This window comes from Acinetobacter sp. UBA3106 (assembly GCA_002365595.1).
Classification (GTDB): domain Bacteria; phylum Pseudomonadota; class Gammaproteobacteria; order Pseudomonadales; family Moraxellaceae; genus Acinetobacter.
The window spans coordinates 300073-340919 of sequence record DFAM01000016.1; the positions used below are offsets into that span (position 1 = coordinate 300073).

General features: G+C 43.1%; 37 protein-coding genes and 1 pseudogene. 14 read left to right on the forward strand and 24 right to left on the reverse strand.

Annotated features, from left to right (window positions below; translation table 11 throughout):
* The 3 genes and pseudogenes from B4C48_RS09370 to lptF all read right to left on the reverse strand — a co-directional run.
* A pseudogene (locus tag B4C48_RS09370) lies at positions 1-476 on the reverse strand (2,3-bisphosphoglycerate-independent phosphoglycerate mutase); the annotation flags it as partial.
* Positions 477-597: 121 nt separating this feature from the next.
* A complete protein-coding gene (gene lptG / locus B4C48_RS09375; protein WP_291355813.1) occupies positions 598-1668 on the reverse strand; it encodes an LPS export ABC transporter permease LptG in 1071 nt (356 codons plus the stop codon).
* 1 nt (position 1669) lies between these two features.
* Positions 1670-2770: an LPS export ABC transporter permease LptF gene (gene lptF, locus B4C48_RS09380; protein WP_291355815.1), complete on the reverse strand. Its 1101-nt coding sequence runs from the start codon at positions 2768-2770 to the stop codon at positions 1670-1672.
* A gap of 159 nt (positions 2771-2929) precedes the next feature.
* Between lptF and B4C48_RS09385 the strand changes: the two genes are divergently transcribed.
* The 3 genes from B4C48_RS09385 to blhA are packed head-to-tail and all read left to right on the forward strand — an operon-like array spanning position 2930 to position 5439.
* A complete protein-coding gene (locus B4C48_RS09385; RefSeq protein ID WP_291355817.1) occupies positions 2930-4378 on the forward strand; it encodes a leucyl aminopeptidase in 1449 nt (482 codons plus the stop codon).
* Positions 4371-4778, forward strand: a complete 408-nt coding sequence (locus tag B4C48_RS09390; protein WP_291355819.1) for a DNA polymerase III subunit chi — start codon at positions 4371-4373, stop codon at positions 4776-4778. The genes B4C48_RS09385 and B4C48_RS09390 overlap by 8 nt, the downstream gene beginning before the upstream one ends.
* A 25-nt stretch (positions 4779-4803) precedes the next feature.
* A complete protein-coding gene (gene blhA, locus B4C48_RS09395; RefSeq protein ID WP_291355821.1) occupies positions 4804-5439 on the forward strand; it encodes a cell division protein BlhA in 636 nt (211 codons plus the stop codon).
* A 127-nt stretch (positions 5440-5566) separates the two neighbouring features.
* On the opposite strand, the gene B4C48_RS09400 is transcribed toward blhA, so the two are convergent.
* From B4C48_RS09400 to glnK, 7 genes are all read right to left on the reverse strand, one after another.
* The gene (locus B4C48_RS09400; protein ID WP_291355823.1) at positions 5567-6112 is read right to left on the reverse strand and encodes a VTT domain-containing protein; all 546 of its coding nucleotides are present in this window, start codon (positions 6110-6112) and stop codon (positions 5567-5569) included.
* A gap of 112 nt (positions 6113-6224) precedes the next feature.
* Positions 6225-6884 (reverse strand): riboflavin synthase, encoded by a 660-nt coding sequence (locus tag B4C48_RS09405; RefSeq protein WP_291355825.1) that lies wholly within the window; start codon positions 6882-6884, stop codon positions 6225-6227.
* A gap of 27 nt (positions 6885-6911) precedes the next feature.
* Positions 6912-8204 (reverse strand): DNA adenine methylase, encoded by a 1293-nt coding sequence (locus B4C48_RS09410; RefSeq protein WP_291355828.1) that lies wholly within the window; start codon positions 8202-8204, stop codon positions 6912-6914.
* Positions 8201-9304 (reverse strand): bifunctional diaminohydroxyphosphoribosylaminopyrimidine deaminase/5-amino-6-(5-phosphoribosylamino)uracil reductase RibD, encoded by a 1104-nt coding sequence (ribD, locus tag B4C48_RS09415; protein WP_291355830.1) that lies wholly within the window; start codon positions 9302-9304, stop codon positions 8201-8203. Before ribD ends, B4C48_RS09410 begins: the two co-directional genes overlap by 4 nt.
* Before the next feature lie 25 nt (positions 9305-9329).
* The gene (nrdR, locus tag B4C48_RS09420) at positions 9330-9788 is read right to left on the reverse strand and encodes a transcriptional regulator NrdR (RefSeq protein ID WP_086174158.1); all 459 of its coding nucleotides are present in this window, start codon (positions 9786-9788) and stop codon (positions 9330-9332) included.
* A gap of 139 nt (positions 9789-9927) precedes the next feature.
* A complete protein-coding gene (locus tag B4C48_RS09425) occupies positions 9928-11328 on the reverse strand; it encodes an ammonium transporter (RefSeq protein ID WP_291355833.1) in 1401 nt (466 codons plus the stop codon).
* A gap of 59 nt (positions 11329-11387) precedes the next feature.
* Positions 11388-11726 carry a P-II family nitrogen regulator gene (gene glnK, locus B4C48_RS09430; RefSeq protein ID WP_086174160.1) on the reverse strand — a complete coding sequence of 113 codons (339 nt, stop codon included), beginning with the start codon at positions 11724-11726 and terminating at the stop codon, positions 11388-11390.
* Between the two features lie 278 nt (positions 11727-12004).
* Between glnK and B4C48_RS09435 the strand changes: the two genes are divergently transcribed.
* From B4C48_RS09435 to B4C48_RS09445, 3 genes are all read left to right on the forward strand, one after another.
* On the forward strand, positions 12005-12232 hold the full coding sequence (locus B4C48_RS09435; RefSeq protein WP_291355836.1) for an accessory factor UbiK family protein: 228 nt from the start codon (positions 12005-12007) through the stop codon (positions 12230-12232).
* 68 nt (positions 12233-12300) lie between these two features.
* Entirely contained in the window at positions 12301-13788 is a 1488-nt protein-coding gene (locus tag B4C48_RS09440; RefSeq protein ID WP_291355838.1) for a YifB family Mg chelatase-like AAA ATPase, read from the forward strand.
* 6 nt (positions 13789-13794) lie between these two features.
* The gene (locus tag B4C48_RS09445; RefSeq protein ID WP_291355840.1) at positions 13795-14298 is read left to right on the forward strand and encodes a GNAT family N-acetyltransferase; all 504 of its coding nucleotides are present in this window, start codon (positions 13795-13797) and stop codon (positions 14296-14298) included.
* A 65-nt stretch (positions 14299-14363) separates the two neighbouring features.
* Here the strand turns inward: B4C48_RS09445 and B4C48_RS09450 are convergent, their stop codons facing one another.
* Together B4C48_RS09450 and B4C48_RS09455 are read right to left on the reverse strand one after the other, a co-directional pair.
* On the reverse strand, positions 14364-15119 hold the full coding sequence (locus tag B4C48_RS09450; protein WP_291355842.1) for a TorF family putative porin: 756 nt from the start codon (positions 15117-15119) through the stop codon (positions 14364-14366).
* A gap of 380 nt (positions 15120-15499) precedes the next feature.
* Positions 15500-16270, reverse strand: coding sequence for a TorF family putative porin (locus B4C48_RS09455; protein WP_291355844.1), 771 nt, complete (start codon positions 16268-16270; stop codon positions 15500-15502).
* Positions 16271-16854: 584 nt separating this feature from the next.
* Here B4C48_RS09455 and B4C48_RS09460 point away from each other — a divergent pair.
* Positions 16855-18177, forward strand: coding sequence for an OprD family outer membrane porin (locus tag B4C48_RS09460; RefSeq protein ID WP_291355846.1), 1323 nt, complete (start codon positions 16855-16857; stop codon positions 18175-18177).
* An 87-nt stretch (positions 18178-18264) separates the two neighbouring features.
* Here the strand turns inward: B4C48_RS09460 and ppa are convergent, their stop codons facing one another.
* A complete protein-coding gene (gene ppa / locus B4C48_RS09465; protein WP_005233448.1) occupies positions 18265-18801 on the reverse strand; it encodes an inorganic diphosphatase in 537 nt (178 codons plus the stop codon).
* A 123-nt stretch (positions 18802-18924) separates the two neighbouring features.
* A complete protein-coding gene (locus B4C48_RS09470; protein WP_291355852.1) occupies positions 18925-19326 on the reverse strand; it encodes an MAPEG family protein in 402 nt (133 codons plus the stop codon).
* A gap of 105 nt (positions 19327-19431) precedes the next feature.
* Here B4C48_RS09470 and B4C48_RS09475 point away from each other — a divergent pair, with 105 nt between their 5' ends.
* Positions 19432-19812: a hypothetical protein gene (locus B4C48_RS09475; protein WP_291355901.1), complete on the forward strand. Its 381-nt coding sequence runs from the start codon at positions 19432-19434 to the stop codon at positions 19810-19812.
* 47 nt (positions 19813-19859) lie between these two features.
* On the opposite strand, the gene B4C48_RS09480 is transcribed toward B4C48_RS09475, so the two are convergent.
* From B4C48_RS09480 to B4C48_RS09505, 6 genes are all read right to left on the reverse strand, one after another.
* Positions 19860-21536 carry an AMP-binding protein gene (locus B4C48_RS09480; RefSeq protein WP_291355854.1) on the reverse strand — a complete coding sequence of 559 codons (1677 nt, stop codon included), beginning with the start codon at positions 21534-21536 and terminating at the stop codon, positions 19860-19862.
* 148 nt (positions 21537-21684) lie between these two features.
* Positions 21685-23904 (reverse strand): DNA topoisomerase IV subunit A, encoded by a 2220-nt coding sequence (parC, locus tag B4C48_RS09485; protein WP_291355856.1) that lies wholly within the window; start codon positions 23902-23904, stop codon positions 21685-21687.
* Positions 23905-24068: 164 nt separating this feature from the next.
* Positions 24069-25388, reverse strand: a complete 1320-nt coding sequence (locus B4C48_RS09490; RefSeq protein WP_291355858.1) for an MFS transporter — start codon at positions 25386-25388, stop codon at positions 24069-24071.
* Between the two features lie 135 nt (positions 25389-25523).
* Positions 25524-26168 (reverse strand): trimeric intracellular cation channel family protein, encoded by a 645-nt coding sequence (locus B4C48_RS09495; RefSeq protein WP_086193105.1) that lies wholly within the window; start codon positions 26166-26168, stop codon positions 25524-25526.
* Between the two features lie 60 nt (positions 26169-26228).
* Entirely contained in the window at positions 26229-26696 is a 468-nt protein-coding gene (locus B4C48_RS09500) for a YchJ family protein (protein ID WP_291355862.1), read from the reverse strand.
* 96 nt (positions 26697-26792) lie between these two features.
* Positions 26793-28370 (reverse strand): TerC family protein, encoded by a 1578-nt coding sequence (locus tag B4C48_RS09505; protein ID WP_291355865.1) that lies wholly within the window; start codon positions 28368-28370, stop codon positions 26793-26795.
* Between the two features lie 342 nt (positions 28371-28712).
* On the opposite strand from B4C48_RS09505, the gene B4C48_RS09510 reads away from it, so the two are divergent.
* On the forward strand, positions 28713-29333 hold the full coding sequence (locus B4C48_RS09510) for a TIGR00730 family Rossman fold protein (RefSeq protein WP_291355903.1): 621 nt from the start codon (positions 28713-28715) through the stop codon (positions 29331-29333).
* 61 nt (positions 29334-29394) lie between these two features.
* Here B4C48_RS09510 and B4C48_RS09515 read toward each other — a convergent pair whose 3' ends face one another.
* Positions 29395-30363, reverse strand: a complete 969-nt coding sequence (locus B4C48_RS09515) for a hypothetical protein (RefSeq protein ID WP_291355867.1) — start codon at positions 30361-30363, stop codon at positions 29395-29397.
* 415 nt (positions 30364-30778) lie between these two features.
* Here B4C48_RS09515 and mdtD point away from each other — a divergent pair, with 415 nt between their 5' ends.
* The 5 genes from mdtD to B4C48_RS09540 all read left to right on the forward strand — a co-directional run bounded on the left by mdtD (position 30779) and on the right by B4C48_RS09540 (position 36092).
* Positions 30779-32170, forward strand: coding sequence for a multidrug transporter subunit MdtD (gene mdtD, locus B4C48_RS09520; protein WP_291355868.1), 1392 nt, complete (start codon positions 30779-30781; stop codon positions 32168-32170).
* A gap of 80 nt (positions 32171-32250) precedes the next feature.
* Positions 32251-33036 carry a GH25 family lysozyme gene (locus B4C48_RS09525; protein ID WP_414631503.1) on the forward strand — a complete coding sequence of 262 codons (786 nt, stop codon included), beginning with the start codon at positions 32251-32253 and terminating at the stop codon, positions 33034-33036.
* A 61-nt stretch (positions 33037-33097) separates the two neighbouring features.
* Positions 33098-34123: an MBL fold metallo-hydrolase gene (locus B4C48_RS09530; RefSeq protein WP_291355870.1), complete on the forward strand. Its 1026-nt coding sequence runs from the start codon at positions 33098-33100 to the stop codon at positions 34121-34123.
* Positions 34124-34163: 40 nt separating this feature from the next.
* Entirely contained in the window at positions 34164-35219 is a 1056-nt protein-coding gene (gene dinB, locus B4C48_RS09535) for a DNA polymerase IV (protein WP_291355871.1), read from the forward strand.
* Between the two features lie 513 nt (positions 35220-35732).
* Entirely contained in the window at positions 35733-36092 is a 360-nt protein-coding gene (locus B4C48_RS09540; protein WP_291355873.1) for a RidA family protein, read from the forward strand.
* A gap of 43 nt (positions 36093-36135) precedes the next feature.
* Here the strand turns inward: B4C48_RS09540 and B4C48_RS09545 are convergent, their stop codons facing one another.
* From B4C48_RS09545 to B4C48_RS09555, 3 genes are all read right to left on the reverse strand, one after another.
* Positions 36136-36681, reverse strand: a complete 546-nt coding sequence (locus B4C48_RS09545) for a DUF2726 domain-containing protein (protein ID WP_291355875.1) — start codon at positions 36679-36681, stop codon at positions 36136-36138.
* A gap of 348 nt (positions 36682-37029) precedes the next feature.
* The gene (locus B4C48_RS09550; protein WP_291355877.1) at positions 37030-39438 is read right to left on the reverse strand and encodes a YgiQ family radical SAM protein; all 2409 of its coding nucleotides are present in this window, start codon (positions 39436-39438) and stop codon (positions 37030-37032) included.
* A gap of 178 nt (positions 39439-39616) precedes the next feature.
* Positions 39617-40819: an MFS transporter gene (locus tag B4C48_RS09555; RefSeq protein ID WP_291355879.1), complete on the reverse strand. Its 1203-nt coding sequence runs from the start codon at positions 40817-40819 to the stop codon at positions 39617-39619.
* Between the last annotated feature and the right edge of the window lie 28 nt (positions 40820-40847).

The window sequence follows — 40847 nt, forward strand, 5'->3', positions numbered from 1 at the left end:
GTATCACGGCCATCTAAAAATGCATGCAGATAAACTTTTGCACCGCGTTTTAATGCCAGTTCAGCCATAGCCACAATATGGTCTTCATGCGAATGTACGCCACCTTGTGACAATAAACCTAAAATATGCACTGCACCATTCGCAGCTTTGGCTTTTTCAACGGCATCGACCAGCACTTCCTGCTCAAAAAAAGCACCGGTACGAATATCTTTGGTAATACGGGTAAAATCCTGATACAGCACGCGACCTGCACCAAGGTTCATATGACCCACTTCAGAGTTGCCCATTTGACCATCAGGCAGGCCAACATCTTCACCTGAACCTGAAATCAAACCATGTGGATGCTTTTGTTGCATAGCAGTTAAATTTGGTCGTTTTGCTGCCAGGTAAGCATTGTCTTCGACCGCTTCGCGATGACCCACACCATCCATAATTACCAATACGTGAGGGATTTTGCCAGCAGTTGCATCCGTCATAATGAACACTCTTTTGTTTACAATTTCATCGTTATATCTTACCGAATTTTCGGTCAAGACTCTATGTGCAGATCATGACTAAAGCTGATCATGCACCTTGTTTTTATCACTGTAGGGTCTGCTAGCGTGCGCGTCGTAGCAAATAACCACCGATCAGCATCATCAGCACAATCGGCACAAACACGAACCAGGCCGGTGATGGGGAATAGACCAGACTTGCATAGCCCAAAAAGTCCTGTAGATAGAAGAATCCCAGGCCAATAAATAAGGCAATGACCAGACGGAAACCCATCGACTGTTGGCGTAAAGGGCCAAAAATAAAGGAACAGGCAATCAGCACCAAGGCAATCAGTGCAAATGGTGAACCGACTTTTTGCCAGAATGCCAGCCTGTAGGTTTTCGGAATCTGGCTATATTCATGCATATAACTCATGAAACTGACCAACTGACTTGGCGATAGCTCTTCCGGGTCAAGCGTGACCATATGCACATATTTCGGTTGCAAAGCCAAAGACAGAGGAAGCTGTTCTGCTCTCACCAGCGAAGCATTGCCTTGCGGCAGAATATCCATCTGTGAAGTGGTTTGTAGATCCCAACTGCCATCTTTTACAAACTGGCCTTTTTCTGCAACCAGCACACCTTTTAATTGATAATCGTCATTAAAATCAACCAACTGAATGTAATTTAGCTGGCCTTTGGCATTGGCATAATCAATATAAATAAAGCGCTGGCCTTCACGGGTCCAATAGCCTCTCACCTCACCCAATGAACTGACACTGCGGTGATCTTTGACGCTTTTGGCCTGCTCATTGGTATAGGGAATGACCCATTCACTGAGTACAAAGGATAAAACCACCAGAATCAGCGCTGAACGAATCACCCAGCCGACAATGCGCCATAAGCTCACCCCGACCGAGCGCATCACCACCAATTCACTATTGGAAGCCAACGTGCCTAAACCCAGCACAGCACCAATCAGGGCAGAAATAGGCAAGATTTCATACAGATAACGCGGTGCACCCCACAATACATAGACAAAAGCCTGCCAGGCACCATAGTTTTCATTCAGTGAACCCAATTCACCCAAATAGGTAAACAATACTTGTAAAACTGAAAGTACTGCTGTGGCACCCAACATTGCTAAGGCAGTCGTTTTGGTCACATGTTTCGCAATAATTCGACGTGCTAACATTTTAAGACCTCGCCTGCTGAATTCGTTTCTTGATTTTCGGTGCCAGTTTCTGTTTCCGGGAAAACAGTGCTGCGGTAATAGCATAGACCATCAAAACCACAGGATACGCCCAGATCCCCATTTCATCTTTACTGACCCGGGTTTTAACTGCCATCAAGGCTACAATCAAACTGGAAAAAATCAGTAAAGCCGGGAACAGTTTTAAATAACGGCCTTGACGCGGACTGACCTCACAAAGCGCAATTGCCAGTATTAAAGCAGCCACAATAGAAAATGGCACGAAGATCCGCCAGCCCAGTTCGCTTGCGACCACAGGATCATTACGGTTGTTCCAGAGTTTTGAAATCGGTAGCGCTTCTACTTCAGAACTTTCAAACTTGGCTTCCTGATCACTTTCCAGGCGTAAACGGTAAGACTGAAATTCAGCCTGGGTGTATTTTGGTGTTCTCGGGAAAATTTCATAACGGCGTCCCTGAACCAAATCGACAATACTGGCCGTTTCGTCAGGAGCTTCCACACGGGTGGCTTCTTTGGCCAAAATCATGATGTCAGGTTGACCGGGTTTTTCGGCACGCTGATAGAAAAACACGTCTTTCAGATTACGACGGTCTTCCGACAAATCACCAGCATAAATAGTATAAGGGCCTGAGGAAATAAATTCTTTAGGACGAACCAGGTCAAACCCGGTTCTTACCGCCTGCTTAGTGGTCAGTGCTTCAAACTGGCGAATACCCCAAGGAGACATCCAGATCATTAACACCGTTTGCACAGCAAGAAAAGCCAATGTTAACGGAATGAGTAAACGCCCCAGCTGGTTACGGCTGATACCACTACCATTCAATACCGCCATTTCATGATCGACATAGAGACGACCCAGCACCAGCATCAAGCCAATAAAAAAGCCGAGTGGAAGAATTAAAGTTAAAAATTCTGGCAGTCGATAGCCAATAATGCTGAACAAAATACTGGCATCTAAACGGCCTTGTGCCGCTACACCAAAGTACTTGATCAGTCGACCACCCATCATGATTAAGGTCAATAAAGCAATCACTACCAAGGAGGTAGACAGCACTTGCTTGACCAGATAACGCCGAATAATCAAATTAATTCTTCCAAAAAAAGGGCAAATAAAAACTAGCGCTAGTTTACCCGAATGGTGAAAATATAAAACCTATACTGTTGTTGCGCATTGAAACTCTATTCATAGAAATGTTTCAATGGTTTAATGGTTTGCAATCTTTCAAAGGCATGAATACAAAACATGAAACTGACAATTAATACGTCATTCCAAGAGAATGCATCTAGCCCATATTTGTTGATATTAGTTGATTCTGAGCAGTTGCAAAAGGTCTCTACAACTTATCAAATCAATGATTTAAATAGTTTAGTCGAAGCAGCACAATTCAAGGCGAGCCTAGGCGAATCTTTACCCCTGATCGGGAAAGTAGCGGCATGTCTGAATACCACGCTGATTGGCCTGGATAAAGCAGCTGAAATTCAGCCGGCTAAATTAGCAAAAATTGCACAAACCATTATCAAAGCGTCACAAAAAAAATTCAAACAGATCAGCATTGATATTTCTGCTCTCGCTCCAGAGCAGCATTATTTATTTGCACTGGCGCTGACTCAGGCAAGTTACGCCTTTGATGAATACAAATCCAAGAAAAATGAATTTGTGCTTGAACAAATTCAGCTGATTGCTGCAAACAGTAGCTTAACCCCGCAGCAGTTAAGTTTGATTCATGCAGTGCAATCCGGTCAGAACCTGGCCCGTGATTTAGGCAACCGTCCAGGCAATATCTGTTTTCCTGAATATCTGGCAGAACAGGCCCAAGCCTTGGCTGCAGAATATCCGGACTTGCTGAAAGTGACGGTAATCAATGAACAGCAAATGGCAGACTTGGGCATGAATGCCTTCCTTGCCGTGAGCAAAGGTTCAGACCGTCCAGGTCGTGTAATTACCCTTGAATATAAAGCTCATACCGAACAAGCGCCTGTTGTACTGGTCGGTAAAGGCGTAACCTTTGATACAGGCGGTATTTCACTCAAGCCGGGTCTGGGCATGGATGAAATGAAATTCGACATGTGCGGCGCAGCATCAGTACTGGGCACCATGCGTGCGCTGTGCGAATCTAAACTACCGATTCATGTGGTCGGTGCCATTGCCGCGGCTGAAAATATGCCTTCAGGTCATGCCACCCGTCCGGGTGATATCGTGACCACCATGAGTGGTCAAACAGTGGAAATTTTAAATACCGATGCCGAAGGCCGTTTGGTGCTATGCGACACCCTGACGTACATCAAGCGTTTTAATCCGGCGCTGGTGATTGATATTGCAACCTTGACCGGTGCCTGTGTAGTCGCTTTGGGTTCAGTATTGTCAGGTTTATTTACGCCAGATGACGAATTGGCTGCTGAAATTACCGCTGCTGGCCAGGCTTCTTTTGACCGGGTATGGCGCATGCCGGTAATTGACGACTATCAGGAACAGTTGGATTCGCCATTTGCCGATATTGGCAATATTGGTGGGCCTAAAGCCGGTTCTGTGACTGCTGCATGTTTCTTGCAACGTTTTACCCGTGAATATCGCTGGGCACATCTAGATGTTGCCGGTACGGCATGGAACTCAGGTACAGCCAAAGGTGCAACCGGTCGTCCGGTGCCATTACTGGTTCAGTTCCTGGCCAATCGTGCGCAGTCAAATGGCTAAAGTCAGCTTTTATCTGTTTGAAAAAAGCAATGAACGGCAGGTGCAAAGCACTTGCCGTTTGTGCCGCAAGATTCTGAAACAGCCTGCACAGATCTGGCTGTATTGCGAAAATACCGACTTGCAGCAGCAGCTTGATGAACAGTTGTGGAGTTTTGATCCCAGCAGTTTTATTCCGCATGGTATTGATCAGGAACAGGCCAGCATTTGCATTTCATCGCGTTTGCCGGAACAGTCGGACTGGATCGTGTTTAATTTTAACAATCAAGCCCTTGAACAGATTGATAAATTTAGTCACATTATAGAAATCATCGAAAATAATGAATCGGCAAAACAACTGGGTCGTGAAAAATTTAAACAATATCGACGCTTAGGTATTGAGCCACGAACGTTCAAGCTTTAACCGATCAATTGAAATAAGGAGAGATGTGGTGGCATTAAATGTCGGTCAAGATTTTAAACAGCGCTGGTTAAACGTACCGGAAGCTGTTCGTCAGGCATTTATAGATGACTTACACCGCGTCTGCAATGTCCTCAAACCTGAAACCAATATTCATAAGTGGCTGGAAAAAGACAAAGAAGCCCAGCAGCAATCTTATGAAAAAATTGAACGTGCTTATGTCGAACGAAAAGCTCAGCTGATTGAAGAAGCGCGTATGCGCAAGCAGCGTGCTTTAGAACAGTCGCTAGAAAATAAGCGTGCCGAGCAGGCGGCTTATGCACAGGCATTACAGTTAGATGAAGACAGACAGTTTGCCGAACAAGTTCATACCCTGGCTTTTATGCGTCAAAATATAGAGCACGAAACCCAAACCTATACTGCCCGCTATCACAAGAATCCGGAAGGCAGTGCCATGAACTTTGCCAAAGGCATGCGATCGATCCCGGATACGAAAATATTATCGGAACTGGAAAGTGTGCGTTTACGTCTGGAACTGGAAGCTGAAACCCTGATTGAGCAAGCGGTGACAGCATTTCGTGCCAAGTTACTTCAGGCCAGTCAGGAAGAAATTGAATATATTTTAAAACATTCCAATTTATCTACAGATAAACCTGCATCTTAAGGTTTGATGATGCTGGCTTGAGGCATTTTTTAATGTTGTTGTTATGATAAAAACAGTCCATTTCGGTGGACTTTTTATTGGGCTCATTATTTGAAATGAGTCTTGAACCTTTTGTAAGGTACTAAAATTAAAACAAGTCTACGGCGAGACCAAGCATATTGCCTGCCCCATAACCGATTCCCAGTAATACCGCAATCCAGATTAAACCGCCGGCCACATTATACAGCATGAAACTCAAGATATTCATATGCCCTGCCCCTGCAGCAAAGGGAGCAAAGGAACGTACAAAAGGCACAAAGCGGGCCACTAGAATGGTTTTACCACCATGCTTGGTAAAATAATTGTTGGTTTTCAGGATATATGCGGGTTTTAAGAAGCGGGAATGTTCATGGAAAAATTTAAAGCCCAAAATCTGCCCGGTATAGTAATTGACGATATAACCCAATACTGCAGCTATAAACAGTAACAGTCCCATGGTGTTTAAATGGATCACATCTGTAGTTGAGCAGAGGGCACCAATTGCAATCAGCAGGCTGTCCCCCGGCAAGAAGAACATAAACACAGAACCGGTTTCTGCAAAGATAATCAGAAATAAAATGGCATAGATCCACAGACCATACTGATCCAGTAAAGTCGGTAACCATTGTTCGATATGCATTATAAAATCAAGCATTTACCGATACCCTTTGCCATCTTGATATGTGCATCACAGATTAAAAACCATCGCTCATGAATAAAAAAACAGCCTGACTTTTCAATCAGACTGTTCTCTATTCTAGGGACTTTTACTTCAAGAAGCCATTTTCTGCCAAAAATGCCATGCTCAATTTAGACTGTTCTTTGACTTCAGCAGCTTTATCACCCAGCATCAAACGCTCGATATAACGCGCCAACACATCCACTTCCAGATTCACTTTCGCCCCGGTTTTCCAGGTGCCGATATTGGTTCGTTCAGCCGTATGCGGAATCAGATTCAGGCTGATAATATTGCCGCGTAAATGGTTAATGGTCAGGCTAATCCCGTCCACGGTCACCGAGCCTTTTTCGGCCAGGTATTTGGCAATTTCCGCCGGTGCCGTTACCTCATAATAAATAGAACGGGCATCTTCACGCACCAGTGTAATTTCACCCACTGCGTCGACATGGCCACTGACAATATGTCCACCAAAACGGGTGGTTGGCAACATGGCTTTTTCCACATTGACCGGTTGACCCACTTTCCAGGTACCAAGTGTCGTACGGTTTAAACTTTCGCGCGAAACGTCAGCAGCATACCAGTTATCGCCCCATTCAATCACGGTCAGGCAAATACCATTGGTGGCAATTGAATCACCCAAATGCACATCAGACATGTCGAGATCGGTGCCAATACGCAAACGTACATCACCGCCTACGCTTTGCAAGCTCTCTACTTTACCTAGACTTTCAATAATGCCTGTAAACATAACTTTTTCTCTAATTCTGTCGTTGTTTTACCACAATGCCAGTTGCGTACTTACACCCGTCGTATCCACACCACCCAGTTCAGCAAAATGATACAGTTGACCCAAGAGCTGACGCAGTGGCGGACCGGATTTGGCATGCGTATCGGTAATCACAATAAATTCTAGCACACGTGCACGTTCTGACTGGCGTTGCTTGCTGACCCGATAACGCGGGACATCTTGCGTCAACAAGGTTACACGACCACGTTTTAAATTTGCCTGCAGCAAATCACCCGCTTCAATATTACCATCGGTCGAATAGCTGGTCAGAATATAACGTGCATTAATCGTTGCCAACAACTTCTCGTAGGCTTCTTTGGCATACTTGGAAGAATTGTACTGACTCGGGCGTTCTTTACGCCAGGCACGGTCAATCCCGCTCTTGAAACCTTTGGTATCCGGACTCGGTAAATCTGCCTGATCCCACAGCGTCAAGGCATTCAACACGTGATAATTACTACTATAAGCATGCTGGTTATAAGGTGGATCCAGATAGGCCACATCCACCTCAAAATTACTCATTTGGTTGGCAAGATGTTGCGCATCGACACACCACATTTCTGCTGCCGGTTTTTTCGGCCCACCAATCTCGCAGAAACGGCTTGGCGTCAGCCAGAGCAATGATTCAATCCGTTCCAAAGCAGTTTGGGTTTTACCGCCCCAGCCATGATGGAAACTTTTGAATACCCCTGAAGTATTACTGACAAAACTGGCTGAATACAGCAGAGGTGCAAGCAGGGCCGACATCTCGACATCATTAATGGCGCCTTGTGCTTGCCAGGTTGCAATCTGCTGGCGGATGGCATCAATACGCATCCCGTTACGACGCTTGAAGAACAAACGGTCACGGGTCGGATCATAAATTTCATCGTTACGCGGACACAGGTTATGTGTCACCCAGCCTTTCACTTCAGGCAAACGGTTCAGATAATCAATGGCTTTTTGATACCCACCCAGCTCTTTAAAAGCCGGGGCTTCTGTACAAGATAAAATGGCGCTGTTTAAAGCATGGCTGTACGGTTCCCAATCATTGGCAATCACGCGATAACCATTTTGCCGCGCCAAACGTGAAACGACGCCAGAGCCTGCAAAAAAGTCAGCAAAAATCGGGGCACGACCATTGTGGCTATTTAAGGTTCCTGTACTCTCAAGTGCTTCCAAAATCAGATGCAGTAAACGCCGTTTGTTGCCTAAATACGGAACAAGCTGATTGAAAAGATATTCATCTGTGGTACGTGCTGAATGACGACGTTTATGATAAACCGAAGACTCTGAATTCATACTGTCTCTTGAGAAGGGATTAACCTTAAGCGCACATCATTCCCGACTTGGGTCAGGTCTATGAGCTTAAATCGAAGTTGCTCTGCCATACGGTCAAATTCCGCATTAAACATCGCACGAGCTGTTTGACCTAAAAAGGTCGGTGCAACATAGCTGATCATTTCATCGACCAAATGCTGCTGCAAAAAGGCCGTGGATAATGTTGCCCCTGCTTCCACCAGCACATCATAAATCTGATGTTGGGTAGATAAGGTCTGTAGCAAGTCTTTTAAAGGCTGTACTGACAATTGTAGCACGCCTAAATCAGCCAGTTCCTGACGCAACGGCCCCATGACCATGACTGTTTCGGGTTGCTGCAGTATTTTTGCAGTCAGAGGTAAACGCCCTTGACGATCCAGCACCAGACGTTTGGGCTGAACAATGGTGGCGATGTCTGCAACACCATTGAGCTGACGTACATTCAGCTGACAATCATCCGCCAGAACTGTTTCAATGCCAGTAATGACTACACCGGAGATGGCACGCCAGTGTTGTACATCCTGACGTGCTTCAGTGCCAGTAATCCATTTCGATTCACCCGAGGCCATAGCAGTTCGGCCATCCAGGCTGGACGCTACTTTTAAACGCACATAAGGTATGCCTGTTGCCATGGCTTTTAAAAAACCTTGGTTCAGCTGATGAGCTTCTGCCTGACAGATGCCGACTTCAACTGCAATGCCGGCATCTTTTAAAATCTGCACGCCCTTGCCTGCCACCAGCGGATTGGGATCTGGACAGGCCACAATGACTTTCGCTACCCCTGCTTCAACCAGACCTTTAGCACACGGCGGGGTACGGCCATAATGTGCGCAAGGCTCCAAAGTCACATACGCTGTTGCACCCTGGGTGTGTTTACCGGCCTGACGCATGGCAAACACTTCGGCATGCGGCTGTCCTGCTTTAGGATGAAAGCCCTCACCCACCAATTGACCATCTTTAACAATGACACAGCCAACATTCGGATTGGGCTTAGTTGAATATTGTCCAAGTTGTGCTAACTCAATCGCACGTTGCATCCAGAGCTGATCTGACTGAATGGAATCTTGTTTTAACTCGGACATTGCATGGCTCTTGGAAAATAAAATTTTAGTGTTCGCGCTGTTGCATCTGTTCAATTTGACGACGGAAGGCTTCAACATCCTGGAAATCTTGATAGACCGAGGCAAAACGGACATAAGCCACATGATCGAGGGCAAATAAAGCTTGCATGACAATTTCACCAATGGTCCGGGATTTTACATCTCGTTCACCTAAACGGCGAATCTGCAACTGGATATCGCTCAGTACTGTCTCAATCTGCTCTTGGGTCACCGGTCTTTTTTGCAAAGCATGCATCAGCGAACGACGCATTTTTGCTTCGTCAAACGGTTCACTCTTGCCATCAGATTTAATCACCCGTGGCATCACCACTTCATAGGTTTCAAAGGTGGTAAAACGTTCTCCGCAGCTGATACATTCACGACGTCGACGAATCTGGCAGCCTTCGGCAGCCAAACGCGAATCAATCACTTTACTATCTGCAGCGTTGCAAAATGGACAATGCATAGCGGTTTAATTGAACAAATCAAATCGGATTTAGAGTGTAGCAAAAATTCTGTGCTTTGTAGAGGCTTACGCAAGATATGGAAAAAAAACAGCCCTTCCGGGCTGTTTCACACAATATATTGATTATGTCGTTTAGTGTTTATTCTACTCGTTCGCCATGTTGACTTAAGTCTAGACCCATACGTTCGTCATCATTGGCAACACGGATACCAATCACCAGATCAATCACTTTCAGAATGATGAAGGTCAATACTGCAGAGTAAGCGATGGTTGCCAGGACACCTTCAAGTTGTACCCATAATTGATGCATCATATCTGTCGGTACTTTATCGCCCATGATGAATTCACTGGCAAATACAGCAGTCAGGATTGCACCGACAATACCACCTACACCATGCAGACCAAAGGCATCCAAAGAGTCATCTGCTTTAAGTGCACGTTTAAGCGCTGTAATGCCCCAGAAGCAGACTACACCACCAATCAGACCCATGGCTAAAGCACCACCTACAGTCACGAAACCTGCTGCTGGTGTAATCACCACCAGACCGGCAACTGCGCCAGATGCACCGCCCAATACAGACGCTTTACCACGAATCACTTTTTCAGTAATTAACCAGGAGATTGCAGCAGCCGCAGCAGCAACTTGAGTCACCACAAGTGCATAACCTGCTGAACCATTTGCACCGAGTGCAGAACCACCATTGAAACCGAACCAACCCACCCAGATTAAGCTAGCACCCACTACAGTCAATGCCAAGTTATGCGGAGCCATTGATTCACGGCCCAAGCCCATACGTTTACCCAGCATGTAAGCAGCAACCAAACCTGCAACACCCGAGTTGATATGTACAACAGTACCGCCAGCGAAGTCTAATGCGCCGTCATTGCCTAACCAGCCGCCACCCCATACCCAGTGGGTAATTGGCGCGTAAACAATCACACTCCAAAGCGTAATGAATGCAACGAAAGCACCAAATTTCATACGTTCTGCAATCGAACCGGTAATAATAGCTACAGTAATGATGGCAAAAGTCATTTGGAAAATGACAAATAGAATTTCTGGAATGGTTCCGGTTAAGGCATCTGTGGTAATTCCAGAAAGCATGACTTTATCCAGATTACCAATGAAAGCATTACCGCTACCAAAAGCCAGGGTATAACCAATCACCACCCAGGTAATACTGACAATGGCTGCAGCAACAAAGCTATGTGCCATAGTGCCTAGAACGTTTTTCTTACGCACCATACCGCCGTAGAATAATGCGAGGCCTGGAATAGTCATGAGTAAAACCAGTGCTGTAGATACTAAAATCCACGACGTGTCACCTGTATCTAATTTTGGTTCTTCTTCGGCAGGTGCTGGTGTTTGTTCAGCTGGAGCAGGCGCCGCAGCTAATTCAGAATTTGTTGTTTCAGTAGTTTCAGTGACTACTACATTTTCAGAAGGAGTGGATGCTGCTGTTAGCGCTTCTTCAGCCCATGCAACAGAACCACCTAAAAGTGCGCCAGATAAACTCAGCGCAATCAGCATTTTTTTCATTCGTATCCCCCAACCTAGTTTTTTTGAGTTACTAGCTACTCAGCAAACTTCATGCCAAATTAAACAGCATCTGCACCTGTTTCACCGGTACGGATACGGATGACTTGTTCTAAATTAGTAACGAAAATTTTACCGTCACCAATTTTACCTGTGCTTGCCACGCGAGTAATCGATTCAATCACTGAATCAACCATTTCATCGCTAATCGCGATTTCAATTTTTACTTTAGGCAGAAAATCAACAACATATTCTGCACCACGGTAAAGTTCAGTATGACCTTTTTGACGACCAAAGCCTTTGACTTCAGTTACAGTGATCCCTTGAACACCAATGTCAGAGAGTGCTTCACGCACATCGTCTAATTTAAAGGGTTTTACAATTGCAGTTACGAGCTTCATGTTTGTTTTCCTTCGGCTTCTTTCACCAGTAAGGTTTTATGTTCAAATTTCGTGCCAAAAATTCTAAGGTTGGGGGAATAGAAATTTCGACACGAGTTTTCTTTATAACCTATTTTATACTTTTACATGAAGTCTGAGTTTTAAAAAGTAGACATTTTTACTATAAAATTAACGATTTTACATATCAGATAAAGCTGTATCCGGTCGTGTAGGGCTATGGTCCAGGTAGGAGCAATGTTACACTACAGCCACTTCTCCATCCTTATATGGACACTGCAATGATTGAAACCTTATTACAAGCCATAATGGAACAACTCGATCAACCGAAAAAAGATATTGAACATAATTTACGGGCCTTGCTGAATGAAGCAGTCAGCAAGATGGATCTGGTTTCCAAAGATGAAATTGAACGTCAACGTACCGCATTAAATAATGCCAACCTGCGCTTGAATGACCTGCTTAAACAAGTTGAAGCTTTAGAAATTAAAATCAAGAACAATAAATAAGCACTTTTTTAGTGCATAAAAAGACTAAAAACGATTAAAAATAACGCACTACAATGGAACAATAATAAATGTCTTTTGCAAAAATTTACACTCGGGGTCTGCTTGGACTTCATGCACCTTTAATTGAGGTGGAAGTTCATGTCAGTCAGGGTTTACCTTCTTTAACCATTGTCGGGCTTGCTGAAGCAGCAGTCCGTGAAAGTAAGGACCGGGTCCGTTCGGCCATTATTAATAGTGGTTTCCAGTTTCCTACCAAACGTCTCACCATCAATTTAGCGCCTGCAGACTTGCCTAAAGATGGCTCACGGCTGGATTTGCCCATTGCTTTGGGAATTCTGATTGCCTCAGGTCAACTGCCTGAAAATGTGACCGATCAGCTGGAATTTATTGGTGAACTGGCTCTGGATGGTCAACTTCGTCCCATCAGCGGCATTTTGAGTATTGCGATTGCCTGCCAGCAGTCTGGACATCAACTGATTTTGCCAGAACAGAATGCCCAAGATGCTTCACAACTGCCCAATTTTGAAGTATTTGCAGCTCATCATTTGAAAGATGTCTGCGAACATTTATCCAAACAACATCCGCTGCCACAATATCAGGCCAACACTACCAACCCTATAGATCAATACAAATTTGATTTAGCCGATGTTAAAGGTCAGCTCCGTCCACGGCGTGCTTTGGAAATAGCAGCGGCCGGCGGCCATTCCTTATTGTTTAAAGGCCCGCCGGGTACTGGAAAAACCCTGTTGGCTTCACGACTGGCCAGTATCTTGCCGCCTTTAGACATGCAGGAAAATTTAGAAGTAGCCAGTATCTATTCGGTGGCCAATAGCTCACATCCCTTTGGGCAGCGCCCTTTTCGTGCGCCACATCATACCGCTTCCGCGATTGCCTTGGTCGGTGGCGGTTCGCATCCCAAACCCGGTGAAATTACCTTGGCCCATTTGGGCGTACTGTTTTTAGATGAACTGCCCGAATTTGATCGCAAGGTCTTGGAAGTTTTAAGACAACCGCTGGAATCGAAAGAAATTGTCATTTCTCGGGCCTCCAGACAGATTACCTTTCCGGCCAACTTTCAACTGATCGCTGCAATGAATCCCTGCCCTTGTGGCTATGCGTTTAATCAGGATATTCGCTGTCAATGTTCAGCAGATGCAATTAAACGTTACCAGAACCGGATTTCAGGTCCACTCCTGGATCGGATTGACCTGCATATTGATGTGCCGCCTTTGCAAGCCCATGAATTACAGGATACATCTCCGGTTGAAAATTCACAGACAGTACGGCAACGGGTCATTCAGGCCTATGAACAGCAAATCCAACGGCAGCAATGCCTGAATCATGCTTTAACGCCGCAACAGCTGGAACAGTTTGCCTCTCTCGATGTGCAGGCACAAAAAATCATGGAAATGGCACAGCAACGCTTGAACCTGTCTGCGCGCGCTTATCATCGGGTATTACGTGTTGCACGAAGTATTGCCGATTTATCGCAGCATGCTAATATTCAAAGCCAGCATTTAACTGAAGCTTTGTCCTATCGGACGCAACAGGGCTAATCCGAAATGCATAATTTACTTATCCGTAGTGAAAATCCGGCTGATCATGCTGCAATTAGCCAAGTGATTGAACAGGCATTTAAAAAGCAGCCCTATTCCAGTCATCACGAACAGTCCATTGTCGCTGCACTACGCAAGGCCAATGCACTGACAATTTCTTTAGTCGCTGTTTTAAATCAGCATATTGTCGGGCATATCGCAATCTCACCTGTACAAATTTCTTCAGGTGTACCGGGTTGGTATGGCTTGGGTCCGGTCGCGGTTTTACCCGAATGGCAACTGCAAAGGATCGGTTCAGCACTCATCCAGGCTGCTTTGGTTCAATTAAAAGCTCATGCAGCAAAAGGTTGTGTGGTTTTAGGTGATCCGGATTTTTATGCCGAATTTGGCTTTAAAGCCGCGCCTGAACTTATTTTAGAAAACACCCCACCCGAATATTTTCAAGCGTTGCTTTTTGAGGGAAATTTTCCACAAGGTACTGTGACTTATCATAAGGCTTTTAATACTTAAGCCTCATAAAATACAGGATAAAGAAAAAGGCGATTCACAAGAATCGCCTTTTAGTATTCATTAACTTAGAAGCTGTATGATAAGCCCAGTACCACTTTATTTTTTTGCTTGGTATCCAGACGGTCATAACCACCTAGAATATAATCTAGGCTCATAGTAGCGCCACTGTCAGCAAGAGGATGACTTAACCCTACAGTGAAATGACGGAAACCAAAAGTTTCGGTCGTACCTTCTTCAGGAATAAAATCACCTGCGCTATCGTTATAGTAGTAAAGACCTAGCTTGGTATTCAAAGTAAAATCACGCGGCAATCCGTAACTATAGCTGCCCAAGAAATAGGTATCACCTGTATTACCCCAAGTTGTATCCTCAAGCAAAGTTTGCGCGGTAATACCAAGACCCTTATAATTCAAGCCCAACATGGTTTCGAAACCATTTGCATCACTTGTACCTAAGTCATAATAATAATAATAAGTAAAACCGAGTGTATAGCCTAGATCTTCAGTGATTGCTCCTTTATAACCCGCATAAAAATCACTTTCAAAAGCATTATCGGGATTTAGTTCTGTAGGGTCGCCATAACCGAGTGTCGATCCCCAATAACCTGCGTAAAGACCGGAAGCATGGCTATAATCAAGTCCTCCTTGTAAGGCTAAATTTTTATCTTCCGGAGCATTGGTAATACCACGTAAGTTATAGCTTGAAAATACACCAATATTACCTGTAATGGTATGTTCTGATGCAGGTGCCTCTTCTGCGAAAGTAAATGTAGATGCTGCGCCTAATACAGCCAGAGATAATGCTTTTAAAGTTAATTTCATTGTTTGATTCCCCCACATCGTACTACGACGGTTTTTTTGGTTATTTCGATAAACTCAATGAGGTAATAGCAATTGCTATGCCAAAAGCAAAATAAGATCTCTACAAGTCATCCAGAATAAAAAATAAATAGATTTATCATTTTGTTTTTATTAAGTTTTAATTAATTCAAACAAACCTATCTGCAATACAGTTTATTCGCCGCCATAGCCAGTTTGCTCAGCATTAAAACTTATTTCAGCTTTAGAGCAAGATTCATATTTACTTACATCATGCCTCTTTTTAAGGCTATTTTTTCATCAGTTTTTTTCATTATGCATAAAAAAAGTGCACAATTTTGAAGCAAACCGTACACTTTAAATCATTTCAACTTGCAGCAAACTTAAAAACTAAAATTTAAGCCCAATACCACCTGATCATCAAAATCTGTATCAAAACGATCCTTGCCACCGACCACATAATCTACAGAAGCATTCGCTGCAGTATTGGCAATTTCTTTGCTTAAACCGATACGCGCTTCATTGAATGCGACATCATTTTTGGTTTCAATTACACTGTCATCACGGCTGCTATTATAAATAGACGCGCCTAACGATGTGTTTAACATAAAGTTTTGCGGTAAAGCATAACTATAAGCTGCGCTTAAATACACATCTCCTGCATTACTAAAAGAAGCATCTGTCAGCATTACAGCCGTACTTAAAGTTAAATCTTTATAAGCCAGTTCACCCAATACATCGAATGCAGCCGTTTTACGTTTATCGCCATTTTCGCCATATACCGTACCGCCATTTTGATAGTAATAAGCTGTCCCTTGAAGCCTATAGCTCCAGTCCTGATTTAACTCCTTGCCATACGCGACATAAAAATCATGTTCAAAACCATGATCTTTATTTTCATCAGAAGGATCATAACCGATGGTCGAGCCCCAGTATCCCAAGGTTATTCCGCTGTTATAAGCGTATTCAAGTCCAGCTTGTAGAGTGACATCTTCATTTTCCACACCACCACGGTAAATATATTTATTCACCACAGCAAAACTGCCTGTTAGCTCTCCATTTTCTGCTGCAGATGGATTTTCTTCAGCAAGTGCAGACATTGCACTCATAGAAAGTAGTAAAAATAACGCAATTTTGTGTGAAGTTTGCAGCATCACCACTCCTTAGAGAATCAGCTTGAGATTCTTGTTTAAAGATAAATTTAGCTGCGGATTCTAAAACTTTTTTATACTTTTTGGTCAATTTTTTTAAATCATTACTCCTTAGCTATCTTTTACTAAACACCAATTAAGTCGCTGAGCATTGAATTAAAATATATTTTTATATTGAAAAAAATTAGATGATACTTCCACAAATATGAGCATTTTTTAAAGTTTTAAACTCTTCCTTTACTTTTCTTCTGATCATTGATTAATCGGGGCGTTGAACACATATTAGACTAAAGTATAAAACAGCAAAGTTTCATCAAATGAAGCTTAAATTGAGGAATTCCACTCCCTATTTATGACCAGGATTACACAACACATCATTTATAATTTAAATATATTATTGTTTTATAAAATAATTTTAATAAACAGCAAATATTAAATATTTTTATTGACTAAAAGGTATAAAACTATATTAAAAAAATGTGTAACTTTAATTAAATAAAATGTATTAAAAAATGATTTTTTTGCTATACATTACGTATACAATTCCTTCAATTTCTTTATCCTGTTTTGTATAAGGCCTTCTCCCAATGCAAAAATCACAAAAACTTACTTTAGCAGTTTTAATTCAGGCTGCATTAATCTCAACAGCATATGCAAGTGAGCAAAGCGAATCTAAAGGCTTTATTGAAGATGCTAAAGGTTCTGTACTTTTCCGTACCGGTTATATCAATCGTGACAAGAAAGCACCTGGGGTCAAAGATCAAAGCTCTGCTGCACAATCTGCAATTGTGAAACTCGAGTCTGGTTTTACCCAGGGTGTGGTAGGTTTTGGTGTAAATGCGGTAGGTGATGCTTCATTTAAACTGGGCGAAAACAAAAATGCGAATAATGGCATGATTCCTAAGCATGCACCGACTGCAGAAAATCCAAATGGTGACGCTTATGACCATTGGGCTCGTGGTGGTGCAAGTGTTAAAGCACGTGTTTCCAATACAACTGTTGAGTATGGTACTCAAGTATTAGATATCCCTGTTCTTGCAAGTAATACAGGCCGTATGGTTCCTGAATATTTCACCGGTGTGCTTGCAACTAGCCACGAAATTGAAAATTTGGAAGTTATTGCGGGTAAATTCACGAAGAACCAGTATTCAGATCAAATCAATTCAGATGGCAATGAATTAGACCGTGCTGTGGTTTGGGGTGCAAAATATAAATTTAATGACCAGCTTAATGCATCTTATTATGGTTTAGATAGCAAAAATGCTCTAGAACGTCATTACGTCAATGCCAACTATAAACAAACTTTGGCTAACGACAGCTCGCTCACTTATGATTTTAGTGGCTATCACACTAAATTCGATAAAAATGCATCAACCTATTCAGCAACAGGTGAAACTGCTGTTGATTATGCAGACACAGGCATTGCTGGTGTAGAAAAAACTAATAATATCTGGGCAATTTCAGGTACTTATAATACTGGCGCCCACAACGTCATGTTGGCTTACCAACAAAATACAGGCAATGTTGGTTATGATTATGGTGGCAATGCTGATGGTAATCAAAGTATTTATCTACCAAACTCTTACCTGTCTGACTTCGTTGGCAACCATGAGAAATCGGCACAAGTTCAATATACTTATGATTTTGGCGCAATGAATGTTCCGGGCTTAACCTGGACGACTGCTTATGTCTATGGTTGGGACATCAATGTTGCTGGTAAAACAGGTGAAGGTAAAGAAAATGAATTCTTTAACCAGGTGAAATACACTGTTCAAAGCGGTTTTGCCAAAGATGCCAGCTTACGTGTACGTAACTCAATTTACCGTGCTAACGATGTATATGACAATGCCTACATTGGCGACACCAACGAATGGCGTTTATTCTTAGATATTCCTGTGAAATTATTTTAATTCACAGTAAGTTTAAAAGATAAAAAAACCTGCACAATGTGCAGGTTTTTTTATTTAAGCATTTCAGGCTAAATTCGAAACAAACAATTATTTGTTTGCTTCTGCATAAGCTGCAATTGAGCTCAATACTTCTTGTTTTGCAACATCAGCACCTTCCCAACCACTTAACTTAACCCACTTACCTGGCTCTAAGTCTTTGTAGTGTTGGAAAAAGTGTTCAATTTGGCTGATCAAAAGCGGAGGAAGATCGGTATATTCCTGAACGTCTTTATAGATTGGTGTTAATTTATCGTGCGGTACTGCAACCAGTTTCGCATCAACACCACCATCATCTTCCATGTTCAATTTACCTACCGGACGGCAGCGAATCACTGAACCTGGTTCAACCGGGTGTGGAGTCACAACCAATACGTCAAGTGGGTCACCATCAAGTGACAAGGTGTTTGGCACATAACCGTAGTTTGCTGGGTAGAACATTGCAGTACCCATGAAACGGTCTACAAATAATGCATCAGAATCTTTATCGATTTCATATTTGATTGGTGCTGCATTTGCAGGAATTTCAATAATTACATAGATGTCGTTTGGTGCATCTTTACCCGCTGGGATATTGCTGTAGCTCATAGCATCACTCTTAAACAAGTTAAATCTTTTTAAACCGCGACGATTATAACGGTTTTTGCGTATTAAATAACTTTTCGATTATACATCTGCTGAGTGAAAATATGTATTTCCACAGTTTCAGGCTTATGTGGTTAATTTAATGACCAGTAGCAAGAGGCAAATCGGACAAAGTAAGGACAGGGTCCAGATAATCGAACGCAAAGTAGCCCAATTGGCTAAATAACAGATTCCGTAAAAAATACGGAGTAAAATATAGGCTATACCAAAAGTCATGATCAAGTTTTGAGAAACCACCATATATTCTGCCATTAAAATAGAGGCAATAAATAAAGGTAAACTTTCAAAACTATTTTGTTGTACCGCATTGGCACGGGCGGCCAAACCTGTAGTTTTAGTCAGAAATTCACGCGGGTTTTGATTATCTCGTGCTTTAAAACCTGCTGTTTTTTTCGCAATTGCGGTAAAAACATAAGGCAATAAACATGCGATTAAGATGAGATAGATTATTCCGCTAATGCTGTGCATCTCATTTTTCTCATTAAGATTTTATACTGCCTATCATAGCATGGTGTTTTCGCAATATTTTTTGTAAATTATAGTGTTTTTATAAATGAGCAATAAGGGTCCATGATGGTCAATCCTGATCAAGAAAAACTGTTTGATGTACTCGAAAAGCAGCGTCAGCATCAACGTAAAGTGGATCGTGTACTCAAAGTTGTATTGCCTATCGTTGCGTTCTTGGTGGCTACCATTTGTGCCAATATGAATGCCGGGTCTATGTTAGGTACTCTAGTCATCTTAATTGTGGCTTTGTGGATGGTTACGATTAAACGCCAGCCTTTATGGTATTGGTTAGGCACCATTTTTATCTATTGCCTGATCGACAACTATTTCAGCTATGGCAGCTTGTATTTACCCGGTTTCAGTCGTCAATTTGGCACCATGTTCAGCTTTGTCGGTATTTTTGGCATCGCCCGTCCTTATATTGACCGATGGCTGTTAAAAGATTAAAGCCCAAATAAAAAAGCGCCGATCACGGCGCTTTTTTATTGCAGTATTTATGCAGTTTTACGCAAGTCTTTACGCAAGATTTTACCTACGTTCGATTTTGGTAATTCATCCATAAATTCAACATAACGTGGGCGTTTATAGCCTGTTAAGTTTTCTTTAGCGAAAGCAAGTACTTCTTCAGTGGTAAGTGATGGATCTTTCTTCACCACAAACAGTTTAGGTACTTCACCTGATTTTTCATCAGGTACACCAATCGCAGCAACTTCCAACACTTTAGGGTGTTTAGAAATGACTTCTTCAATTTCTGAAGGATAAACGTTAAAGCCAGACACCAAGATCATATCTTTTTTACGATCGACAATCTTGATATAACCGCGAGCATCCATGATGCCGATATCACCGGTACGGAAGAAACCGTTGATCATGACTTTTTCAGTTTCGTCTGGACGGTTCCAGTAGCCTTTCATGACTTGCGGACCACGAATCGAGATTTCGCCCTGCTCGCCAAGTGGCACTTCATTGCCGTCATCATCCAGAATTGCAACTTCAGTTAACGGTAACGGAATACCAATAGTGCCGCTAAATTCAGTTGATTGTGGTGGATTCGCTGTAGCAACCGGTGAAGTTTCAGATAAACCGTAACCTTCAATAATATTGGTACCGGTAATTTTCTTCCATGCTTCAGCAGTAGAAGGCAATACTGCCATACCGCCGCCCATCGCCATTTTCAATTTGCTATGGTCAAGCTGTCTAAATTCTTCATTGTTTACCAATGCATTAAACAGGGTATTTACTGCCGGGAAGAATGATGGCTGGTATTTACGTAGCTCTTTCATTACCGCAGGCAAGTCACGCGGGTTTGGAATAAGAACGTTCGCCTGACCTTTATACATGCCATACAACGCACACACCATGAATGCAAAGATGTGATAAAGCGGTAAGGCACAGAAAATGCGGTCGTCCGGCTGCCCATCTTGAGCACCAAATTTACTTTGGAAAATACCGTCACACTGCAACATGTTCGCAACCAGGTTACGGTGAGTCAGTTCAGCACCTTTAGAAACACCCGTAGTACCACCGGTATATTGCAATACTGCTGTATCACTTAAAGTCAGGTTTGGACGCTTATAATTGCTTGCGCTGACTTTAGACATTGCTGCGTTAAAACGGATATGTCCTGGAATATTCCAAGCCGGAATTTGCTTACGTACTGAACGTAAAACAAAGTTCACCAATGTCCCTTTTAAGGCGCCTAGCATATCACCCACAGAAGCAACGACAACGTGCTTCACTGGAGTCTTACCAATAATTGCTTGGTAAACTGTTGCAAAGTTTTCAACAATAACAAGTACTTCTGAACCTGAATCATTTAATTGATGCTCAAGTTCACGAGAAGTATAAAGCGGGTTTACGTTTACAAGTACTAGACCTGCGCGGAAAATCCCCAATGCCACGACAGGATATTGAAGCACGTTTGGCATCATTACAGCCACACGTGTACCTTTTGCCAACCCCAAACTTTGTAAATACGTTGCAAATTTACGGCTTGCTTCTTCCAACTCATTAAAAGTAAGCACTTTATCCATAAAAATAAAGGCGTCACGTGAGCCAAATTTCTGGAAGTTGCGCTCAAATACATCCACTAATGAGGTATTTTCAGCTGGTAATTCTACAGTTTCTGGAATCCCTGTCTTTTGGTATTCAGCGAACCAAATCTTTTCCATAATGCCTATTACTCCAATCTTAATCCTTAGTTTTTAAACTGTTTTTGTCTTTGTTGAACCTAGTTTTTTCCTTTTATGGTGTTCAACAAAGCATCCATTTGCACGAATTACACCATATATAGCGTATTTCATATCATGGATGCTAGTTTTATCTTTGAATGAACAGTTTATTTGCTTTTTGATATCCTCGTGGTAAGAGCTGACCTTTCCCCCCTCTCTTACCAATATATTTCTGAAGATCATCACCTTTTAGTTTTAATTGTTGCTGTCCAGCAACCACTTGAATTATTTCATCTAAATTAAGCATTGTCATGGATACAATTTGATCTTTTGCTTCGAGTTGTATCAATTTATTACCTTTACCTTTATTCAGACTTGGTAATTCTGACAACTCGACCACCAGCATACGACCGGCTGAACTGAGCAAAGCCACATGGGTGGCCTGTTCAATCGCTTGCAATTGCATCGCTTTGCCATCTTCAGGCACAGTCAGGAAAGATTTACCTGCTTTGGCATTGGTATCCAGTTGTTTCGCCTGGGTTTTGAAACCATAACCTTTAGAACTCAAGGCCAAAACTTCCGTATCATCCTCGGCAATAAATACCTGAATGAAACCCACACCGCTGGCTGGAGCCAGTTTGGAACTCAACGGTTCGCCCAGACCACGTGCCGATGGCAAACTGTTAATCGCCAGTGCATAACTGCGCCCGGTTTCATCCAGCACATATACTTTCTGGTTGGATTTACCTTGCGCATGACTTAAATATTGGTCACCGGCACGGAAATTCAGGTTTTCTGCATCCACTTCATGGCCTTTGGCTGAACGGATCCAGCCTGCTTCAGACAATACTACCGTTACAGGATCGGCCGGTAACATGTCCTGTTCATTGATTGCCTGGGCATCGGCACGACGCACGATTGGTGAACGACGGTCATCGCCGAACTTTTTCGCATCGTCTTTCAGTTCAGTGATAATCAGGTTTTTTAAAGATTCCGGATTGGCCAGCTGTTCACGAATAATGGCCGCGCGTGCTTCCAGTTCTTCCTGTTCACGGCGCATTTCCATTTCTTCAAGACGTGCCAAATGACGTAACTTGAGTTCTAAAATGGCTTCGGCCTGAATTTCATCAATATTGAAATGTGACATCAACACCGGTTTCGGCTGATCTTCTTCACGAATAATGCGAATCACTTCATCAATATTTAAATAGGCAATGATCAGACCCGCGAGAATGTGCAGGCGTTTTTCAATTTTATTTAAATGATATTGCAGACGGCGAGTTACGGTATTTTTACGGATTTCAATCCATTCCAGCAAAATGCGACGAATCGATTTCACTTGCGGACGGCCATCAGCACCAATCATGTTCATGTTGACACGATAGCTGGTTTCCAGGTCAGTCGTCGCAAATAAATGACTCATTACCGCTTCGGCATCAATGCGGTTGGAACGCAGCACAATCACCAACCGGGTCGGATTCTTATGATCCGATTCATCGCGTAGATCACTGACCAAGGGCAATTTTTTCGCCTGCATTTGATCGGCAATCTGGGTAATCACTTTGGAACCCGACACCTGATACGGTAAATCCGTAATCACGATTTCATTTCTTTCTATTTTATAGACCGCACGCATACGGTAACTGCCACGTCCTGTGGTCTGTATTTTAAGCAGTTCTTCAGGGGCAGTAATAATTTCGGCTTTGGTCGGCAAGTCTGGGGCTGGAATATATTCCGCCACTTTTTCATCGGACAGGTTCGGATTGCGGATCAGGGCAATGGTGCCTTTCACCACTTCACGCAAGTTATGCGGTGGAATATCGGTCGCCATCCCCACAGCAATGCCTGTGGTTCCGTTCAATAAGATGTTCGGTACGCGCGCAGGCAAATTCACTGGCTCTTTCATTGAACCATCGAAGTTGTCCTGCCAGTCACAGGTGCCCTGCCCAAGTTCAGACAAGAGCACTTCACTATATTGCGACAGTTTGGCTTCGGTATAACGCATGGCCGCGAAGGATTTTGGATCATCCGGCGAACCCCAGTTACCTTGACCTTCAATAAAAGGATAACGATAGCTAAATGGCTGAGCCATCAGCACCATGGCTTCATAACAGGCAGAATCACCATGTGGATGATACTTACCCAGTACATCACCTACGGTACGGGCAGATTTTTTCGGCTTGCCGCTATGCTTTAAACCCAATTCACTCATCGCATAGACAATGCGGCGCTGTACTGGTTTTAAACCGTCACTGATATGCGGCAATGCACGATCCATAATCACGTACATGGCATAGTTAAGATAAGCTTGTTCAGTAAATTCGGCTACGGAACGATTTTCTGTCGCATGATGCACAAGGCTAGTCATAAAAGCGTGAAATCCTAAATAATTCGTTTTTGTATATACGTTGTTATGCTATGTCGCAGGTGCGGACTACACAAGGGCAGTAACCCACACTCTGCGACAAATTGTGTCTTATGGACTAAAAATATCCATTTTATAATGACCAATCAACTAAAAAATCGGCAATTCTATAAACCAATCGACTCTAAGGTTTTACCTTTGGTTTCTTCACCCAGCAGCAGAATGATCAGTGCCACGGCAACTAAAACAGCAGTAAACATCATAAACACATAGCTGAAGCCATGATCGAGCACCATGATATGGGTCACTGCAAATGGCGCAAAAATACCGCCAATACGACCAATAGCCGCAGCCCAGCCCGAACCAAAGGCACGGATATTGGCTGGATACTGTTCTGGTGTGTATGTATAGAGTACACCCCAAGCCCCGAGGTTAAAGAAGGACATCAAGCAACCCCACACTACAATCTGGGTCACATTGTCCGCTTGACCAAAGAAATAGGCAGATACTGCACACATAGCAATAAAACCGGCCAAGGTTGCCTTACGCCCCAGTTTTTCCACTAGCCATGCCGCAGCAATATAACCTGGCAATTGTGCCAGAATCATTACCAGCACATATTCAAAAGACTTCACAATGGTATAGCCTTCTTTGACCAGCAAACTTGGCAGCCAGGTAAAAATACCATAGTAGGAAAATACGATACCGAACCAGATTAACCAGAGCATGAGGGTACGGCGGGCAAAGATGCCAGACCAGAGCTGTGAGAAACTAATGTCATGCTTTTCAGCGACCGGTTTGACTTCAAAAATTTCAATTACTTCTACGCCGCATTGTGCTTCAATCTTTTTCACCAAAGCATGCGCTTCTTTATGTCGACCCCGGTTAATGAGGTACGGTACAGATTCCGGCACCATTTTCCAGATCACGATGGCATATAGCGCAGGAATACCGCCAATCAGAAAAGCAGTATGCCAGCCAAAATCTGGAATAATAAAACGCGAAACCAGCGCTGCAACCAGCCAGCCCAAACCCCAGAAACTTTCCAGCAATACAATAAAGCGGCCACGGACATGCGCTGGAATATATTCGCTCACTAGCGTTACGGCCACAGGCAACTGACCACCCAATCCAAGCCCCACAATAAAACGGAACACCAGCAACCAGGTCAGGTTTGGCGCAAAAGCACAGGCTGCTGTTGCCAGGCTATAAATGACCAGAGTTGAGGCAAAAACCGTTTTACGCCCCCAGCGATCTGCAAGACCGCCTGAACATACCGCACCAATCGCCATACCAATAAAACCGATGGAAACCACCCAGCTTTTATCATCCGGCGTCATGGCCCAGTCTTCTGCCATTTTTGCCAGAATAAAGGAAATCAACCCTGTATCCATGGCATCGAACATCCAGCCCAGACCAATCACCCAGAGCAAGGTATAGTGAAACTTACCAATCGGTAAACGTTGTATACGTGAGACTAAATCCATAACAAGATCTCTGATTTGGTAAAAGAATAGATGCTGCTTTCCCAACAGGATTTATGATTTTATTGATTTTTATACACTCATTTAAAGATCGTGGCCGCTCATTTCATCGGTCATTGATCCTTTTAAAGCAATATTCTATGAAGCATCTTTGGAAGATGCAGACTGGTCATCATCATCTTTATAAATAAATTTCGGCATTTCCAGACCGAAATAGATGGCAATACAGCGTAAAGAAAAACCAAAGATTAAAGTCGAAATGACGGTCACTTCCAGTGAGAAACCAATCTCTTGGCAGACCCAATAACAGATGACGGAAACAAAAGAAATACTGGCATACAGTTCACGACGGAACACCAAAGGCACATCGTTACACAGAATATCACGTAGAATACCGCCAGAAACTCCAGTTAACACGCCAGCTACCGCAGAGACCACAAAGCCATGCCCCATTTCCAAGGCAATCTGACATCCAATCACGGTAAAGCCAATCAGTCCCATGGCATCCAGTATCAAGAAAATCGAGCGTAAATGGCGCATCCATTTCGCAATCAGGATGGTGACAAAGGCCGCAGCACAGGTTAGCACCAAATATTCAGGATGTTTAACCCAGGTCAGCGGATAATGCCCCAGCAATACATCGCGAACTGAACCGCCACCCAGTGCTGTCACACAGGCGATCAGCGTTACCCCAAACCAATCCATACTACGCCGGCCTGCCGACAGTGCACCTGTCATAGCTTCAGCCGTAATCGCAATAATATAAATGACCAATAGCAACATTGCCCTTCTTCCACTGAGGGTAATCGATGCGCGATATTCTAAGGCAAATCTGCAGGAAAGTTACAAAAATTGCGCACAACATTGCTTAAATTTTTTCCCCGAACCACAAATGCAAGGCTGTTTCATTGTGATATGCAGATCTGTGGTCGGATCCAGAAAATACCAAATTCCGTTTTGCTGGACAAAATGTGAAATTTCATGATGAATCTGGACCTGTTGACCATCATGGTAATGTGCCTTGAATTCGACCTGCGCATGACATTTGTCCAGTTTCTCCTGTGCCTGCACCACTTCCAGCTTAAGCCACTGATTGGCTTTACTCCAGTCGGCAATAGCTGCCACATCCAGTGCCTGTTGCTGCCCTAATGCAGTGGTTTTCACAATATAGTCAATTTCATGCTTGGCAAAGGCACTATAACGCGAACGCATCAACTGTTCTGCACTTTGCGCCTTGGCTTGCCCCAAATGTAGCGGCTGGCAACAGCTGGCGTAATCACCTCGACCACATGGACAGTTTGCTTCTGACATCAATTTTTCCAACTTGAATTAATAATAAAAATAGCCCGACATCGCGGGCTATTTTAATTCAATCTTGATGTTTAAAGAGCATCTGCGAGGATGAAATTAATCTTCAGCCGCATCTGGATTGAGCGGGATGATATGGACCTTATCAATTTTATGACCGTCCATAGTGACCACTTCGAAGATATAATTGTCCGCTTCCAGTTTGGCCCCACTTTCCGGCAAACGTCCCAGATGGAACAGGATATAACCGGACAAGGTTGAATACTGCTCGGACTCATCTACCAGGTCGCTATCTAAAAGCAAGGACACATGACGAATATCGGTCGAACCTTCCAGGATTAAAGTTCCATCTTCCAGACTTTCTGCAGCCGTTTCAAATTCATCTTCATCCGGGAATTCACCGGCAATGGCTTCCAGCACATCAATCGGAGTAGCCACCCCTTCAATCGAACCGTATTCATTCAGTACAATCGCCATTTGTAGCGGTGCCTGACGCAATTGTTCCATCACCATCAATACCTGGGCATTTTCATGCACAATCACCGGCTCGCGCAAATGACCTTCAAAATTCATTTTTCCGGTTTCAATGTATTCGTTCATGACTTTATGGGTCAGCACCACACCGGCAATATTGTCCAGCTCACCATGCGCCACAATCAAACGTGAATGGGTGGTGCTTAATAACTGCTCTTTAATGGAGCTTTCATCTTCATCCAGATCAATCCACTCCAGTTCTGGACGCGGAGTCATCACTGATTTTACTGGGCGCTCAGAAAGACCCAGCACACCTTGTACCATCACACTATGATACATTCCGTTGTCTTCATTAAAGACTTCATCGGCAAAGGCACGGGTCGCCAGCACATCTTCAGCTTCATTGTTTTGCGATTCGCTTTTACCACCCAGCATACGCATAACCGCAGAAGCCGTGCGATAACGCAAGTCGGTCGTGGTCACCATGCGTTCCTGATTACGGCGCATGGTCTGGTTGATAAATTCCACCACCACAGAGAAACCAATCGCGGCGTATAGATAACCTTTAGGAATATGGAAACCGAAACCTTCAACAATCAGTGAAAAACCAATCATCATCAGGAAGCCAAGGCACAGAATCACCACGGTTGGATGTCTGTTCACAAAGCTCATCAGCGGTTTAGATGCCCATAACATGATGCCGACGGCAATCACCACGGCAATCATCATCACCGACAGGTCTTTGACCATGCCCACTGCAGTAATCACGCTATCTAAAGAGAATACTGCGTCGAGCACCACAATCTGAACGATTACCATCCAGAATGCAGCATGCACCGGGTTTTCTTCTTTTTGCGGTTGAGCACCTTCTATGCGCTCATGTAATTCCATGGTGCCTTTAAATAAAAGGAATACGCCACCAAACAGCAGAATCAGGTCACGACCGGAAAAAGGATGATCCAGAACATGGAACAGTGGCTGGGTCAAGGTCACGACCCAGGCAATGGAAGCCAGTAAAATTAAGCGCATACCCAAGGCTAGGAGCAACCCGACGATACGACCGGCATTACGCTGTTCTGGAGGCAGTTTTTCCGCCAAAATGGCAATAAAAACCAGGTTGTCGATACCCAGTACAATCTCTAAAACCACTAAAGTTGCCAATCCAATCCATGCTGATGGATCTGACATCCATTCAAAGATCATTGGATGTTCTCCTGTGCAGGATGATGAAGGACTGATTTTAGAAGGTTCATATTAAAATCGCTGAATATGCGATGAACAGCATGCTGGATATTTTTTGCGAAAGCATTAAAGTGTTCAGAGCGAGGACAACCACTACCCATGTTAATTCATTTGTTGGAAAACAGATTTTTAGTATAGCAAGATGAAGTAGAAATTCATCTTTTTTTCCTTATCGTGCTCTTTTCATTCCTGCAATTTCAACAAATCTTTGCAAATCCATTTTGTCACTGCCCCAACTTTGTCATATTTAACAGTTAAGCTAGAGACTGAAAAAATAAAATGCTATGGTAAAAAAATATAATGATGAACAGTGTATTAAAAATGACTCCCAAACATAACAATCCTACTCCCAAAACAACTCAACCTTTAATTGCACTCTACTGTGGTTCACGTTCAGGCAATAAACCGATTTATCAGGAAAAAGCTGTGGCTTTGGCTCAAACACTTGCAGATCTGGGTTTCGGCATGGTTTATGGTGGCGCCAGTATTGGCCTGATGGGGCAAGTGGCAGATGCCGTCAGACAACGTGGTGGTGAAACGGTCGGGGTGATTCCTGAATTCATGCTGGATTATGAAATTGCGCATCATCAGCTGACCGAATTACACATTGTACAAAGCATGCATGAACGCAAAGCCATGATGGCTGAGCGGGCCAGTGCTTTTGTCGCCTTACCCGGTGGCTTAGGCACTTTTGAGGAAATTCTGGAAATTGCCACTTGGGGACAGCTGAATCAGCACCAGAAACCAATGATGCTGTACAACGTGAATGGCTTTTATGATGCCCTGATCACCCAGCTGGATCACGCGGTCAGTGAAGGTTTTTTACCGCCGCAGCATCGGGCCAAACTGATTGTCTGCAATCATGCCGATCAAATTATCACAGCCATTAAAAATTTGAGTGCACCTAAACACTTTGCCATTTAAGCCAAATTCTACCTATAAAAAAGCGAGCCCAGAGCTCGCTTTTTTGATTGCTCGAGTTACTTTATAAATTTGAAATAAAGTTATAGAACCAAGGCAAAGTGGTGGCGAGCACAATACTCATGATCAAACCCACCATCAGCTTCATGGCATCTTTACTGACGTTACGTGAAGTGCGGTATTTATTGACTTCCGCCAGATGCATCGACATGGCAAATTCACGACCTGCAAGCAGCCCCAGGAACACCCAGGTGGTACTCATTGGAATATTGCTCCACTCTTTAAACACCAATAAAATCAAGGCATAAATAAAGTCAATAATGGTCGCAGAACGAATATCGGCAACCCCGGTTTTGGTGTCGATAATTTTCTGGATTGCCCCACCGCGTTGGTAGAAAATCATACCCAACAGAATGATAAACACCAGAATTGCAAAAATTAAAAATTCCAGCGGAACCTGACGCGGCACATAGACAAAAATATTGGCCAGATCCTGAATCAGCCACTGGCTCCACAGAAACGCTGTAGATACCCATTGCAGGCCAATCCAGATATGTGAGGGTTTATGGTCTCGGGTTTTACTGAAATAAACCGAAATACCTTTAATCACAAAGCGATAGACAATGATGGCAACTACAAATGCCACGGCGTAGCCCATCATCGATTTGGTCAACATCGACCCCAGACTGCTCGGCGAAAAAATGGTGAGGACTAAAAATGTGGTACTAACCGGAATGCCATATTTGGTTAAAAGAATCAGCAAGATAGGCGGAACAATGTACAGCCAGGTAATTCCGCCCTCAGGAAAAGGAATAGTTTCCAGACGACCATAAGAGGCATCCCCTACCCCTGAAACCCACCAGCCATAGAGCAAAACCACTGTTAAAATACTGCTGGTATACAGCCACAGGATCCACCAGGGACGATGGGCATTGGATGAAATAAAGGTGCCCAAGGTCTGGGGCACATCGTTTCCGACAATTGAATAAGCGGCCAAACAAAAGCCTACAATCATCAAAATTTCAATTGTCATAAAAACAAAACCTTTTTCACCTATAAAAAAACCACCCAGCAGTGCCGGAGATTGCGCAAGATTATGACAGTTTTATGGCACTTTAATGACATTTGCGTAACAGGATTTTGTTAAAGCGGCTGAAAATTTAGTTAAGTGATTTTTTTATCTACATTTTTAATTTTAAAATTGTTTAATTTAAAAGCGACTTATTCTGAGCCAGAAACCCTTGAGTAAGCTGCGAATACTTCATTTGAGCTGATAGATATTTTATTTATTATAATTTTCAATTATTTTATTAGCTTAATATTATCCACGCACAACACTTTAATTTATGGGTCAATTTCAATTTTCGGCAATTGATCGCACAACTTTTTCTTACAACATCTTGAACTGATTGCTTTAAACTCTGTAAAAAAATCACTTTAATATTTTTATGAATGCCACTCCTTCGCATCAAGCCCTACAACCTGAATTCCGACTGCTGGTTCTGTTGGTATCGATCGGTTTTTTTATGCAAGGTTTGGACACCACCATTGTTAATACCGCAATTCCAGCCATGGCAGCCAATTTGGCTGAGGATCCGCTACAGATGCATAGCGTGGTTGTGGCTTATGTGCTTTCGGTAGCAGCCTGTATTCCTTTAAGCGGATGGCTGGCCGACCGTTTTGGCGTGCGTAATACCTACTTTGCCGCCATTATTATTTTTACTCTGGCCTCACTGGGCTGCGGACTGTCCAGCAGTTTAAACCAGCTGCTCTTTTATCGGGTTATTCAGGGCATTGGCGGTGCATTGTTACTTCCTGTAGGCCGGCTGGCCATGCTGAAAGTCATTCCACGCACCCAGTTTTTATCTGCCATGAGCCTGATGAGCCTGGCCGGCCTGATGGGTCCGTTGATCGGTCCGACCTTGGGCGGCTGGATGGTCGAAGTAACCACATGGCACTGGATTTTTTTAATCAATATTCCCATGGGACTTTTAGGTTGTTTAATTACCTTTAAAGCCATGCCTAATGTGACCGAGCCCAGCGTCAAGCAATTTGATTTTTCAGGTTTTATCTTACTGGTCATTGCCATGGTCGGACTTTCATTGGGTATTGAAAACTTTGCCAGTCCGCATCAATCGTTATGGTGGAGTATTGGGCTGGTAATTGCAGGTGTACTGGCTGCTATTATGTACGCCGTTCATGCTCATACGCATCACAATGCGCTGTTCCGTAGCACGTTATTTAGCAATAAAATTTATGCTATCGGCATTATCGGTAATTTCTTTGCCCGCTTAGGCGGCAACGCCATGCCTTTTTTAATTCCGCTGATGTTGCAGGTCGCCTTTGGCTTTGAACCATTTATTACCGGTTTGTTAATGATTCCAACTGTGCTTGGCTCGCTTGCTTCCAAGCCTATTATTCGCCAGATTATTCAGCGCTTTGGTTATCGTAAAGTATTGCTGGTAAATACCTTATTGGTCGGCGCCTGTATTGCCAGTTTTGCCCTGAGCACGGCGGATACCCCACTCTGGTTAAGAACCTTACATTTCTTTATTTTCGGCATGCTGAATTCTTTGCAGTTTGTTTCCATGAATACCTTGACGTTAAAGGATTTACCGCAACAGGATGCCAGCAGTGGCAACAGCTTTCTGTCAATCATCATGATGGTATCGATGAGTATTGGCGTGGCTTTGGCCGGAACCCTGGTCAATGTCTTTACCGCCTATTTCGGTAGCGAACAGATTGTGACTGCTTTCCACAGTACACTGATTTTCCTGGGCTGCATTAACCTGATTACCGCAGCCATTTTCTGGCAAATTCCACGCCACACTCCCGTTTAGTCAGATGGTAGCAGAAACAACATAGTCTGAATGTTCAGATCGCGTTATCATGTGTTTGATAAATCATGATTAAATTATCTATGTCTAATAAACGATTCGCCAAAAACAGTCATCAAAAACTCTACGCCTCTTGCATGGGTTTGGGACTGATTTGCGCTGCAATCGTATTGTATATTTTTGTCTTGCATCATAATCCTGCTTCGGCCCAGGAATATCCGGTCAAAGGTTTTGACGTGTCACATCATCAGGGCGATATTCAATGGAAACAGATTTCTCCGAAAAGCTATCAATTCGTCTATTTGAAAGCGACCGAAGGCGGTGATTTTAAAGATCGAAAATTTCAGGACTATTGGTTACAGGCACGTGAACATGGCTTGCTGGTCGGTGCCTATCATTTTTACCGTTTATGCCGTGATGGCGAAATTCAGGCACAAAACTTTATTGAAACCGTACCTAATAAAACCGATGCCTTGCCACCAGTGATTGATCTGGAATATGACAGTAACTGCATCAATACCTATACCAAAGAACAACTGCTAAAAGAAATTCAGGTCATGCATGACCGGCTATATCGGCATTATGGCAAGCAACCGATTTTCTATATTTCCAAATCATTCTATAATATTATTTTGGCAGGAGAGTTTTCAAAAACGCCGCTATGGGTCCGGGAATATCAGGGCAAGCCAGATTTAAAAGGCAAGCCGAAATGGCTGTTCTGGCAGCATACCAATCAGGGAAAAATTAAAGGCATCCCTAAAGAAGTGGACTTGAATGTGTTTAATGGTAATCAACACGACTGGATCCGTTTTCTAGAAAGAAATAATATTTATACTCAAAAATCGATTGAAAATTTACCGAAAAAATAACAGGATAAATTTAAACCTTTCACCACAATAAAAATAAAAACTGCATAAAAATGGGAAGATGATGGCAATTCAAAAAGGATTTTGGCTGGCATTGGGCATCGGCATACTTGTTCTGGTCGCTGCTGTGGTTTTACTCTTGCAACCTTCAGGTCAGGTATCTGATTTTAAAAAATGGCAATATCAGTCATCTGCAAAACAAACTCCCTCTTCAAGTCTACAGGTCAAGTTCTTTGGCGTGTCCACCCTGCTTTTCGATGATGGTAAAACACAAGTTTTGATTGACGGATTCTTTAGCCGTCCTTCGCTTTATCAGGTGCTGTTTCAGAACATTCAAAGTCAGCCTGAACTGATCCGGCAGATGATTCAGCAACAACATTTGCAGCGCACACAAGCCATTTTTGTCACGCATTCACATTATGATCATGCGCTGGATATTGCCGAACTTGCAAGACAGCTTCCGCAGACTAAAATTATTGGCTCCAAAAGTAGTCTCAATATCGCCCGCGGCGGACAGGTTGCAGAACAGCAACTCATTCAGGTTCAACCCTGGCATACCCTCAGTTTTGGCGAGTTTAAAGTTACTACAATTGCTTCACAACATACCCCGCCCACTGCCGTAAACAATGACTTAGGTGAGGAAATTAAACAGCCGCTGCAACTTCCTGCGCGTTTTTCTGAATTTAAGGAAGGACATAGCTTTGATTATTTAATTGAACATCAAGGGCATAAAATTTTAGTCAAAGCCAGTACCGGTGCTGTTCCGGATCAGCTGAAAAATTTAAAGGTCGATACTTTATTTTTAGGTATTGCCCAGCTTTCCCGCCAATCAGAACAATTTCAGCAAAACTATCTCGATCAAACCCTAAGAGCCTTAAAGCCGAAAGTAGTCATACCGATTCATTGGGATAACTTTTTCCAAGCCGGGAATCAGCCGCTAGAGTTTTTACCGTACCTGGCAGATAATACCGAGCAAAGTTTAAAAATCCTCATTCAGGCAGCCGAGCAACAACACACCCGGCTGGTTTTACTCAGTCAACCTGTGTCGTATCCACTTGATCTTGCACTACAATCTAATTCATCAAAATGAGAGACTAAATCCAGATGCGAGCAGCAAAATTTAGGACTGCATGAGAAAAATCATTCACATCGATATGGATGCCTTTTTTGCATCTGTGGAACTGAAAGACCGGCCGGAGTTAAAGCATTTGCCGGTGGTCGTGTCTTCACATCACCCACGGGCCGTGATTTGTGCAGCGTCCTACCCTGCGCGCGAGTTTGGCTTACGCTCTGCCATGTCGATGGCACAAGGCCGCAAGCTTTGCCCACACGTGGTCGTGATTGAACCCAATTTTGAAAAATATCGTGACATCTCTGTGCAGATTCATCAGATATTTCAGCGTTATACGCTGCTCATTGAACCCTTGTCTTTAGATGAAGCCTATCTGGATGTCACTGAAAACCTGCAAAATATTCCGAGTGCCACAGAAGTTGCCATGCGGATACGGGAAGATATTTTCCAAATGACAGGTTTAACAGCCTCTGCCGGAGTGGCGCCAAATAAATTTTTAGCCAAAATTGCTTCAGACTGGAACAAACCGAATGGCATTTGTGTGATTAAGCCCTCACAGGTGCAGCAGTTTATTCAGGATTTACCGCTCAAGAAAATTCCCGGTGTAGGAAAAGTGATGCAAGAAAAGCTCAAGCTGCTGCAATTGCAAACACTGGGAGATTTACAAAAAATTGAACAAAATGTACTGGTTCAACAGTTTGGAAAATATGGCAAGCGACTCTTTCTGTATGCCCAAGGCATTGATGAGCGACCTGTACAAGTTGAACGTGAACGCCAGCAAATTTCCAAGGAAACCACCTTTGATGATGACCTGACTTTAATTCAATGCCAGAGCTATTGGCCTAGGCTTATTGATCAGGTCTGGAGCAGTTTGGAGAGAAAACAACTCTGTGCACGTGGCGTTTCAGCCAAGCTCAAGTTAAAAAATTTTCAGGTCTTACAACACAGCAAGAGTTTCAGGCAGCCTTTGCAAAATCGGCAGCAACTAGAGCAGGTATTACAGCAACTGTTGATTGAAATGCATATTCCAGAACATTTTCAGTTCCGCTTAATTGGCGTTGGACTGTACCAGCTTTCGGATCAGCAAGATCAGTCTCAGCTTTCCCTTTGGTAATATTTTGAATATTTTTCAACCAAAAGAATAAAATTAGAGCAATTGATGATACACAAACATTATTTTTGCGGTACTCTATAGCCGCGATGCATTTATCCATGCAAGCGCTAAGATGCTAAAAATCACCTTTACTTTTAGCATGCTGTCCTGTGATTGGCGTGACGATCAAATCCGAATATTACAGGGCAACTCTGTGTTGAACCGCATGGTCCCTCGCTCTCGCATCTCTTCTGCACATATCTCTATAAATTCCTAAAAACAGCATATTTCCTACTGCACTGAAGCATTTTATACAGGCTGCTCACGATCACTCCGATTTGCTACGTTATGTTCTGTTGGTCTCTGTTATTTTAAAAATCTCTGCTATGGGAACGATAGCCCAACAATAACTGCGCGATGAGTCATTTACGCTAAGGGCTCATGGCATTATGATGTTGTCATCTTATTGGCTGCAGGCTGTGTACCCCGCATAGGGCTCGCAGCAATTATGCCGAAAAATACAGGACTCATATTATGGCAGTACAACGTCTGCATGTTGAAAAGCGTTTTTCTGAAATTGCCATTTCAGGCAACTTAGTACATTTAGCGGGTCAATTGGCTTCCGATACTACGCTAGATATTAAAGGTCAAACCCGACAAACTCTGAACATTATTGATCGCTTGCTGGCAGATGCAGGTACAGATAAAAGCCAGATTATGTCTGTCACTATTTACTTAAAAGATATTGAAAATGACTATACGGCAATGAATGAAATCTGGGATGCTTGGGTGGCTGATATTGAAGCTCTTCCTCGTACTTGTGTCGAAGCCAAGCTTTATGCCCCTGATGTGCTGGTAGAAATGACGGTAATTGCGGTACGTGCATCAAGTTAAAAAACTAGAAAATAAGCATGAAGTTATTCATGCTTATAATGATTTAACCTAACATTCGGATTTTCTTGCGACCCAAATCTGGATAAAAATCATACTTTTTTATTGAAGCTTCTGTTAACTGATCAAGCTGAGAATAAGCAGGCTTTTCAATTAAAAAGTCTTGTCTCAATTGAAAATATTCCGGTACATCTTCATAGCGAATTACCCGATACCCGGCCATCGCCAACAATGCATCCTGATATTGGGCATTTTGCGGGTGTCTTAACGCCATCGGATCATCCAGTGCAATAATGGCAGTAACCTGATGGTGTTCATCCAGAATTACAAAATCTGCCACCATATTGCGATATTTATGGCGCGTACGACTGTATTTGGTCGTCAACAAAGCATCAAATGAAACATGAGCCAACACGGTACTGTGCGGCAGTATTTCTTTGAGGCGTGTAAATGTTAGCTGTTCACTAATATTAAAAATAGCTCTTTGTTTTAAAGCACTATCTTGCTGTTTGGTACTGCTTTCCAGACTTTTCCAAGCCTTCAGTAAAACGCCAAACAGAAGTAAACTTCCGACCAAAATATAAATTATCATCCTCTTAATCCTTTAAATTTTTATAGTCTTTCCGGTGTCACACCGATGATTGTTATGAAATTCAGTATACAACGATTATTTTTATTAAATATTTCAAGTAAACAAACTGCATTTAATCATGACGAAATCATCATAAATGCTGACATAAAGTTGCACTGATTTTATTTTTACATCTATGCCTAGATTTAATCCCTCATCAGACACAAAAGTACTGTATCGCAAGGCGCAGTAAGGATGCAAGATTACTTTCTAATATTGTCCTACAATTCCGACGAGCTGTTTTGATTACATGCTATTTAACTCAATAATAAAAAAAGGACGCCTAAGCATCCTTTTTTTACTTTTAAATCAAGCTCTTGATTTCGATTTAGATCTGTTTTTAGATTTAGGACCAGCAAATGGGCGTTTCTCGCCGGTTTCGCGTGGTGGTAAGCCAGTATGTTGGGTCAAGATCTGGCCTTTTTGAGGACGATTATTACCATTTGTATTCGCAACATTACGTGATTGATTACGTGCAGTATTTTCACCGGTACGTTTTGCAGAATCCCCCGCCAAGGTCGAGTTTTTCTTGCGTGCCGACTGATATTGTCCTTCTGTGCCTTGTGGCTGGTAGCTCGGAATCAAATGCTGTTTAGAATTACCAATCAAATCCTGACGCCCCATTTCTTTCAAAGCTTCACGTAACATTGGCCAGTTATTTGGATCATGGTAACGCAAGAAAGCCTTATGCAAGCGACGACGCTTCTCACCTTTGACAATATCGACATTTTCAGTATAACGCGCCACTTTCGCCAGCGGGTTTTTACCGGTGTAATACATGGTCGTTGCGGTTGCCATCGGTGATGGGTAGAAGGTTTGTACCTGATCGGCACGGAAACCATTCTTCTTCAACCAAATAGCCAGGTTCATCATGTCGTAGTCCGTGGTACCCGGATGCGCAGCGATGAAGTAAGGAATCAGATACTGTTCCTTGCCTGCTTCTTTACTGTAACGATCAAACATTTGCTTGAAGCGGTCATACGTACCAATACCCGGCTTCATCATTTTATTGAGCGGACCTTTTTCGGTATGCTCTGGCGCAATTTTTAAGTAACCACCCACATGATGGGTTACAAGTTCTTTGACATATTCAGGGTTTAAAACCGCAAGATCATAACGTAGGCCTGAACCAATCAGAATCTTTTTAATGCCCGGCAACGAACGCGCTTTACGATACAACTGCGTCAATGGCGCATGATCGGTATGCAAGTTCTGACATACGCCCGGGAATACGCACGATGGTTTACGACAGTTTTTTTCAATCTCAGGATCTTTACAGGCCAAACGGTACATGTTGGCTGTTGGACCACCTAAATCGGAGATAATTCCAGTAAAGCCCGGAGCCGTATCACGAATTTTTTCCACTTCACGTAAGATAGATTCTTCAGAACGGTTCTGAATAATACGACCTTCATGTTCGGTAATTGAACAGAATGTACAACCACCGAAACAGCCACGCATGATATTCACCGAGAACTTAATCATGTCAAAAGCTGGGAAACGTGCATTGCCATACGATGGATGTGGCAGACGTGCATATGGCAGGTCAAATACATAATCCATTTCTTCGGTAGTGAGCGGAATTGGCGGTGCATTCAGCCATACATCACGTTCACCATGCTTTTGGACTAAAGCACGAGCATTACCCGGGTTGGTTTCAAGATGTAAAATACGGTTGGCATGTGCATACAGTACCGGATCATTCGCGACTTCTTCAAATGCAGGCAAACGAATCACCGCCAATTCACGCGGCGGTAATTTATGTTTAATCGCTTTAGATGCAGGTTGTAGCTGTACAATTTGCGTATCGGCATCCAGCAGATCGCCTTCACGGACAATCGGATTGCTCACAATTTCTTTTTGGAAATTTTGATATTGAGTTAAAGAATTACCTTTGTCTTTTTCAATTTCACAGCCATCCAAATCCTCAGTCATCACATAAGGATTGATGATTGGATCGACACGGCCAATCGCATCGACATCATTGGATGCAATTTCAACAAATTTGGCTTTAGATGCACGGTTATGTTTATTGACGATAAATGCCGTACCACGTACATCGGTGATATCCGTAATTTTTTCGCCCTTGGCCAAACGGTGCATCACTTCAGTAATTGAACGTTCACCATTACCATACATCAACAAGTCGGCTTTAGAATCCATCAAGACTGAACGACGGACTTTATCTGACCAATAATCATAATGCGCAATACGACGTAACGATGCTTCAATACCGCCGAGCAATACCGGCACATCTGGATAAGCTTCACGAACACGCTGGCAATATACAGTGGCTGCACGGTCAGGGCGTTTATTCGGTACATTGTCTGGAGAATAAGCATCGTCAGAACGGATTTTACGATCTGCGGTATAACGGTTGATCATGGAGTCCATATTCCCTGCCGTTACACCCCAGGCAATATTTGGTTTACCCAATACGCGGAACGCATCCACGCTGGTCCAGTCCGGCTGAGCAATAATCCCGACACGGAAACCCTGAGCTTCTAGCGTGCGGCCAATAATGCCTGAACAGAAAGAGGGATGGTCGATATAGGCATCGCCACAGACCAAAATAAAGTCACAGCTGTCCCAGCCGAGTTGATCCATCTCCTCGCGTGACATCGGCAAAAATGGCGCAGGTTCAAAACAAGACGCCCAATATTTGTCGTAATCAAACAACGCTTTTGGCGCAGTCTGCATGGTATAAGCAGTAGACATGGCTAGCAATTCTCGGCTGGCAGATGATAGGAGATCTAAAAATAAGATCAAAGATGAAAGCCGAGCATTTTAGCATGAATTTGACTCAGCTTGCTTGATTATAATTTGTACAAAACCAGGGAGTTAATTTATTCTAAATAAAAATCACTTTCGACATTGCTGAACCTAGAATATCTGGCTAATTTGCAATGCGATGTTTGAGTTTCAAGGTTAAAAGTAAACCCAATCCTAAAACCAGACTGATAAAGCAGGTTAAACCGGTCCAGCCCAATTTCTCCCAAACCAAACCACTACTACTTCCCATTATGCTGGAACCTATGTAGTAGCAAAATAAATATAAAGATGAACCCACAGCCCGATACTGTAACGACTGTAAGGAAACCCAGCTACTGCAAGTTGAATGACCCGCAAAGAACGAAAAAGTAAAAATAAGCAGCCCCAATAAAACCATGACTATGGAAGGAATCAACATGATCCATAAACCTAGCAGCATGCTCAGTAACATCAGCGGTAAAACTTTGTCACGTCCAAATTTCCGACTCCAGCTAGCAGCACGAGGTGAACTATAAATTCCAGCCAAATAAGCAATTGAGATTAAACCAATCCAGATTTGTGACAGTTGAAAAGGCTTCTCCAGCAAGTGATAACTGATATAGTTAAATACGCTGACAAAGCAGCCCATCAAGATAAATCCTTGAACAAATAAAATGCGCAATTTAGGATCGGATAAATTCTTAATAAAGGATTCTTTAAAACGTGAAAACTGAATGGGATAAGCTTGGAAATGTTTTGAAGCAGGTAAAATCAAATAAAAGGTAATCGCAATGACCAGATTTAACAATCCAAGGGTTAAAGTCGCGCTCTGCCAGGAAATAAAATCAACCAGAACCCCTGCAATTAAACGTCCACCCATGCCGCCAATGGCAGTACCTGAAATATACAGTCCCATCGCAAAACCAATATCCTTTGGTGCGATTTCTTCTCCTATATAAGTCATCGCTACAGCAGCCACACCGCTGACTGTCAGCCCAATGAGTACCCGGGTAGTTAAGAATACTTCCCAAACCGGAACCAGTGAGCTCAAAATAAGTAAGCCAGATGCCAAAAATAACGAGCAAACCATAATTGGGCGACGCCCAAAGCGATCCGAAATTAATCCTGTAAATAACAACCCCATAGCCAAGGCAACGGTTGATACAGAAAGTGGAAAACTGCTTTGAGTTGGACTTACCGCAAAATATTGTGATAATAGAGGCATCATCGGCTGTATACAGTACAGGGATGAAAAAATAGCAAAGCCTGCTAGAAACAAGGAGAACAGCACTGCTTTAAAAGCAGGAGAACCATATTCAATATGATTTGAAGATGAATTTGAGGACATATCCACTCCTTAGATGAGTCCAGTATAC

What these genes read in the sequence shown, in the direction of transcription:
- lptG (WP_291355813.1), bottom strand. Translation starts at nt 1,668, where the DNA reads ATGTTAGCACGTCGAATTATTGCGAAACATGTGACCAAAACGACTGCC.
- B4C48_RS09385 (WP_291355817.1), top strand. Translation starts at nt 2,930, where the DNA reads ATGAAACTGACAATTAATACGTCATTCCAAGAGAATGCATCTAGCCCA.
- B4C48_RS09390 (WP_291355819.1), top strand. Translation starts at nt 4,371, where the DNA reads ATGGCTAAAGTCAGCTTTTATCTGTTTGAAAAAAGCAATGAACGGCAG.
- B4C48_RS09400 (WP_291355823.1), bottom strand. Translation starts at nt 6,112, where the DNA reads ATGCTTGATTTTATAATGCATATCGAACAATGGTTACCGACTTTACTG.
- B4C48_RS09405 (WP_291355825.1), bottom strand. Translation starts at nt 6,884, where the DNA reads ATGTTTACAGGCATTATTGAAAGTCTAGGTAAAGTAGAGAGCTTGCAA.
- B4C48_RS09410 (WP_291355828.1), bottom strand. Translation starts at nt 8,204, where the DNA reads ATGAATTCAGAGTCTTCGGTTTATCATAAACGTCGTCATTCAGCACGT.
- ribD (WP_291355830.1), bottom strand. Translation starts at nt 9,304, where the DNA reads ATGTCCGAGTTAAAACAAGATTCCATTCAGTCAGATCAGCTCTGGATG.
- nrdR (WP_086174158.1), bottom strand. Translation starts at nt 9,788, where the DNA reads ATGCATTGTCCATTTTGCAACGCTGCAGATAGTAAAGTGATTGATTCG.
- B4C48_RS09425 (WP_291355833.1), bottom strand. Translation starts at nt 11,328, where the DNA reads ATGAAAAAAATGCTGATTGCGCTGAGTTTATCTGGCGCACTTTTAGGT.
- glnK (WP_086174160.1), bottom strand. Translation starts at nt 11,726, where the DNA reads ATGAAGCTCGTAACTGCAATTGTAAAACCCTTTAAATTAGACGATGTG.
- B4C48_RS09435 (WP_291355836.1), top strand. Translation starts at nt 12,005, where the DNA reads ATGATTGAAACCTTATTACAAGCCATAATGGAACAACTCGATCAACCG.
- B4C48_RS09440 (WP_291355838.1), top strand. Translation starts at nt 12,301, where the DNA reads ATGTCTTTTGCAAAAATTTACACTCGGGGTCTGCTTGGACTTCATGCA.
- B4C48_RS09445 (WP_291355840.1), top strand. Translation starts at nt 13,795, where the DNA reads ATGCATAATTTACTTATCCGTAGTGAAAATCCGGCTGATCATGCTGCA.
- B4C48_RS09450 (WP_291355842.1), bottom strand. Translation starts at nt 15,119, where the DNA reads ATGAAATTAACTTTAAAAGCATTATCTCTGGCTGTATTAGGCGCAGCA.
- B4C48_RS09455 (WP_291355844.1), bottom strand. Translation starts at nt 16,270, where the DNA reads ATGCTGCAAACTTCACACAAAATTGCGTTATTTTTACTACTTTCTATG.
- B4C48_RS09460 (WP_291355846.1), top strand. Translation starts at nt 16,855, where the DNA reads ATGCAAAAATCACAAAAACTTACTTTAGCAGTTTTAATTCAGGCTGCA.
- ppa (WP_005233448.1), bottom strand. Translation starts at nt 18,801, where the DNA reads ATGAGCTACAGCAATATCCCAGCGGGTAAAGATGCACCAAACGACATC.
- B4C48_RS09470 (WP_291355852.1), bottom strand. Translation starts at nt 19,326, where the DNA reads ATGCACAGCATTAGCGGAATAATCTATCTCATCTTAATCGCATGTTTA.
- B4C48_RS09475 (WP_291355901.1), top strand. Translation starts at nt 19,432, where the DNA reads ATGGTCAATCCTGATCAAGAAAAACTGTTTGATGTACTCGAAAAGCAG.
- B4C48_RS09480 (WP_291355854.1), bottom strand. Translation starts at nt 21,536, where the DNA reads ATGGAAAAGATTTGGTTCGCTGAATACCAAAAGACAGGGATTCCAGAA.
- parC (WP_291355856.1), bottom strand. Translation starts at nt 23,904, where the DNA reads ATGACTAGCCTTGTGCATCATGCGACAGAAAATCGTTCCGTAGCCGAA.
- B4C48_RS09490 (WP_291355858.1), bottom strand. Translation starts at nt 25,388, where the DNA reads ATGGATTTAGTCTCACGTATACAACGTTTACCGATTGGTAAGTTTCAC.
- B4C48_RS09495 (WP_086193105.1), bottom strand. Translation starts at nt 26,168, where the DNA reads ATGTTGCTATTGGTCATTTATATTATTGCGATTACGGCTGAAGCTATG.
- B4C48_RS09500 (WP_291355862.1), bottom strand. Translation starts at nt 26,696, where the DNA reads ATGTCAGAAGCAAACTGTCCATGTGGTCGAGGTGATTACGCCAGCTGT.
- B4C48_RS09505 (WP_291355865.1), bottom strand. Translation starts at nt 28,370, where the DNA reads ATGATCTTTGAATGGATGTCAGATCCATCAGCATGGATTGGATTGGCA.
- B4C48_RS09510 (WP_291355903.1), top strand. Translation starts at nt 28,713, where the DNA reads ATGAACAGTGTATTAAAAATGACTCCCAAACATAACAATCCTACTCCC.
- B4C48_RS09515 (WP_291355867.1), bottom strand. Translation starts at nt 30,363, where the DNA reads ATGACAATTGAAATTTTGATGATTGTAGGCTTTTGTTTGGCCGCTTAT.
- mdtD (WP_291355868.1), top strand. Translation starts at nt 30,779, where the DNA reads ATGAATGCCACTCCTTCGCATCAAGCCCTACAACCTGAATTCCGACTG.
- B4C48_RS09525 (WP_414631503.1), top strand. Translation starts at nt 32,251, where the DNA reads ATGTCTAATAAACGATTCGCCAAAAACAGTCATCAAAAACTCTACGCC.
- B4C48_RS09530 (WP_291355870.1), top strand. Translation starts at nt 33,098, where the DNA reads ATGGCAATTCAAAAAGGATTTTGGCTGGCATTGGGCATCGGCATACTT.
- dinB (WP_291355871.1), top strand. Translation starts at nt 34,164, where the DNA reads ATGAGAAAAATCATTCACATCGATATGGATGCCTTTTTTGCATCTGTG.
- B4C48_RS09540 (WP_291355873.1), top strand. Translation starts at nt 35,733, where the DNA reads ATGGCAGTACAACGTCTGCATGTTGAAAAGCGTTTTTCTGAAATTGCC.
- B4C48_RS09545 (WP_291355875.1), bottom strand. Translation starts at nt 36,681, where the DNA reads ATGATAATTTATATTTTGGTCGGAAGTTTACTTCTGTTTGGCGTTTTA.
- B4C48_RS09550 (WP_291355877.1), bottom strand. Translation starts at nt 39,438, where the DNA reads ATGTCTACTGCTTATACCATGCAGACTGCGCCAAAAGCGTTGTTTGAT.
- B4C48_RS09555 (WP_291355879.1), bottom strand. Translation starts at nt 40,819, where the DNA reads ATGTCCTCAAATTCATCTTCAAATCATATTGAATATGGTTCTCCTGCT.